Below are 57,671 nucleotides of genomic sequence, written 5' to 3'. Positions count from 1 at the left end.
CGCGTGGCTTTCTTCAACGAACTCGACAGCTACGCGATCGCCGGCGGCATGGACACACGCCAGATCATCGACGGCATCGGTCTCGATCCACGGATCGGCAGGCACTACAACAACCCCAGTTTCGGCTACGGCGGGTACTGCCTCCCCAAGGATACCAAGCAGTTGCTGGCGAACTACTCTGAGGTCCCGCAGAATCTGATCCGAGCGATCGTTGACGCCAATCGCACACGCAAGGATTTCCTGGCCGACCAGATCATCGCGCAAAAGCCCAGGAAGGTGGGCGTATACCGCCTCGTGATGAAGGCTGGGTCGGACAATTTTCGCCAGTCCTCGATCCAGGGCATCATGAAACGGATCAAGGCGAAGGGCATAGAGGTCGTGATTTACGAACCCGTCATGGCCGAGAGCGAATTCTATGGTTCCAAGGTCATACGAGACCTCGACGTCTTCAAGCAGGAATGCGACATCATCATCGCAAACCGCATGACAGCCCCGATCGAGGACGTGAAAGAGAAAGTCTTTACGCGCGACCTGTTCGGTTCCGATTGATCCGAGGCCAGATGTCGCGTGCGCGCACGCGCTGACCTGGATCGGGTTGAACGGGCAGTCTTCCCGATTCGCCGCCGAGTCTCCGTCACGACACAACAGCAACCTCCGGCGCCGTGCGGGTCGCACAAAGCTGCGGCCGGTTAAGCCGGTGGCGTATGTGGTCCGCCAGACGCGAGGCGAGGGCTACGATGGTTAAGGTCGGATTTGCATGGCCCCCAGTGGCAAAGATCGCGCAGCTGGACACGCAGAGATTGTCTACGCCGTGCACGCGGCAGTGGCCATCGACTACCCCATCGCGGGGGCTTTGCGACATGCGCAAGGTGGCGATATGATGGTGGGTGCCTGTCAGTTCATCACCGACGGGGCCGCTGTCGTGAACCCACTCGTCCAGCTCGACCTTTCCGCCACCGGTCCTGGTGAAATGGTCAGGCAGGAAATGTCCGAACTGTGCAGCAGTGCGGCGTTCATCGTTACCGATCCGCCAATCCACCCGCGCCTTGCGCATGCCCAGGCGGTCCCGATCTGAGGAAAGAGTGATCCGACTGTCCGGATCTGGGGTCTGTTCGAGGTCGATGAGCAGATTGATCCCGCTGACGGGGCATGCCGCATGGCGTTTCTGCCTGCCTTTGCGCCACAGGTTAGATGCTATCGAGCCCGGATCCTTCGCCTTCCGCATCAGCGCCCCTGCCCTACCGTAAGTGCGCTCCGGCCCCTCGGGCTCGGTGCTCGGGAGCGACTTGAACGCCGCCCATCCCGAATCGGGATCCGCATCGTAGGTCAAAATGACGCTGGCGTTCAGCAAGCCGCCTTCCCGCTGCGCCCGCTCTGTCAGGGCAAAGCCGGTTTCGTATTGCAGCCCGTCCCGTACGCCGAAGATCGCATGGCGATCCTGTAGAGCGAGGGGCGTTCGCGCATCGGCTTCAAGCCGACCTATACGTCCGCGTGGATGCTGCATGAAGAATCGGCCGGCCATTCCGTAGCCCGAACCGAGGCCGCCCGGCACGTCATCGGCGCTGGACAGGAAAAGGCGCGTGCCTTCGAGTCCGCCCCCGCACAGGACGAACGTGAGCGCCCTGACAACACGCTGCCTGCCGTCGAACGTGGAAATTGTGACCGCCTCGACCTGACCTCCATCCGGCGACGCATGCCATTTGGTCATATTGGCATGGAGGATCGTATCGACGTTTCCTGCGTCTTGCAGAAGCTGCCGCGACACCCCAACTGCGATAAACGCGTTTGCCGATCGGCGCGTAGCGCCACATGAAATTGCGCAGTCTGGGATCATTTGTGGCCGGCACGCCAAGCATCCGTGCGGCGTGCTAATCCTCGATCCAGGGTTCGGCAAAGCCGCAGATCAACTGCGCCGCTTTGTAGTAGGGCTCCAGATCGTCAAGATCGATCGGCCACCCCGAATGCGGCACCCATGGTCGCCTCGCCAAATCGATATCGTCGAGCATGCCGCACCTACCCGTCCATTTGGATGTGGAGCCGCCCAGCCCGCGGTAGCGACCCACGTCCATGGTCATGGCGTGGCCGGTGAAGTCCCCTTCGTACCACGACTGGGTTTTCGCTTCCGCCCCGAGCCCGCAGCTTTCGAGAAAACATACCGAAAAACGGCTCCCTGCAAGGGCCGGTGCGATCGAAATCCCGGCTGCGCCAGCACCGATGAGGTAGACATCGCACGTCACCCCCTCTTCGGGAACATCACCTTCGTGACAAGTCCATAACCGCCATCTTTCCTCCAAAGTCGGGTTGCCACTGACCTATCACGAAGGCATGCTTTTATGAAAACAGGAAGGTAGAAAATGGATGTAAATTCGGTTGTATTACCATTTGACTACTGCATTGAGTTCGGCAACGAGTAGTTACTCGCCGTACATTTTGTCAAAGGAGGTGATAATAATTCTGTATTTTTCAACAAATTACGCGTTACAGTATTTCGATACTGGTATAATGTACCGTTGCGGGAGCGCAGAGGCGGTTCTAGGTAGCGTAGATCCTCGTAGAAAAGAGAATATGTTCATCGCGACAAAGGTGGGCATACTCCCGCCGAGCCAGCATTTTGCGGCCTAAGTGGCACGCAAGATTGCAGCCGTCACAGGGACGCCCGTAGCGCAATTTGCCAAGGCGCCGGCCCATCGTTTCCGGCCCGAACAAGTCCGGACGAGCCTGCATACGAGCCTTTCGGAACTCGGCACGGACAGGGTCGACCTGCTGCTGCTGCACGAAGCCGCTCCTGCGGACGTGACCAACGATCTCCTGGCAATGCTGGAACGGCTTCGGGCGGAGGGACAGATCGGAGCTTACGGACTTGCCACCGGGCGCGGCGAGACACGGGCAATCCTGGCGCCGTACCCGGGCGTATTCGCTTTCGCTCAGGCCCCCGACAGCATCTGGCTGCGCCTGCAGGACAAGGCAGGCTTTGACGGCGTACCTGTACTCGCCACGCACTCGCCGCTTGGCGCTGCCTTTTCAGACCTCGTCAGGCGGCTTCAGAACCAGCCGGAAATGCAAGCGCGTTGGCAGGAAAGGCTCGAGATGGACAGGCTCGACGTCGGACAACTGGCCCGCCTATTCCTTGCTGAGGCGGTTGATGCAAATGGTCGCGGCCCCGTGATTTTTTCGTTGTCAAACCCCGCGAATATCCGTGCGAACATGGCGATCCTCGACAACGCTCTTCCGCATCAAAAAATCGAACAGCTGCGCGGGCTCGTCGGCGAACTGAGCTTGACGCAATAGGTTGCCACGACGCCCGGCAGGCTTGATCGCAAAGGGGTGAATCTGCTCGAGTGCTAGGCTTTCGCCGCGCTCGCGCCGCGCCAAAGCAGTCGACTTGCCGCTTCAGGTGGCTAATCGTGAGGGGGCGCCCTTCCCGCTTTGCAGCGCGATACAGGAAAGCATCCAAATCCCAGCGCCGCAAACAGCATGATGGTGGGCGCGATCAAAGCTGCCGGCCTGATCGGCTCAACGGGGACTTGCTCAGCTGCAGCGCCAGGTAACTGAGCCGAATGCAGTTGGCCAGAGAAGGGACCAGAACAATGCGCCGCAGCAGCGTGACACTTCCGAGAAGTCAGCATCCGACCATGATCGAGACACCGATATATCCGGTTTCGATGATGGTCTGGATATAGCTGTTATGGAAAGAAAAGCCCGTGCTCTCCTGCCCAAGATCGAAAAAGCGCCACAAACCGATCGCATCGGGATTCGCAGGAGTCCAGAATCCGAAATACCCCATGCCGAGCCATGGGCGCTGGACTATGATGAAATCTGTGCGGTACCAAAGGTAGGCCCGGCCGGTCAAACCCGCATCCTTGTCCGAAAGTTCCTGAACCATTGCGAGCAGCGGCTAGAAGAGCAATGCGCTCAGGACGAGGACCCCGGCCAGGGCGGCCACTCGCGCAACGTCAAGCGGCCTTAATTTGGACGCCGGATGCAAGACGCCAGCCATTCTGGTCGCCAAGAGAGCCTGGCTTCCTGTCAGGAAGCCTTGGTCGTTCGGGTCTAAAGGCCGGGCATCACGAAGGGAGTAACTTCACGCGGACACGGTGATTTGGTTGCCATCCGGACGGACGAGCCCCTGGCTTCGTGCAGGCTGGAAACAGGAAAGGGGCCGGCAGCACTGCCGGCCCGCGTTCAGATGCGTGAATGGCTCATTTCCAGGCCGTTGTGGACGAACGGAGATCCCCCATCGCCGGCAGAAGCGGCCGCTGGAAGCAAATCTTCGCCCGCGAGTATTCGGCGGAGACGGGAGTGGATCAGCCTGTGCTCGAGTATCCGTCCCATGACCCACAAAGCGAAGAAGATGCCCATGAAGACATAGGCGGTCGTCATCGAGGGTTTCCGGTTCCGCTTGCCGATCTCCTCGGCACCCTTCTTCTTCTCGGGCTTGGGAGCGCCAAGGAACTGGTCGATCGAATTCATCGGCACGTCTTCGGCCTTGATCTTCGACCTCTTCTTCGCCGCTTCCTCTTTCGCCTTCACCACTTCCGGCGGATTTCGCCATTGGTCTAGGGCCACGCCGATATGTCCGACGGCAAAGAAAAGCAACGGAGCCAGGAAGCACGCGAGCAACGCACGGCTCGTCATGTCGTAACGCAGCACGCCATCCGCGACACGCCAGGTGCCGGCGTCGAAAACCGACATCTTGTCCTGGGGCAGCTGGGCCTTCTTCGTGAAGGTCAGCGTATCGCCTTGGATCCGGTAGGTCGTGTTCTTTTCCTGCAGCAGGCTATCGAGCTTGCCGAAGGCTTCCGCAGCGGACTGGGGCGGGTCTATCGGGAAAGTTCCCTTTATCCGCCAGATCCAGTCTAAGAAACGTAGCTTCACAAAGGTATTCCTCTGGATAGGGCCCCGGCCTTCAAGGCACGCGCGCGCCGCGACACGGGCCGGCCTGACCTCGACGGTGCCGGCCCGGAGATAGCGGGGTCTTCAACTCATGCAGCCGAACGGCTTCGATTCACTCCGCCGGGATCGCGGTCATCGGCTGGCGACGGGCGAACTTTTCCTTGAGCACCTTGTAAGGCTCGGTGAAGGTATAGTGCATAGTTTCCCAGATCGACATGCGGCGGCCGCCTTCCTGGCCCAGCAGCTCGGCCTCACCGTCGCGGCAGGTGCCGTGGATGCGGTCGATGAAGATCCAGGTGCCGGAATAGTTGCTGCGGGTGCTGTCGTAGTCCTGTGCGTGGTGCAGACTGTGGTGCTCGGTGGTGTTGAAGATCTTGAACCACCACTTCGGGGTGTTGAAGCGGATGTTGCAGTGCTGGTAGCTGCTAACCGCGAGGCCGAAAGCGCCTGCCAGCAGCGCGGCGCGCGGCAGGAAGTCGAACAGGCCGCCCACGCCGAGGCCGATCAGGAAGATCTCGATCGGGTTGCCGATGCTGCCCTTCTGGACGTTCAGCTGGGTGACGAAGTGGTGCGGTGCGTGGGTGACCCACAGCGGGTACCAGTTATGCATGCCGCGGTGCATCCAGTACTGGAAGTAATCGCCGATGAACGAGATCAGGAAGGCCTGAAGCAGCAGGGGCATTCCGATGAACCAGGCAAACTTGGCCATGTCGAACGTGTCCTGGAACCAGGAGAGGATCGCGTCGCTGTTGATCGGTCCAAACACGACCCTGACCACCATCATGCCCATGGCAACATAGAAGGTGTCGCAGGCGAGCTCCTTCCAGGTGTGCTGCCAGCTCTTGTAGCGAGGGCTGATCCATTCCATGCCCAGCATCATGAACTTGACGCCGAGCCCGATCCACAGGGTGACAGAAGGTTTGATCCACGCCGCCGGCGCATAGTAATAGAAAGCCACCACCGCGAGCAGGAAGGCCGGCTGGAAATGGGTGAAGAAAGCCTGCTTGACCGGCCCACCTTGCACCCTGCCCAGGTTATCCAGTCCCATGGTGACGGGGGCGCTCACCATATAGGAGGGCTTTTCTGCCGCAACCGTTCCGCTCATTCGGAGATCCCTCGATTAAGTTTCGCAGCCGATGCTATCGGCACTCCTTGGTTGTACCTGAAACGGGGGATCATGGCGTTACGTCGTTTGACGTAGAGGCGTGCATTATGGGCTTAACTAGGGGTGTTCTTCCAGGGATCGACCCAGCATTCCCGGGCGATCCGCCGCATTTGGTAGTGCGTGGTCTCTGTGCCGGGATCAGACGATGCCGGCACCAAGACCCACGGCTTGGCGCTCCTGCGCCTTGCGATCGCGCCAGCGGCTTTCGCGGTAGACGGCGAGAACGTCCGCAGCGCCGCCCGCCTCGACGCGCGCTTTTGCGAGGATCGGGCTGACATCGACGTTGTAGGCGCGGCGCAGCGCCTGGAAGGCCATCATCGTGTCATTGGCCTCCTGCGAGAGGTGCAGCGCCTCGCGGTCCACTAGCAGCGCCTTGGCGTAGCACGAACCGATCGCCTCGGCGGAGGACAGCATGGATTCGATCGGGTCAGTCACGTTGTGCGACTGGTCGATCATGTACGCTGGCCTGAAGCCGTCGCGCGGGCTGAGTTCCGCCTCGACGAGTTCGTTGAACACCAGGAACAACTGGTGCGGGTTGATCGTGCCGGAATCGAGGTCGTCGTCGCCGTACTTGCTGTCGTTGAAGTGGAAGCCGCCGAGCTTTCCGAAGCGGTGCAGGCGCGCCACGATCTGCTCGATGTTGACGTTGGGCGCATGGTGGCCGAGATCGACGAGGCACTTGGCCTTGGGCCCCAGTTCCTGCGCGGCGAGGATCGAGGAGCCCCAGTCGCTGATGACGGTGGAGTAGAACGCCGGCTCGAACATCTTGTGTTCCAGCAGCATGCGCCAGTCGTCCGGCAGCGCCGCGTAGACCTGGGACGCCGCGTCCAGATAGCGGTCGAGGCTGCGGCCTAAATCCTGCTGGCCGGGGAAATTGGTCCCGTCACCCACCCAGACGGTGAGGTCGGTGGAGCCGAGCTGGCGGCCGATCTCTATGCATTCGATGTTGTGCTCCACCGCCTGCTGGCGGGTCGCCTCGATCGTCGAGGACAACGAACCTGTGGCGTAGCTCTGCGCCTGGCCCTTCTGGTCCTGGAAGGTGTTTGAGTTCACCGCGTCGAAACCGAGGCCGAGAGTGGCGGCTTCCTCGCGCAAGGCGCCATAATCGCTGACCTTGTCCCACGGGAAATGCGGGCTGACACGCGGCGTGGCGCGCGAAAGCTGGTTGATGACGGCGCAGTCCTCCAGCTTCTCGTGGATGTTGGTCGGCTCGCCGGGGATCGGGAACTTGGCGAAGCGAGTGCCACCCCGGCCCGCGCCCCAGCTGGGCACGGCGACGGAAAAGCCCGCGACCTTGTCCTTTACCGCGTCGATGGCGATGCCAGAGCGTTCCAGCTTGCGGCCCAGCGCTGCGTATTCGTCGTCGAGCGCCTCGGCCGCACGGGCATTGGCCTCGGCGATCAGTTCGGCGGAAATCGGCAATGTCGGCATTGTTCTTATCCTCTCCCGTCGACCTTCAGCGCGTGAACGCCTGCGCGTTCCCTGCGTCGACGTTTATCATGTTGCCGGTCGACTTCGCGGATTGGTCGCCCGCCAGGAAGTAGACGGCTTCGGCGATGTCGCTCGGCAGCACGTCGCGCTTGAGCATGGAACGCTGGCGGTAGTGTTCCTCCAGTTCCTTGCCGGAGTCGATGCCGTGAGCACCGGCGCGTTCCTTGCGCCAGTCGCCGTCCCAGATGCGGCTGCCCTTGATGACGGCGTCAGGATTGACGACGTTGACGCGGATGCCGTGCGGAGCGCCCTCCAGCGCCAGGCAGCGCGCGAGATGGTTGGCGGCCGCCTTGGCCGAGGCATAGGCACTAGCGTTGGTCGCCGCCGCCACGCCGTTCTTCGATCCGATGAAGACGACGCTGGTGCCGCCCTGCTCCTTCATGCCCTTGAGCAGCGGCCAGGCTGCGCGGCTGGTGAGGAAGTAGCCCTGCGCCAGAACCTCGTAGTTGCGGTTCCACAGTTCGAGCGTTGTTTCCTCTAGCGGCGCGGATGACGCGATGCCCGCGTTGGCGACGAGGATATCGAGACCGCCGAATTCGCGAGCAGCGGCGGCGAAGGCCTCGGCTACCTGCGCCTCGTCCGTCACGTCGCAGACCACCGCGCGCACGACGTCCTTGCCGAATTGCTTTGCGAAACCGGCGTGTACCTCCTCGATCGCCGCCGCGTCGCGGTCGGCCAGCATGACGCAGGCGCCGTCTGCCATCAGCCGTGCCGCGCTCGCCGCGCCGATGCCGCCGGCCCCGCCTGTAACGAGCGCCACGCGACCGACCAGAGGCCTCGGCGCGGGCATGCGCTGCAGCTTGGCTTCCTCGAGTAGCCAGTACTCGATGTCGAAGGCTTCCTGTTCGTCAAGCGCGATGTAATCGCCGATCGCCTCAGCACCGCGCATGACGTTGATCGCGTTACCGTAAAATTCACCCGCGAGGCGCGCGGTGGTCTTGTCGGTCGCAAAGGTCATACGTCCGACGCCAGGCACCAGCACCACGACGGGATTCGGATCGCGCATCGCGGGTGAATTTGTCCGGGAACTGCGCTCGTAATAGGACGCGTACATCGCGCGGTAGTCGGTGACCTTCATGGCGAGGTAGGTGTCGTCTAGGACACGTTCAGGATCGAGCGTCAGCGGCGCGATCTTGGTGCGCAGGAAGTGGTCCGGGCACGAGGTTCCAAGGTCCGCAAGCCGCTGGAAATCCACGGAGTTAACGAATTCCAAGGCCTCGGCGTCATCCGAGAAATGCCCAACCTTGCGCCGCGCACCCGTCATCAACGAACGCAGGCGCGGCATGAGGTGGGCGGCGGTAGCGGCACGTTCCGCGGAGGCTGTGTCGGGGAACGAGGCGCCGCCAAAGGCCGGTTTGCCGGCGAGCTTCGAATTGAGGTGGTTCGCCGCATCGGCAATGAGTTCCACCGTATGCTCGTAGCAGGCGCGCGCGCTGTCGGCCCAGCAGATGATGCCGTGGCCCGCCAGCATGACGCCCTCGACCTGCGGGTTGGCGGCCACGTAGTCGCGCAGTTGGACGCCGAGCGTATAGCCCGGGCGCTTCCACGGCAGCCAGCCGATCCGTCCGCCCCAGATAGCCTGAGTGGCCGCTTCACCGCCGGAACTGGCGGCCAGCGCAATGATCGCGTCCGGGTGAACGTGATCGACGTGCGCAAACGGCAGCAACGAATGCAGCGGCGTGTCGATCGAGGCCGCGCGGCCGTTCAGGTTGAAGGTGCAGTGCGGAAGATAGCCGACCATCTCATCGTCGTCGTCAGGCCCGCCATAGTGCTGTTCAAGAGAGAGGAGCTTGTGCTGATACAGCGTCGCGAAGCCGTCCAGCTTCATCGAACCGATGTCACCCCCCGAACCCTTGACCCACAGCACCTCGACCTTTTCGCCGGTGAGCGGGTCCACTTCCTCCAGCTTGGCGGAGGTGTTGCCACCGCCGAAGTTGGTGACCGTTAGGTCCGAACCGAGCAGGTTGGAGCGGTACAACAGCTGTTGCGGAAGACTGAGCGTGGCCGCCACCGATTCGTCCCAGCGACTGGTCGGCACGGCAAAGGGAATCGCGGGTGCGGAGGCTGTTTCGGCAGCGGTGGTCGTTTCGGGGAGAATGATCGTGTCCATGTCCGTCGTCTAACATTGCCCCTTTTCAGATTCAATCTGATTCGATACTAAGCAATCATATTCAATCAAACGAATGCCGTGCGCAGACATGGTTCATCGGGAATGGGCTGAGAGAATGGCCGCAGCAGGCGTCTTCATAGTCGTCGATATTGGCAAGACCCTGAGCAAGGTGACGCTGTGGACGCGCGCCGGGCAGATGGTCGACCGGAAGGTGCGCCCCAATAGTGCGTGCGAAAAGGATGGCGTGCGCTGCCTCGATGCGGACGGGATCGGCGATTGGCTGCGTGCGGCGCTGCGCGATTGGGCGGGCCATCCGGTCGAGGCGATCGTCCCGGTCGCGCACGGCGCTGGATTTGCAGCGCTGGGCGGCAACGGTGGTGGAGACGCCCTGGTGTTCGCGCCGCTCGACTACGAGCAGGCGATCCCGGCCGAGGTCATGGCCGCATACCGCGCCGAGCGTGATCCCTTCGCGATCACCGGTTCTCCGGCCCTGCCGGAAGGGCTGAACCTTGGAGCGCAGGTGTACTGGATGACGCAGCGTCATCCCGAGGCGATGGCGGACGCCACGCTGCTGCCCTGGGCGCAGTACTGGGCCTGGTTCCTCACGGGACGCGCGGTCAGCGAAGTGACGAGCCTGGGCTGTCATACCGACCTGTGGTCTCCCGCCGAAGCGCGCTTCTCCCCGATGGCGCGCCGGCTGGGCTGGGCCGACCGGTTCGCGCCGGTGGTACTGGCAAGTGACGTGGTCGGAACGCTGCGCCCCGACCTCGCAGCCGAGACCGGCCTTCCGCCGGGCGCGCAAGTGCTTGCAGGGCTTCACGATTCCAACGCCGCGCTGCTCGCCGCCCGCGGTTTGGCCGAGATCGCGGACGCGGAAGCGACGATCCTGTCCACCGGCACCTGGTTCGTGTCGATGCGGCTGGCACGCGAAGCGGTTCCCATCACCGACCTGCCGGAGGGGCGTGACACGCTGGTCAACGTCGATGTCCTGGGCCGCCCCGTGCCCTCCGCGCGGTTCATGGGCGGTCGCGAGATCGAGACGATCATCCAGCTCGACACCCGCCGCATCGACATCCGGCCCGACCAGCCCAAGCTGATGGACGAAGTACCCGCGCTGCTGCGGCGCCGCACCATGATGATGCCGACGCTGGCCCCCGGTTTCGGCCCCTTCCCCGCCGGCGACGCGCGGTGGGTCAACGCCCCGGTCGAGTGGCAGGGCACCTGGTACGCGCGGCGCGCGGCCGTGTGCCTCTATGCGGCGCTGGTCGCCGATACCGCGCTCGACCTCATCGGATCGAAGGACAGGCTGCTGATCGAGGGCCGCTTTGCCGAGGCCGAAGTCTTCGTGCGCGCCCTCGCCGCGCTCAGGCCCAAAACGGAGGTCTTCGTCGCCAATGCGCACAACAATGTCTCGTTCGGAGCGCTGAGGCTCATCGACCCTGGACTGAAAGCCGATGGCGCCTTGCGCCGGGTCGAACCGCTGGCAGGCGATCTCGACAGCTACCGGGCGAGATGGCGCGATGCGGCGATGAGCATACCTGCGTGACCAGAACAAGATAATCGAGAGGACGTGATACCGATGGGGGGCAATCCGGCGCTTGGCGTCATCTTCCACTGGATCGGGGGTTTCGCCTCGGCCAGCTTCTACGTGCCTTACAAGCGCATCCGGCTTTGGTCCTGGGAGATCTTCTGGCTGGTGGGCGGCGTCTTCTCGTGGCTGATCGCGCCGTGGATCTTCGCCAGCCTGCGCACCGAAGACCTGCTGGGCGTGCTCGGCGCCGCTCCGCGCGGTACGCTGCTGTGGTGCTGGTTCTGGGGTGCGATGTGGGGCTTCGGTGGCCTCACCTTCGGGCTGACGATGCGTTATCTGGGGCTTTCGCTCGGAATGGCCGTCGCGCTGGGGCTGACCACCGTGATCGGCACCATGGGGCCGCCGATCTTCCGAGGCACACTTGGAGAGATCGCCTCCCGCCTCAGCGGCAAGCTTACCCTGCTGGGCATCGTGGTGACTCTGATCGGCATCGTCGTCGTCGCGCTGGCGGGCCGTGCGAAGGACAGCGATCTGGCCGGGCATGCGTCCGAAGGCGTGGCCGAGTTCGACTTGCGCAAGGGCCTGCTGATCGCGGTCTTCTCGGGCGTGATGTCGGGCTGCTTCGCATGGGGACTGGACGCAGGGCAGCCGATCCGCGACCTGACGCTGGCAGCCGGAACCGACCCTTTGAACCAGGGCTTGCCGGTACTTTGCGTAGTGCTGGCGGGTGGGCTGACCACCAATGCGATCTGGTGCGCCCTGTTGATCAAGCGCAATCGCAGCTTCGCCCAGTTGCTTGGCGCCTCCACCGAACCGGCGTCGGGCCGCGCGCCGCTGCTCGCCAACTACCTGCTGGCGGCGATGGGCGGCACGCTCTGGTACTTCCAGTTCTTCTTCTACACGATGGGCGAGAGCCAGATGGGCCGCTACGGCTTCTCCTCGTGGACGCTGCACATGGCCTCGATCATCCTGTTTTCGACGCTCTGGGGCTTCGCGCTCAAGGAGTGGAAAGGCGCTGGCCGGCGCACCCGCGCGCTGGTGTTCCTGGGCATCGGGCTGCTGGTCGGATCGACGGTCATCATCGGGGCGGGCAACATGCTCGAAACTGGCGCTTACCACTGAATTGAGCGGCGATGATGGATTTTGATCGAAACACGGTCCATAGGCCTCGAACACGCAGTACCAAGGACCCCGATGCACTCGACCGAGCGTGAACGCCTGATCCTGGAAGCGGTGAGCGACACCGGCTTCGTGAGCTACCGCGCTCTCGAAGCCCGGCTCGGCGCCTCTCCCGCGACGATCCGGCGCGACCTGACGCGGCTTGAAGAAGGCGGGCGCATCCTGCGCGTCCACGGCGGCGCGCGGTTGCCGGAGGACAGGCCGGCGGCGCCTCAGGGGCTGTCCGGGACGCCGTTCGAGCAGTCCATAACACTCAACCTCCCCGCCAAGCAGGCGATCGGGCGCGCCGCCGCCGAGCTGTGCCACCCCGGGGAGGGCATCATGATCGACGGGGGCACGACCACCCTGCAGATGTGCCCGCACCTGGCCGGGCTGGAATGCCAGGTGCTGACCAATTCGCTGCACATCGTCGACGCCCTGCTGCCCCAACCGGGCACGCGGGTGCTGCTGCCTTCCGGCACGGTGTTCCGCGAGCAGAACATCATCCTTGCGCCCGCCGGAGAGGAATCCATGCCGCGCTTCCATGCGCCCAAGCTGTTCATGGGTGCCGCCGCAGTAGGCCCTCAGGGGGTGATGCAGCAGGACGTCATCCTCGTGGCCGCCGAGCGCCGCTTCATGGACCGGGCGGAGGAAGTCATCCTGCTGGTGGACAGCAGCAAGTTCACGTCATCCTCAGGGGCGATCGTGTGCGGGCTGGAGGAAGTCGGCACCGTGGTCACCGACAGCGGGATTCCGCCCGACATGGCCGACCGGCTGCGCTCGCTCGGCCTGAGGCTGGTGATCGCTTGAGCGGTCAGCGGCGCGGCTTCACGGTCACGATCGCGCGCCGATAGCTGGTGAGCGCGGGTGTGCCCTTGTCGCGCGCCTCCAGGATGATGTGGAAGCGGGTGGGCTCGCTCACCTCGGGGACGACGAAGCGGGTCTCCTGCGGGTCTCCGCGCTGGAGTTCGACGCGGGGGTTGCGGTTGACCGCCTCGGCCTCGCGGTACTGCCACCAGTTGTAGTCCACCGCGTCGCCATCGGGATCGCGTGAGCCAGACGCGGACAGGCGCACTGTCTGGCCGGGACTGGCGGCGATCTCGACCGTCGCGGTGCCATCCCTGCCGTTCAGAACGAGTTGCGGCGCGTGGTTGGCGCCCTTGAACGCGGACTGCACCGTCCACTGGATGCGCGCGGCGAAGTCGTTCTGGAACGCCTCGCGCCAGCGCCAGATGGTCGCCTTGTTGGTCTGGCGCGGCTTGCCGTCGGTGCCGGCGACGAGATCGCTGGTATCGGTCCAGATGCCGTCCCACTCGGAGACCTTGCCGTAGCGCCCGCCCCAGCTGCCGTAATCGGGATGCTCGGGATCGCCGAGGCCGTTCGAGACGAGGTAGAGGAAGCTGGGCGTGTCTCCCTCCATGATGAATTCGTAGTTCGGATAGAGCGCGCCGAGCGGGCCGATCTGGACGTTCTCGCGCAGCCATTCCTTCGAGACGGTCGTAAAGTCCGGGCCGTCGAAATAGTACATCCGGTCGCCCGAGATACCACCCCAGGTCGAGAGGTTGTAGTGCCGGTGCGCGGTCAGGCTGACGATCCAGAACACGTCGGGGAACTGGCGGCGCACCCACGGCCCGGCGTTGTCCTGGTCGGAGATCGAGTAGACGCGCAGCTTCGCGGCGAGCCTTGCTACCTCTTCCGGCGGCCGTGTCTCGCGCAGCGACCACAGCGCCTGGGCGAGATCGACCGCGCCGCCCCAGACGCAGATCCACACCGGCCGCGGATCCGGGCTATCGAGCGCGGCGACGATGCTGCGCGAACCCTCGGTGTCCTTGCCCACCCCGACGCCCGCCATGCCGTATTCGGGCCGTCCGGGCCGTACCCGCGCGCGCAGGTCGGCGGCGGAAGGCCAGTCCTTCGCGTGGGCGCGAAGGTTGGGGAGCACGGTCTCGTAGGCATCGATGCGCTTGAGGATCTGTTCGGGGTGGACCGAATCCTTCAGGTGCCGCGAGGTCGAGGGCACCAGCGCCTCGACGTCGAACTCATTGGTGTAGAGCAGGAACCGCACCATCGATTCCATGTCGTCTGGGTCCGACCCCACGTCGGTCAGGACGATCACGCGGGGCTTGGCGGTGACCGCCTGCGCCATCGGCGTGGTCGCTGCCATCGCCGGCGATCCCGGCGCCGCCAGCACGAGCAGGGCTGGGGCCAGGCGCTTCATGAACATACGTATTCCTTGGGTTGAGCGAGGGACCAGGGCGGCAGGCCCCAGTCCCTCGCCAATGGCCGTCAGAAGCGGACGCGCACGCCGCCCGAGAAGCGGCGACCGGTCTTGCGGTACTCCTTGGTGCGGTCCGTGCTCACCGAGTAGATGAACTCCTTCGCGTCGTTGAGATTGAGCGCGTCCGCGAAGACGGTGAACTGCGGCGTCACCTCGTAGGACAGGCCCGCATCGAGCTGACCATAGGAGTCGAAGTACTCCGGCTCGCCGTTGCGGCCCGAGGCGACCTGCAGGAAGTTGTCGCGCCAGGTATAGGCGATGCGCGCCTGCACCCCGTACTTCTCGTAGAACCCGACGAGGCTGTACGACCTCTTGGAAAGCCCCTCGAGCCCGTAGGAAACGCCGGCGACCTGGTTGGTGTAGTTGGCATTCGACTTGGTGTAGTTGAAGCTGGTCTGCACGCCGAGGCCGTCGAACGGCGAAGGCAGGGTCGTGAACGCCTGGCGGTAGCCGAGTTCGAAGCCCTTCACCGTCGCGCCCTTGCCGTTGTCGGGCACGGTGACCTGGAAGGTCACCTGGTCGACCAGCTGCGGAGTGGTCACCAGCGTCACGAACGAGTCGATCTTCTTGTAGAACACCGCGGCGGAAAGCAGCGCGTTGCCGGTGAAGTACCACTCGATATCGCCCTCGACCTGCTTGGCGCGGAACGGCTGGAGGTTGGGGTTACCACGGCTGATCGTCTCGTTGCCGGGGTTGGTCTGGATCGACTGACGCGGCGACAGGTCGGTCAGCGTCGGGCGTGTCATCACCTTGGAGGCGGACAGGCGCAGGATCAGTTCGTTGGTCGCCTCCAGCTTGATGTTCACCGAGGGCAACCAGTCATGGTACTTGCCCTTGAAACCCACCGGCACGACTGGCGAGACGACGATGATGTTCTGCCCCTGCCCGTTGGGCTGGGCGCTGAGGACGGTGCGCGATGCGCCGTTCGAGGTATACTCGGTGCCTTCGTAGCGCACGCCGGCATTGATGGTCAGCGGCATCGAGCCAACGTCCGTCGTGAAGTTGGCCATGGCGTAGCCGATCTTCACCTTCTCATCGACGACCGACGAGGCCGAGGGTGAGAATACCGCCGGGTTGAACGCCTTTCCATCCGCCGCGGCGAACTGGTCAATCACGCCCACGAGCTGCTGCGGGCTGTAGATCACCCAGTCGTGGATGATGTTGTCCGGCCCGCCGCCCTGGAAGAAGTTGCGATTGGTCGGGCTGAACAGCGCGGCCGGCAGCACGCGGTCGGAACCGCAGTAGGCGCACTGTTCGCCGAAGGGCATCTCGTCGCCGGTCAGCGTCTTGGTGCGCCGTGAGTACATGGCACCCGCGAACAGCTTCAGATTCGAAGTGGCTTCCCACTCGTTGTCGAAACGGTACTCCTCGATCTTGTCGTCGACGTCGGTGCCGCCGCCCCAGATGTAGTAGTGCGCGGTGATGCCGTTCGGGTTGGTAGCCGCGTTGGGATAGTTCGGGCTGGTGAAGCCGTATTCGTAGATCGGGCTGCCCGAGCGGCGATCGAAGAACAGGTCGATGTTCTTACGACGGATCGTGGTGAAGAGGTTGTCCTCCTTGCCGCGCCGCTCTGCCTTGGAACGCGATGCGTCGAAGCTCATCTTGAGCGTTTCGGTGGGCTTCCATTCGACGTTGGCGCCGAACTGGTTGGTCATGACCCTGCGGTGGTCGTACTGCAGGATCTGGTCGACAAAGCCGCCCTGGTAGCGTTGGTAGACCGCCTCGTTGCCTTCGACCACCTGCTCCACCAGCGTGCCGCCGGAGAAGTCGTAGGCAAGGCCGGTCTGCTGCTCGCGGAAATCGGCCTTAGAATACAGGCCGTCAACCGACAGGGTCAGCGTGTCGGTGGGCCGGAACTGGAGCGAGCCAGAGAAGCCGTAGCGCTCGAGGCTGCGCTCGAAGAAGAACGGCGACAGGTTCGACGGCATCGAGACACGGCTGAACGGTGCGACGTTCGGCCCGATGCGCGCGCCCGGAACGCCGCCGGCAGCGTAGTAGGAGTCGGTGCTCGAACGCTTCACGTGGCCCGCGCCGATGGTGAACTCGTCGTTGCGGGTGTCGCGCTTGGTGTAGACGCCCGACACCGAGATGCCGATGGTCTTGTCGGCATTGCGCCACGAGGCGACACCGGAAACCTCGGGATTGAACTTGTCCGCAAGTTCCGCCCACATCTGCCCGGCCGAGGCGCTGATGGCGAACTCATCCTTCTGGTCGATCGCGCGCAGGGTCTTCACGTCGACGGTGGCGCCGATCGAGGCGCCGTTGATGTTGGCCTGGGGTGATTTGTAGACATCGGCGCCCGAGATGATCTCGGAAGGCATGACGTCGAACGAGAATTCGCGACCGTTGTTGTCGGTCGCGAGCGTGCGGGCGTTGACGGTCACCGCATTGAACTTCGGCCCGAAGCCGCGCACGGTGATGTAGCGGCCCTCGCCGCGGTTGCGCTCGATGGTGACGCCGGCGATGCGCTGCAGCGATTCCGCGACGTTCTGGTCTGGCAGCTTGCCAAGGTCTTCGGCGACGATCGAGTCCACCACCGCGATGGAATCGCGCTTGATGTCGATCGCCACCTTCTGGCTGGCGCGGATGCCCGCGACGATGATGACGTTCTCGGCCTCGCTGTCAGCGGCCTCCGAAGCGCCCTGGCCGCCTACGGCCTCTTGCGCGTTCGCGGACGTTGCCAGCGCTAGCACCGATGCAGCTGAAAAAAGCAGCGCCGTCTTGGCCGCGCTGCGAAGGCTTCCCTCGTTGGACATCTCGACTCTCCCTCGAAATTCTTTGTCGGCGTTATGGCCGGCTAAAGTTATTGTGTCAAATTACATCATACATATTATGAATTATCGGACCGACTTGATCGGCAGAACGCACAGCGCAGAGCCGAGGACGAAGACGACAGCGGCGATGAAGATCGCCCGGTAGTCGCCGCCGAAGATTCCAAGCAGGACGGCGGCCATCACCGGACTGATGATCTGCGGGATGTTCACGGCGGTGGTGAGGACGCCAAGGTCCTTGCCCTCGTCGCCGAGCGCCGCTTTAGGTAGCACCTGGGTCATGAGTGCCATGTCGATCGACATGAACATGCCGTACCCCACGCCGATGACGGCCGCGTAGACCCACATTCCGGCCATCGAGGGCGCGATCAGCGGCGCCACCATCGCCCCGCCCATGATGAGGCTGCCGCCGACGACGAAGGGCTTGCGCCGCTGGATCCGGTCGGACAGCCAGCCCGACGCCAGCGACGACACCACGAGGCACACCAGCGTTACCATGGCCATGTTGGCGATGGCGAGGTTCGAGGCATCGTCCCCCAGCCCCACGTAGTCGCGCAGGATGTACAGGAGATAGGCGGCGACCGCCTGATATCCCATGTAGATCGTGAACCGGCTTGCGAAGGCCCAGGCGAAATCGGGATGCTCGCGGGGGCTGATCCAGAAGCTCTGGAAGAACGTGGGCCAATGGATCGGACGGCGCGGCAGCGCGTCGCTCGGTGGCTCGCGGTTGAGCGCCACGAAGGCCACGCAGGAGACCGCAATGGCGCCCGCGAAGAGGCCGTAGGCCAGCATCCGCTCGGAGGCGAGGTAGCCTGCCACCACGGTGCCTGCGGTGAGCCCGGCGGTCATCCCGGCGCCGACGATGCCCGAGACACTGCCGCGCGTCTCGGGCGCGAAGCGATCGGCAATCAGCGTCGTCATCGCCGGCTGCATCGCGTTGTAAGCGACCGCCGCCATGACCCAGAGTACCATGAGCGACCAGAACCCGGTCATCCACGAAACCCCGAACAGCGAGGCCGAACCGACCAGCGAGCCGATCGCGATCCAGGGCGAGCGCCGCCCCCAGCGGCTGCGCGTGCGGTCGGACAAGGCCCCGGCGATGGGCGTCGCCAGCGTCGAGAAGATCGACGTGATCGCGAACAGCAGCGCGAGGTTGTTCTCCTTCGACGCGGGCGAGAGTTCGGCTATCTGGTTAGGCAGCAGCACGCCCAGCACGCCGCTGTAGAGGCCCATGAGCAGAAAGAAGTTGACCATCAGCGAGAGCTGGAGCCGCCAGCGCGCCCGGCCCGTGATCCACGCCTGTTCGGATACGCCGCCGTGCATCATTCCGAAGCCCGCCGCGTCTCGGGCACGAGGCGAAGCCCCGCGCCCGCCGGGCGGCGATGCGGGCCGCCGCGTTCGCCCCAGCCGGTCGCAGCGGCGGACCTCGCGACCGCCGCCTCGTCGATCTCGATGCCCAGCCCCGGCCGGTCGCCCAGCACGATGCCGCCATCGGCGATCTGCTGGTCGACCGCGAAGCCGGTCGGGAAGGCGAAGTCCTGCACCTCGATGCCGATCATGTTTGGCACGGCCGCCGCAGCATGGGCGACCGGGTTGGCGTTGTAGGCCACCGGCGAGACCGGCAGGCCCCGCGCATGAGCAGCCATCGCCACTCGCAGGAAATGGGTGATACCCCAGACGCTGCCCGTCTGCACGATATCGACCGCGCCGGCGTCGAACAGCGGCGCGTATTGCTCCAGCCCGGTGAGGTTCTCGCCGGTCGCGACCGCCGTCCTGGCGGCGCGCGATATCTGGGCGTGGCCCGGAGCGTCCCAGCGTCGGACCGGTTCCTCGATCCACGTGAGGTCGATATGCTTCTCGATCTCGGCAAGGTGACGGATCGCCTGCTTGGTATTCCACGCCTCGTTCACGTCGAGCATCAGCGCGGGGCGCGTCGTGTTGCGCGAGAGGATGCCGCGCACGGTTTCGAGCCGCGCTATGTCGCGGTCGAGGTCCCGGCCGCCTTTGATCTTGGCCGCGGTGAACCCCCGTTCGGCCCATTCAGTGTAGTGCTCGGCGAAAGCCTCGTCCTCCAGCCCGTAGCACAAGCCCGAGGCGTAACCCGGCACAAAGCCGTCGCCGGCGCCCAGGGTGCGCCATAGCGGCTCGTCGGCCATCTTGGCCTTCAGGTCCCACAGCGCCATGTCGATCGCGGCGATCGTCCCGTAAGTCGCTCCGGCATGTCCGCTCTTGAAAACATGCGACAGCATCGAATCATAAAGCGTGGAAACCGCGCGTGGGTCTGCTCCGTCCACGGCCGGGAAGATGCGGTCGATTTCGCGGTGCGCGCCCAGCCCGATGCCGGTCAGTCCACCATCGGTCTCGACCAGCAGGACGGGCACTTCGGTGATCCCCGATTCGACGATGCCGTTGACGTCGCCCACGGGCCGTCGCCAGTCATGGAATGCGGTAAGGCTGCGGTAGCCTGTGATCTTCATCCGGGAATCCTCTACCCCAAGCCCTGTTCGTAATTCATATTATGTATGATCTATGTCGTTTGACAAGCCTTGACGCGCTCCGTGATGTGGGTTCAGCGTAAATCAGGCGCCAACGATGCGCATCACCATGGACTAAGGGTACGGAAAAGCATGCAGGATAGGGTTGTCGGCCTGGGAGCCCCCGCAAAGACGCGGCGGCGTCCGCGCCTTGCGGAAGCGGTGGTCGAGGAACTGGTCAATGCCATCGTTACCGAGGTCTATCCGGCGGGCGCTTCCCTGCCCCCCGAGAACATGCTTTGCGACCATTTCGGTGTCAGCCGCACCGTTGTGCGGGAAGCCACCACTGCCCTGACCGAGAAGGGCCTCGTCGTCTCGCTGCAGGGGCGCGGCACAATCGTGCGCGAACAGAGTACCTGGAATCTCCTCGATCCGATGATCTTGGCCGCATTGTTCCGGCGCGAGGATGGGCTCGCCTATCTCGACAACCTGTCGGAGATCCGCTCCTCGCTGGAAGCCTCGATGGCCGGCAAGGCAGCCAAACGCGCGACGGTGGAAAGCCGGGCCGAGTTGAAGGCTCAGATCGAAAAGCTGGAAGCCTTGATCGAAACCCCCGCCGCCTATGTCCATGAGGACGTGAATTTCCACGACGTCATCATGCGCATGTCGGGCGACCGGCTCAGCAAGGCGATCATCGATGGAATCCAGTCCCGCGCGCTCAACACGCACGGGTATTCGGGCACTCTCAACGTCGAACACGTTCGCAATACCCATGCTGCCCATCTCAAGGTGTACCAGGCCATCGTCGATGGCAACGCCGATGGCGCAGCGAGAGCCATGCGCGAACATATCGAATCGTCGTGGGCAAGGCGCCGGGCAAGCGGCCCCCAAAGCTGAAGAAATCGTCCGGAGCCGCCTAAGGCTGCTCCGATAACGCGTAGATCCGCTCCATCTCCACCCAAGTCGTGGCCGGCGAGAAGGGTAGCGGGCGCTGGAACGTGCGCATCAGCGCATCCCACGCCTGCACTTCGGGGTTCGCCGCATCCCGCGCCGCCTTGCCCTCGGCATCGGCCGCCATGGCCGCATCCTGCTCCATCACCATGAACATCCGGTCGCCGACCATCCATATCTGGAGGTCAAGCACGCCGTCCGCGCGTATGGCCTCGGTCACCGCGGCGGGAGGCCCACCCGCCGCGTGCCAGGCCCGGTAGCGCGCGATCATCTCCGGCTGATCTACCAGGTCCACGGCGAAGCATCGCCGCACGATTGTGCTCATTCCATTCTCCACGGTTGACGCCTACCGCCTCCTTACGTATTCATCATACGTCTTACAAGATGGAGGGGGTAGGCATGGCCTTGCTGTATGGCGCGCAGATGTCGAAAAGACACCTCGCCGAGCGTACCGGATCATTGTCGCAGTTCGCCGGCGTGCGCCTCATGACGCTGGGCGACGGCGTCGAGCGCGGCGTGAGACTGCTGGAATTCCGCACCGGATCTGGCCTGCGTTTCACGGTGCTGGTCGACCGGGCCATGGACATCGCTGAGTGTGACCACGCGGGCCGCGCCGTGGGCTGGCATTCGCCTTCGGGCTTCCGCAATCCCGCGCTGCACGACTACGAGGGCGAAGGCGGCCTCGGCTGGTTCCGCTCCATGTCGGGCCTGAACATCACCTGCGGCCTCGACCACATCCTGTTCATGCACGACGACCCGGCAGGGCACTACAACTACGGCCCGCGTGAGGTCGTCTCCTCGTCGCTCCATGGCCGTGTCGGCACCATCCCAGCGCAGCTGACCGGCTACGGCGAGCGGTGGGAAGGCGATGCCTGCACCTTCTGGGCCGAGGGGATCGTGCGCCAGTCGACCGTCTTCGGTGAGGACCTGCATCTCATCCGCCGCATCGAGGCCGACCTAGGCGGCGATGAAATTCGCATGACCGACCGCGTGGTCAACCACGGCTTCTACACGACGCCGCACATGTTCTGCTACCATATCAACGTGGGCCACCCCGTCGTGGCGGAGGGAGCGCGCTACGTCGCGCCGGTGCGCGAGGTGCTCTGGGCCGCGCACGCCGACGATTACGAAAGGCAGGGCGTCGGCTATCGCACCCTGCCCGCGCCAATCGTCAATTTCCACGAACAGGTCTGGCAACACGACATGGCCGCCGACGCGGCAGCCCGGGTCGAAGTCGCCATCGTCAACGAGGCGATCGGCTTCGGTTTCTCGGTGGTCACCCGCAAGGACCAGTTTCCCTGCATGTTCGAATGGCAAAACCTCCACGCCGGCCATTACGCGGTCGGGATCGAGCCTGCGACCAACCATGTCCTCGGCAAGGATTTCGCCCGCGAGCGCGGCGAACTCATCCTGCTCGAACATGGCGAGGAGCGCCGTTACGACACCGTCCTGCGCGTGCTGCCGGATGCCGAAGCGGTCTCCGCTGCCGTGACGCGGATCGAGGGCGCCGCCCTCCAGCCGCAGGACGAGTTCCCCGGCCCCACCGGCAACTACCCGGCAATCGGAGCAGCCGCATGAAGAGCCGCACCGTACTCTACACCGGAGCGGCAGGCGGGCTCGGCCTCGACACCACGCTGCTGCTGATCGAGCGCGGTGCGCACGTCATCGCGCTGGACAATGACGACGCGAAGATCGCCAACCTCCTGACCGCATCCGAAGGGCGAGGGCCGGGCCGGCTTACCGTCTCGCACACCGATCTGGCCGACCTCGCGGCCTTGCGCCCCACGCTGGACGCGCTGGCGGAGAGCCACGGCGGCATCGACGTCGTCATCAACAATGCGGCGGTCTACCCCTCGAAACCGTTCGAGGACTACACCATCGATGAGCACCAGTTCGTCCAGCGCATCAATGTCGATGCCGGGATAGTCGCGGTCCAGGCCGCACTGCCGGGCATGCGCGCGAAGGGCTTCGGGCGGATCGTCAACATCTCCAGCATCACCATCTCGGGCGGCTGGGCGAACCTGTCCCCATACGTTGCGTCCAAGGGTGCGCTGATCGGCCTGACCCGCGCCTGGGCGCGCGAGTTCGGCCAATGGGGCGTGACAGTCAACGCCATCGCGCCCGGCGCCTTCCCTACCGACGCTGAGAAGATCCACCCAGATCCCGAGGGCTACGACCGCATGGTGCTGGACGCCCAGTCGATCAAGCGGCGCGGCACCGCGTCCGACATCGCCCACGCCATCGCCTTCTTCGCCGCCGACGAGGCGGGTTTCATCACCGGACAGACGCTGCACGTCAACGGCGGCTGGACCATGTCCTGAAGGACCAGAGAATGACAATCCTCAAAGGAATTCGCGTGCTCGACTGCTCTATCGCCATGGCTGGGCCCTTCGCCGCCCAGCGCCTCGGCGACATGGGCGCGGACGTGGTCAAGGTCGAGCCGACCAGCGGCGAATGGCAGCGCCATGCCTCGGCCGGCGGAGCGACGGGCAACAGCATCAACGTCTCGTTTCTCTCGCTCAACCGCAACAAGCGCTCGCTGGCGATCGACCTCAAGTCGGCCGAGGGCAAGGCGGTGCTGCTCGACCTGGTTAAGGACGCCGACGTCTTCCTGCAGAACTACCGCCCCGGCGTGGCGGCGCGCCTCGGCGTTGATTACGCGACGCTGAGCGCGATCAATCCCCGCCTCATCTACGTCTCGATGTCCGGCTACGGCGAGGACGGGCCCTATCGCATGCTGCCAGGGCAGGATCTGCTGCTGCAGGGCATGTCGGGCGCGATGCTTTCGGCGGGGAGCGAGGGCACGCCGCCCGCTCCCGCCGGCCAGTACCTCGTCGACGCCATCGCCGCCTACAGCGCCTTCGAAGGTGCGCTCGCCGCGCTGTTCCACCGCGAACGTACCGGCGAAGGCCAGCTCGTGCAGGTCAACATGCTCGACGCCATCACCACGATCCAGATGCAGGAACTGTCGGTCTTCACCGTCGGCGGCAAGCCGCAGACCCGCTCGGCCGAACCCCACGCGCACAGCTACATCCGCGCGCCCTACGGCGTGTTCGAAACCGCCGACAGCTATATGACGCTGGCGATGGCCCGCTTCGAGACGCTGGCGCGCGAACTCGACGACCCGTTCTTCGCCGGCATGGAGGAGGAACGCGAAGGCTGGACCCAGCGCGACGCCATCTTCGCCCGCCTGCGCGAACACCTGATCCGCAAGCCAACCGCGCACTGGCTCGACAAGTTCCGCGCCGCCGACATCTGGTGCGGCCCCGTCTACGGCTACGCCGATCTCGTCGACGATCCGCAGATCAAGCACAACGGTACGTTCGTGGAGTACGACCACCCCACCGAAGGCCGCGTGAAAGTGCCGGGCTTCCCCATCCGTTTCTCGCGCACGCCTTCGGCGATCACCCGCGGCGCGCCGCTGGTGGGCGAGCACAGTGCGGACATCCTGCGCGAAAGCGGCCGCAGCGCGGAGGAGATCGCGCAGTTGATCGAGTCCGGCGTGGTGCGCCAGCACGCATGAGCGCGCCTGCCTATCGCGGCCTCACCTGGGACCACCCGCGCGGCTACCGCGCGCTGGAGGCCGCCGCCGAAACCATCGCGCCCGGACACGGCCTGTCGATCGCATGGGACCGCCACCCCCTCGAAGGGTTCGAATCCCACCCCATCGCCGACCTGGCCGAGCGCTACGACCTCATCGTTCTCGACCACCCGCATGTCGGCGAGGCGGTCGCGCACGGCAGTCTGGTTCCGATGGAAGATGTGATGGGCGAGGCCATGGTCACCGGCCTCGATGCCTCGGCGATCGGACCGTCGCTATCGAGCTATCGCTATGGCGAACGCCACTGGGCGCTGCCGCTCGACGCCGCGAGCCAGGTCATGGCCTACGCCCCCGCGCGCGTCGAAACCCCGCCGGAGACCTGGGCCGAGATAGCCGACCTCGCTAGCCGCGAGCCGGTGGCGCTGTCCTTGTCCGGCCCGCATGCGGCGCTGACGTTCCAGTCCATCGTCGCCTCGCTCCATGCCGGCGCGCGGCCGGAAAACGCCTTCGTCGATCCACACGTCGGCCGCGAAGCCTACGATCTCATGGCCGCATTGACCGGCGAGGCCACCCGCGCCCGGATCACCCAGAACCCCATCGCGCTACTGGACGCCCTCGCGCGCGGCGAAGACCTTGCGCTGGTGCCGCTGGTCTACGGCTACGTGAACTATGCGAAGGACGGCGTCGCCTTTGCCGACGCGCCGCGTGGCCCCGCCGGGATCGGCTCGATCCTAGGCGGCACCGGCATCGCCGTCTCGCGCCGCTGCGAGATCACCGACGAACTGCGCGCGCATCTTTCCTGGCTCATGAGCGAGGAGGCCCAAACCCGCTTCATCCCCGCCCACGAAGGCCAGCCGGCGCTGCGCGGCGCCTGGGCCGATCCCGCCGTCGATGCCGAGTGGGGCGGGTTCTACGCCGCCACCCGCGCCACGCTGGAAACGGCCTCGCTGCGACCGCGCCACGACGGTGCCATCGCCTTCCAGACCGAAGCCTCCGCACGCCTGCGCGACGGGCTGCTTGCGGGGGAACCCGCCGCGCTCGTCCTCGCCGGGGTCGAGGCCGCCTTCACCCGCCATTACATCAGGGGAACCGAGACATGAGCGCCAACCTGCGCTTCGACATCGCCGAGCACGTCGCCACCATCGTGCTCGACCGCCCGGAAAAGCTTAACGCCATGACCCCGGACATGGCAGCCGCGCTCGTCGCGGCCGTGACTACCTGCAACACCTCCGACGACGTGCGCGTGGTCATCGTCACCGGCGCGGGCGAGAAGGCGTTCAGTGCCGGCTCGGACATCTCGACGCTCGACGCCTATGCAACGCCCTGGGACTTCCGCAACCGGCAGGACTATTGCGACGCCCTGCGAGCCTGCCGCAAGCCGGTGATCGCCGCGATCAACGGCTATGCGCTGGGCGGCGGGCTAGAGACGGCGATGGCCTGCGACATCCGCATCGCGTCCAGCAACGCCCGCTTCGCCGCTCCCGAGATCAAGCTGGGCTGGATCGGCGGCGGCGGAATGGCCGTGGGCCTTGCCCACTCGGTCGGCATGTCGAACGCGGCGCTGATGCTTTACACCGGCGAGATGGTCGACGCCTCCCGCGCCGAAGCGTGGGGCCTCGTCAGCGAGGTCACCGAGTTCGATGCCCTGCTCCCCCGCGCACGCGAGATCGCAGCTCAGATCGCCGCGCGTGCGCCGATCGCGGCGGAAACCGCCAAGCTCAACCTGCGCGCGGCGCACCAGATGCCCTACGACAAGGCCATCGAATACGAACGCGACCTGCAGGCCATCTGTTTCGGCACCGCCGACGCCTCCGAGGGCCGGGCCGCCTTCGCCGAGCGCCGCGCGCCCGTGTTCGGGAGGCGCTGAGCCATGGACCTTTCGACCGCAGCCATCCTCCCCACCGATCCGGGCGCCTTGCTGTTCGGCCGCGTCTGGCGTCCCGACGTCGATGGCCCCTCGCTGGTGCGCGTCGACGGCGACCGCCTGGTCGACGTCAGCGCCGTATTCCCGACCGCGCACGACTTGTGCGAAGAGCCCGATCCGGCCGTTGCCCTGCGTGATGCGCAGGGCGAAGACCTCGGCCCGCTCGCTCCGATCATCGCCAACAGCGACCCGGCAAAGCGCGATCGCGGGCAGCCGTCGCTGCTTTCGCCCATAGACCTCCAGGCGGTGAAGGCGGCGGGCGTGACGTTCGTCACCTCGATGCTCGAGCGCGTGATCGAGGAGCGCGCACGCGGCAATCCCGAGGCGGCCGTGGGCATCCGCGCGCAGGTCCGCGACCTCGTCGGCGACGACCTGCGCGCGCTGCGCCCCGGCTCGCCCGAGGCCATGGCGCTCAAGCAGGCGCTGATCGATGCCGGGGCCTGGAGCCAGTACCTGGAGGTCGGCATCGGCCCCGACGCCGAGATCTTCACCAAGGCGCAGCCGATGGCGAGCGTCGGCGCCGGCCAGGAGATCGGCGTCCATCCCGCCTCGACCTGGAATAATCCGGAGCCCGAGGTCGTACTGGTTCTCGCGTCGGACGGCCGAATCGTCGGCGCGACGCTGGGCAACGACGTCAACCTTCGCGACGTCGAAGGACGCTCCGCACTTCTGCTCGGCAGGGCCAAGGACAATAATGCCGCCGCCGCTGTGGGGCCGTTCGTGCGCCTGTTCGACGGGGCGTTTGACCTCGCCGCGGTCGAGACCCTAAGCCTGACGCTGACAGTGACGGGCGAGGACGGCTTCGTGATGCAGGGAAGTTCGGAAATGCGCGAGATCAGCCGGGCTCCGGCGGACCTCGCGGCGCAGGTGTGCAACACGCATCACCGCTATCCGGACGGCCTGGTCCTGTTCCTCGGCACGCTGTTCGCGCCGACGCAGGACCGGGACGAGCCGGGGCACGGCTTCACCCACAAGGTAGGCGACGTGGTGCGGATTTCCGCCGGTCCGCTGGGCGCGCTGGTCAACCGCGTTACCGATACCGACCGCTGCGAGCCTTGGAATTTCGGCGCCGGCGCCCTGATGCGCAACCTCGCGAGGCGCGGGCTGCTGTGAGTACGAAGCCGAAAGTCTTCCTCACCCGCCGCTGGCCGGACGCCGTGGAAGCCCGCCTTTCCGCTTGCTACGACGTGACCCTGAACGACACCGACACGCCCCTGGACGGCGCAGAGCTTGCCCTTGCGATGCGCGAACACGACGCCCTGTGCCCCACCGTCACAGACCGCATCACCCGCGCCGTCCTTGCGGTCGACGATCGCCGCGCGCGCATCATCGGCAACTACGGCGCGGGCTTCGAGCACATCGACCTGGCCGCGTCGCGCAAGCTTGGCATTGCTGTCACCAACACTCCCGACGTGCTGACCGAGGCCACCGCCGACATTGCCATGACCCTGCTGCTCATGGCCAGCCGCCGTGCCGGTGAGGGCGAGCGCGAACTGCGCAGCGGCACGTGGACGGGCTGGCGGCCGACCCACCTCGTCGGGCAGTCGCTGTCGGGCAAACTGCTGGGCCTCGTCGGCTTCGGCCGTATCGCGCGGGCGACGGCGAAGCGAGCGGAGGCTTTCGGCATGCGCATCGCCTATCACAGCCGCCGCCCCGCGCCGGACATGCCTCAGCACGCCTATTTCCCCGACCTTGGCGCTCTGACCGAGCAGGCAGACATGCTGTCCCTCCACGCTCCCGGAGGCGCCGAGACGCGGCACATGGTCGATGCCGCGCTGCTCGCCCGGATGCCCACCCATGCCGTGCTGGTGAACACGGGGCGCGGCACCCTGATAGACGAAGCGGCGCTGGCCGAGGCGCTAGCGGCCCGCCGGATCGCGGCGGCGGGCCTCGACGTCTACGAGGCCGAGCCGAACGTCCATCCCGCGCTCATGTCCCTGCCCAACGTCGTGCTGCTGCCGCATCTCGGCAGCGCCACGATCGAGGCGCGCACCGCGATGGGCATGAAGGTCGCCGACAACCTCGACCGGTTCTTTGCCGGGGAACCGCTGCTTGACCCGGTCCTCTGACCGCGTCACCGCCGCCGTCAGGGGCTGGCTGGAGGAGCCGCGAAGCGGCCCGCTGGTGCTGGGCCTGTGCGGGTCGCAGGGGTCCGGCAAGTCAACGCTGGCCGGAGACCTCAAGACCCGGATGGAGGCGCAGGGCCGCCGCGCCGCGATCCTCTCGCTCGACGACCTCTACCTCGGCCGCGCCGCCCGTGTCGAACTGGCGCGCGACGTCCACCCGCTGTTCGCCACGCGCGGCGTGCCCGGCACGCACGACGCGGCGCATGGCGCTGCCCTGCTCGACGCCGTCGGCGCGGGCGAGCCCGTCATCATGCCCCGCTTCGACAAGGCCCGTGACGAGCCCGCGAACGCCGGAGAGGCCGTTCCCGGCAGTCTCGACCTGCTCATCTTCGAGGGCTGGTGCGTCGGTGCCCGCCCTCAGCAGGCGGACGCGCTGGCCGTGCCGGTCAACGCCCTTGAACGCGATGAGGACCCGGACGGGATCTGGCGCAGCCACGTCAATGCCCTGCTGCACGGCCCTTACGCCCACCTTAATGCTCGCATAGACCGCCTCGTCCTGCTCGCCGCGCCCGGCTTTGAGGTGGTGCGCGGCTGGCGCGGGCAGCAGGAGGACGCATTGCGTGCCAGCACCACCGACGCTCAGACCCGCGTCATGGACGAAACCGCGCTCGATCGTTTTGTGCAGCATTACGAACGGCTTACCCGCTACATCCTTGCCGAGATGCCCGGCCGGGCCGACCTCGTGCTCCGTCTCGCCCCCGACCGCAGCCTCAGGGACATTCCATGATCGTATCCTCCCCGCTCGACTTTCGCGAGGCCGCCCGCCGCCGCCTGCCGCCGTTCCTGTTCGACTACGTCGACGGCGGCGCCTTCTCGGAGGAAACGATGGAGGCCAACCGCAGCGCGCTGAAATCGGTGCGGCCGCGCCAGCGGGTGCTGCGCGACGTGTCGGCGCTCAGCCTCGAAACCGAAATCCTGGGCGAAGCCATGGCGATGCCCGTCCTCCTCGCCCCGATCGGCCTTGGCGGCATGATGCGGCGGCGCGGCGAGTTGCAGGTCGCCCGGGCGGCGCGCAAGGCGAACGTGCCCTACATCCTCTCCACCGTCAGCGTCTGCCCGCTGGCCGACGTGATCGCCGCCAGCGGCGCGCCGATCTGGTTCCAGCTCTACGTGCTCAAGGATCGCGGCTTCATGCGGCACGCGCTGGAGCGGGCACAGGCGATGGGCGTGACCAAGCTGGTCTTCACCGTCGACATGCCGCTGCCCGGCGCGCGCTACCGTGATGCCCATTCTGGCATGAGCGGCCCCGCCGCGCCGATGCGCCGGATGCTCCAGGCTGTGACGCATCCTCGCTGGGCCTGGGACGTGGGGCTGCTGGGCCGCCCGCACGATCTCGGCAACATCTCTCACTACCGGGAAAAACCCACCGACCTTGCCGACTACATCGGCTGGCTGGGCGAGAACTTCGACCCGTCTATCACCTGGTCCGACCTCGAATGGATCCGCGATTTCTGGCAAGGGCAGATGATCGTCAAGGGCCTGCTCGATCCTGCCGACGCGCGCGACGCGGTGCGGCTCGGCGCGGACGGGGTGATCGTCTCCAACCACGGCGGCCGCCAGCTCGACGGTACGCTCTCCACCGCCGAGGCTCTTCCCGCCATCGCCGATGCAGTCGGCGACCAGCTGACGGTGCTGGTCGACGGCGGCGTGCGCACTGGCCTCGACGTCGTGCGCATGCTGGCGCTCGGCGCGCGAGGCGTGCTGCTGGGCCGTGCTTATATCTACGCACTGGCGGCGGGCGGTGAAGACGGCGTGGCCAAGCTGCTCGACCTGATCGCGCAGGGCATGAAGCTGACCATGGCGTTGAGCGGCGTGACCTCTGTGAAGGACATCGGGAGCGACATGCTGGTGTGAAGTGGCGTCTGACCTATCAGCACACTCCTTTCCGAAGATGACCAAGGTCGCTCTTGGCATCCGCCTAAGACTTATGTAATACGTCATACAACATAAGTCTTAGGGAGCAGGAATTGAACCGCGTGATCGAACGGGCGGAGTTCAGCCGCCGCGCCATGACGTTGGGCATGGGCGCGGCTTTCGCGATGAGCGCCGCGCCGGTACGCGCTGCCGGGTCCCTCTCCGGCTTCCACGACGTCCGCGACCAGGGCGCCAGAGGCGACGGCACAGCGATCGATTCCGACGCCTTCAACCGCGCCATCGCCGCCGCCGGCGACGCCGGGGGCGGCACGGTCGTCGTGCCTCCAGGCCATTACCTGTGCTTTTCGATCCGCCTGCGCAGCCACGTCACCTTGCTGCTGATGCCGGGCAGCGTGATCGAGGCTGCCGATCCGCGCCGCCACAAGGGCGCCTACGACCTGCCCGAAGGCGTCTACGAGGAGCAATACATCGACTATGGCGTCGCCCATTTTCGCAATGCGCTCATCTATGGCATCGACCTGACCGATGTGGCCATCATCGGCCGCGGGATGATCCACGGCCTCGGCCTCGACCGCGAGGGACCGGCACCGCGCTGGCACGGGATCGCCGGCTGGAAGTCGCCGGAGGAACAGGGCCTGTCCGCCGACGCCGCGCGCCGCGCCATCCCGCGCGAGATGGCCTACGAAGGGCGCGGCAACAAGGCGGTGGCACTCAAGCGCTGCCGCAACGTCCTGTTGCGCGACTTCACGATCCTGCAGGGCGGCCACTTCGCCTGCTACGTGCTGGGATCGCGCAATGTGACGATCGACAACCTCACCGTCGACACCGACCGCGACGGCATCGACATCGACTGCTGCCGCGACGTGCGCGTGACGGCCTGCGTGGTCAACGCGCCCAAGGACGACGCCATCGTGCTCAAGAGCAGCTACGCGCTGAACGAGCCGGTGTTTTGCGAGGAAGTCTCTGTGATCGGCTGCAAGACCAGCGGCTACGACCTAGGATCGCTGGTGGACGGCACCTATCGGCCCTCGCCCTACCGCTCTGTGGACGACGTGGGCGTGCTGGGCCGGATCAAGCTGGGCACCGACTCCGCCACGGGGTTCCGCAATATCCTGATCGCGGACTGCACCTGCGACAACACGCGCGGGCTGCAGCTGGGCGCGATCGACGGCGGCGTGCTGGAGGACGTGACCTTCCGCGACATCAACCTGCGCAATCCGGTCAACCATCCGATCTTCGTGCGCCTCGCTGCGCGCAACCGCGCGCCGGTGGGGACCGGCCCGTCCCGGGTGCGGCGGGTGCGCTTCTCCGGCATCAATGTCTCGGGCGCGCCGGGCCCCTACGCCTGTGGTATCGTCGGCAATCCCGGTCAGCCGGTCGAGGATGTGACCCTCTCCGACGTACATGTCCGATCGGCCGGCGGCGGCACGGCCGAGGACGCCGCACGGTCGATCCCGGAACGCCCTGCCTCCAGCCTCGAGCCGAGCTTCATGGGCACGTTCCCGGCGCACGGCCTCTACGTGCGCCACGCCCGCAACGTGGTGCTGAAGGACGTCACCTTCGGCGTCGCCGCGCCCGACGCGCGTCCGGCCGTGGTGTTCGACGACGTGGCCGGCGCGGTGGTCGACGGCCTGCGCTCCACCCGCGACCGCAGCGATGCGGTCCGCTCCACCGCCAGCAGCGGCATCGCCATCGGCGACGTCACCAAACTTTCCTAAGGGTTTCCCCGATGCTTCTGCGACCTTTCCTCGCCGCCCTGCTCGCTTCCGCGCCCCTGCCGGTCCTGGCCGCCAGCGAGCGCCCGCTGACGGAAGGCTGGCACTTCGTGAAGGCCGACGCCGCCGGCGCCGAGGCTCCCGCCTTCGACGACCGCGCATGGCAGGTCGTCTCGGTCCCGCACACCTACAACGCCGCCGATTCCGGCATCGGCGGCGCGAAGGCGCGCGGCGAGCCGGAGGGCGTCTACTACCGCGGTCCGGCGTGGTATCGCCTGAACTTCCAGGGCCGCCCCGAGGTCGGGAAACGCTATCTGATCGACTTCGCCGGTGTTTCGCTCAAGGCCGAAGTCTGGCTGAACGGTAAGCGCCTTGGTGCGCACCAGGGAGGCTACGGCGCGTTCCGATTCGATGCCACGGACGCGCTGCGCGACGGCCCCAACCTGCTCGCGGTGCGAGTGGACAATGCGCGCGACACGCAGATCGCGCCGCTCAATGGGGACTTCAACGTTTTCGGCGGCCTGGCCCGCCCGGTCGCCCTGATCGAGGAGGACGGCCTCGCGTTCGATCGCCTCGACCACGCGGGACCGGGCGTACAGGCCCGCACCACGGCGCTGAAGGGGCGCGACGCGGCGGTAGCGTTGTCGGTATCCTTAAACAACGACCGCAGCGCGCCGGCCAACTTCGCCGTCGCCAGTCGTATCCTCGACGCATCGGGCAAGGTGGTCGCGCGGGCTGCCCGGCCGATGCAACTGGCGGCGGGCGCGACCGGCAAGCTCGACCAGTCCCTCGCCCTGCGCAATGCGCGGTTGTGGCAGGGCGTTAAGGCACCGTACCTCTACCGCGTCGTCACTGACATCACCGAGAACGGCCGCTTGGTCGACAGTACGAGCGTGCCCCTGGGCGTGCGTACGGTCGCGGTCCGTAAGGACGGCACGTTCCTGCTCAACGGCGCGCCCTACCCGCTGCATGGGGTGAACCTCCAGCTTCCAACGCGCTTCGGGCGGGGGCCGGTGGTGACCGACGCCGAGATCGACGAGGACCTCGGCCTGTTCGCCGAGATGGGCGCCACGGGCCTGCGCCTCGCCCACATGCAGCACCCGAGCCGTGTCTACGAGCGGGCCGACGAACTCGGCTTGCTGGTGCTCACCGAAGTGCCGCTGATCGACGACCACGATCCTTCCGACGCCTTTCGAGAGAACCTCGTCGAGCAGATGCGGGAGCTTATCACGCAGACCGGCAACCACCCGTCCGTGGCGCTGTGGGGCATCGGCAACGAAATCCGCAAGTCGGACGCGGCCTCCAACCGCATCCTCACTGAACTGCAGGCGACCGCTAAGACGCTCGACCCGACGCGGCCGACGACTTACGCACACTGCTGCCTCGAAGACGGCGACCCCATCGCCCAGCACAGCGACACGGTGTCCTACAACCGCTACTTCGGGTGGTACTGGACCAAGTCGGAGGATATCGGCCCTTGGGCGGACGAACTCCACGCCAAGCTGCCCACTCGCCCCATCGGCGTCAGCGAATACGGCGCGGGTGCCAGCGTGCTGCACCAGGAAGACCCGGTCATGAAACGCCCGGAATCCAACGGTTACTGGCACCCGGAACAGTACCAGACCGACTTCCACGTCAAGCACTGGCGCGAGATGAAGAAGCGGCCGTTCCTGTGGTCCACCTTCGTGTGGGTCGGCATCGACTACCCCTCGTTCAAACGCAACGAGGGGGACCGCCCGGCGATCAACGACAAGGGGCTCGTCACCGAGGACCGCAAGGTGCGCAAGGACGCATGGTACTGGTACCAGGCGAACTGGTCGGACACGCCCATGCTGCACATCGCCAGCCGCCGCGACGTGAACAAGCGTACGCAGCAGGTTGTGGCACAGGTGTTCACCAACCGTGCGGAGGTGGAGATGCGCCTGAACGGCGCGGCATGGACCAAGGTGCCGGTGGAGGACCACATCGCCGCCTGGACCATCGACCTCGCGCCGGGCACGAACCGGGTGGAAGCGCGCTCGGGTGCGCTCGGCGATGCGGTGGAATGGAACTGGGTGACGCGGCCCTGACTACCCGAGCATTGCGAGAGCAGTTCCGCTGCGCTCGCAATGCCGGAGCTATTTGTCTCTATCCCGCGGTGAAATGATACTCGCCCGAACCGACTTCCACCACGAAGCGGTCACCGCGCACGCCGCCGACATCGATCCCCGGCGCGCCCATGACCGGCCGGCCACCCTCGCGCACCGCCTCTGAGGACCGTGCTGGCAGGCACACCTGCGCGCGCGAGTTGGCCGGCACCACGATCCGCGCCTCGAAGCGTCCGGCCGCGAACGTCCAGTCGGTGACAATGCGCCCCAGTACGCTGTCGTAGCTCGCCCCGCCGCGCGGCAGGCGCGGGTCGAGCACCGGGTCGAAGCGCCACTTGAGGAAGCCGGCGTCCAGCGGGTCTATCCCGGCGATGCGGCGGAACACGAAGCCCGTCACCGCGCCTAGCGCATAGTGGTTGTACGAGTTCATCGACGGGTCCGCCATGTCGGCGTTCCAGCGCTCCCAGATCGTCGTCGCGCCCTTGGCGATCATGTAGCCCCAGGACGGGAACGCCGTGCGCAGCAGCAGGTCGTAGACCAGCCTATGCTCGCCTTGTTCCGCCAGTGCATCGAGGCTGAAGGGAGTGCCGAGGAACCCAGTGGACAGCAGCGTGCCGCGCCGCCGGATGTCGGCCACCAGCTTCGCCGTCGCCGCCGCGCGTAAGTTCTCGGGCACCAGCCCGAAGCGCAGCGCTAGGATATACCCGCATTGCGATCCGTTGCCGAGGCTGCCGTCGGGCCTCACGAATGCTGCGGCGAATGCTCCAGCAATTTCCTTTGACAGCTGCTCGTATCGCTCCGCTTCCGGCTGGCGCTTCGCCCCGCGCGCCATCTGCGCCATCGCGTCGGCCGAGCGTTTCCACATGGCCGTAGCGATGAGGTCCTTGGGCGTGGTCTCGTCGCCCGGTTCCTTGGCGTCGAGAGCGACCCAGTCGCCGTAGTCGTAGCCGCGCAAGGCACGCCAGACGTGGTCCGGGTTGTTGTCGGCGATGAAGCGCATGTAGCGGGTCATCGCCGACCAGTTGCGCTCGACGATGGAGGTGTCGCCGTAGCGCTGCCAGACCGTCCACGGCAGGATCACCCCCGCATCCGCCCAGCCGGGCGAGGCGCCGAGCAACTGGTCGCGCCAGCCCGAAGGCGCATAGTCCGGAAACTCTCCGCGCTCCCCTTGCGCGTCGCGCATGTCGCCCATGAAGCGGCGGGTGAAGGGGCCGACATCCATCGTGAAGGCCGCCGCGTCCCAGAACACGTTGGCGTCGCCAGTCCAGCCAAGACGCTCGTCGCGCTGCGGGCAATCGGTGGGGACGCCGAAGAAGTTGGAGCGCTGGCTCCAGCGGCTGTTCTGCCACAGGCCCTGGATGATCCGGTTCTCGATCAGCGGGCGGCCGGTCTCGGGCAAGGCGCTGGAGACGACGATGCCCGCGACTGCGGCCGCCGTGGGCGCGCGGCCGAGCCCGCTGACCTCGACATAGCGGAAGCCGAAATAGGTGAGGTGCGGTTGGTACGTCTCGCCAGCCGGATCGCCGCGCAGGGTGTAGAGACAGGCGCAGCGCGCCGAGCGCAAGTTGGCCTGGTCGACGCGGCCGTCCGGCCCGAGGATCTCGGCGAACTTCAGCGATACCTGCTGCCCCGCCGTTCCGGTGGCCTTCAGTTCCACCCAGCCCGCGAAGTTCTGCCCGAAATCGACGACGTGCCGGTCGCCGTCGAAGCTGATGATCGACTTCGCAGCCATGCGCTCGATCGGGCGCAGCGGCGGGCCGACGTGAGCCACGAGCGCGCAGGGCGGGGTCTTGCCGATGCGGGCGGGCACCCAGCCCTTCCCCCGGAAACCGGGGCTCGACCAGCCGGGCTGTTCCAGGCGGGCGTCGTAGTCCTCGCCGTAGTAGATTTCGGCCTGGGTCACCGGGCTTTCGGTGTGCAGCTGCCAGTCCTTGTCCGTCACCACGAGCGAGCGGGTGCCGTCCGTGTGCTCGATCTCCAGCTGCGCGAACAGCCGCAGCGGCGGATCACCGAAGGCATAGCGCCCGGCCGGCGCGTGATAGCTGCCGTACCAGCCCTCGCCCAGCATCGCGCCGATGGCGTTGGGACCGGAGCGCAGCAGCGCGGTCACGTCATACGTGCGGTAAAGGGCGGTCAGGCGGAAATCGCTGCTTTCGGGCGCGAGGCAGACGTCGCTGATGCGCTGGCCGTTGATCTCGGCCACGTAAGCGCCGAGCGCCGTCATGCGCAGGCGCGCCTGGCGCACCGGCTTGGCAACCTTGAACTCACGCCGCAACATGTAGGCGCCGCTGCGCGGCCAGGCCTGCGGCTGGTCGGCGGAGCGGGCCGCCTGCTCCCAGCGCGCATCGTCGAAAGACACGGCAGACCAGCCGTCGGGGGCATGGACGGAGGTGCGCATCGTCCCGCTGGTGATGCGCCGGTCGCCGGCGCGGATCATTGCCGTGGCGGCGATCTCGTGGATCTTGGGGCCGTTGAACCCGCGCGGGTTTTCCACTCGGAAGCCGAGCACATGGTGGCCCGCCTCGAGGCGGCGCGTGGTCACTGCCACCGGGTCGATGCCGAAGCGCTTGAAGCCGACCGGGACCTCGACTTGCGCGCCGTCGAGCCAGAGCGTCGACTTGAAGTTGGCGGCGGTGAACAGCGTCACTTCCTCCGCCTTGGCGAGGTCGAAGGCCATGCGGAAGAAGCGTGGGCTTTCGTCCTGCGTGCGATCGCCGCGCATCCAGACGAGACCTGCGGCGCGGTCCGCCCGTTCGAGGTCCGTCTGCGCCTCGATCCATTGCGCCTGCCAGTCCGCCTTGTCGAGAAGCCCTATCTCGAAGCTCGCGACGGGGCTGGTTGCCCGCGCGCCGGCGTCGTCCCGCACGAGTACGCGCCAGTAGACCTTCTGCCGCGACTTGAGCGGCGCGCCGAGCCAACCCATGTCCATGCTACGCTGGGTGAGCACTTCGCCCGCGTGCCATAGGTCGGGCGTTCCCGCCTCCAGCAACGCCAGGGACGAGGCCGCCTGCACTTCGCAGCGCGCCTGCGTCACGCCGCGCCGCTCGCTTTCCAGCCGCCACGACAGGCGCACGTCCTGCTGGTCCAGGCCGATGGGATCGACCAGGGACTCAGCGCGCAGATCGACGATACGCAGCGGCGCCGCCTCCTGTGCCAGCGCCGAGTGCAGCGGCACCCCGGCAGCGGCGCCCAGAGCGCCCGCACCCTTGAGCAGTGTGCGGCGATCGAGCCCGGTCACTTGCGCACCCCGGCGCCGTCGATCACGGCCTGTGCCTCGGGGGGCCAGTTGCGGTCAGCCACCAGCGGGTTGTCTTTCGCGGTATTGCCGATCTCTTCCAGCCAGCGCCCCCCCGTGGTGTTGACGGTATGCCAGTTGCCGGTCGCCACGTTGTCGGTGGAGATGCGGCGCTTGTACATGGCTCCGGCGGTGTTGATGTTGAGCCACTTGCCGCCGGTCTCGACGACGTTGCCGGTGATCTTGAAGTGCTTCGATCCCTCGTCGAGATAGATCGCGATCCTGTTGCCGATGTCGAAGATGTGGTTGCCGCGGATCACCGAGCCGGGATTGGCCGAGAGGTTGTAGATCGCCCCGCCGTCCATGAACCAAGTCTTCACGCCGTGGATGCGGTTGCCCTCGACCACCGTGTCGCGCAGCGTCGTGGGGGTGGTGAACTTCGTGTTGTGGACGTAGCCGTGCGCGTTCTCGTCGTAGTTCGGATTGCCGCCCGCGTCGTTGTAGCCCCAGCCCCAGCCGACGGCGATGCCGTCGTACGGCGCATCGCTGACGTCGTTGTGCGCGATGCGCGTGCCGGTGATGTAGGTGGTCAGGATCGCCGCATTGTCCTTGTAGTCCTGGCTGACGGTGACGATGGTGTTGTCCTCGATCGCGATGTCGCGGTTGACAAGCTTGGGGTCATCCGGGTGATGCGCCTCGATCCGCACGCCTCCCGCCATGACCGCGCTGCCCGACAGCACGGCAAAGCGGTTGCGGGTGACGCGCACGCCCTGCGTCGCGAGCCCAACGCCCGAAAGATTGGCATTGGCATCGTTGCCGATGCCGAGCGCCACCTGCCCCAATTGCGAGAACGTGTTGTCCGCGAAGGTCACGTCGCGCGCGGCGGAGACCTGCACGGCGGCGGGCATCTGGTGCCATTTCTGGCGCATGGATTCGAACTCCACGCAGCCCCAGCCGCAGCTCTGCCAGGCATCGGCGGGGCGGATCGACGTGGTTTCGTAAAGGAACGCGCCGCTCTGCTGGTTGGCATAGCCGGTGGGGCGTGACGGGCCCAGCCAGCTCGTATGCGAGAAGCGCAAGCCCTCGAACCGCAGCCGCTCGACCGGCGCATCCGGCGTACCGGCGATGGAGACGAGCGCCTCGAGACGGGGCATGATCACCTCGCGCCCGGCGATGTCCTCGTCCAGCCTCATGCGCAGGTAGAGCTTACCCGCCTGCGGGTCGATCACCCACTGGTAGGGGCGCGAGTGCCACTCGTTCGCCTTGCCCACGAACTCGAGCGCGCCCGAAAGGAACAGGCGGCTGTCGTCGGGGAAGATCGGCTTGGAGATCGTGTCGTAGCCCCAGGTGTTGTTGTCCCAGGCGGGCTGCTGCATCGTGACGTGCTTGCCCTCGATCCCCTTCACCGGCGAAATGCGGTCGGTGAAGAAGCCGGTCGCCTCCATTTCGACGCGGTCCGGGCGCGCGAGCGTGGAAAGCCAGTCGAGCTTAGGGTTGACCATCGTAAAGCCCTGCGCGTCGAACTTCAGGTCGGCGGCGCGGATTTCCACCCACGGGCGCTCGGCCAGCGTTCCGTCGACCCAGACCTGCCGGGTGTCGAGGCCCTTGGGCACGTCGGCCACCCAGATGCGGCGCTCCTCGTCGTAGGGCTTGAACCCCGTCACCGCCATGCCGCCCGATATCGTCGGATGCGTGCCTTCGGCCGCCTTCCACGTGACCGCATGGCCGCCCAGGCCCCCGTCCGCGCGGCGGAACGACAGCGGCGCGTCCAGCCGATAGGTCCCCTCGCCGAGCAGCACCGTCACGTCGGCCCTGGCATTGCTGCGCCGGACCAGCGCCTGCGCGCGGGGGAGCGAGCGGACGGGCCGAGCTGCGGTGCCGGGGTTGCGGTCGTCGCCCTCGGGGGAAACGTGAACCTCGACGGCGCGCTCCTGCGCCATGGCCGGCATGGCGCTGACACCCGCCGCCAGAAAAGCCAGGCGGCGCGCGATACGGCGGACCTCTATCATTTCGCTCTCCCTTATTTTTTATGTAAGCTCAGCTGGTCCAGCCGCCATCGATCACATGGATCGCGCCGGTGGTGAAGGCGGACTCGTCGGACGCGAGATAGACCGCTAGCGCCGCCAGTTCCGCCGGACGCCCGAACCGGCCCATCGCCTGCCGGGCGGTGAACTCGGCATAGGCCTTCTCGAAGTCGCCGGTGTCGCGCAATCGCTGGAGCAGGGAGGGCGTTTCCACCGTGCCCGGGCAGATCGCGTTGCAGCGAATACCGTGGGTGACGAAGTCCCCCGCGACCGACTTGGTGAGGCCGATCACCGCCGCCTTGGTGGTCGAATAGGCAAAGCGGTTGGGCACCGCCTTCACGCTCGATGCCACCGACGACATGTTGATGATCGAGCCGCGCCCGAGCGCGAGCATGTTGGGCAGCACCGCGCGGATCATGCGGTACTGCGCGGTCACGTTGAGCGTATTGGAAAACGCCCAAGCATCCTCGTCGCAGTCGAGAATGGTGCCCGGGTGGACGAAGCCCGCGCAGTTGAACAGCACGTCGATTTCAGGATGCGCCGCCGCTGCGGCCTGCACGGCTTCCGGGTCGGTCACGTCTAGAACCAGCGTCTCGGCGCCTTCGAAATCGGCCAGCACGTCGGCGCGGATATCGGTAGCGATGACTCGGGCACCCTCGCGTAGGAAAGCCTCCGCGCTGGCCCGGCCGATCCCCTGTCCGGCAGCCGTGACCAGTGCGGTCTTGCCAGCTAAACGCCCCATACCCTCTCCATCATTACATAATACGTATTATGAATTAAGCGCATGGGGCAGTCGCTGTCAATCGTAGGCGACGAACTCCTGCCGCTGTTCGCCCAGTTTCTCGATGCCGAGCGTCACGACGTCGCCGGCCTTGAGATACCAGGGCTCAGGTTTCTGACCGAGGCCCACGCCCGGGGGAGTGCCGGTGGTGATGACGTCGCCCGGCAGCAGCGTCATGATCTGGCTGAGGTACGAGACGATCTGCGCGACGGTGAAGATCATCGTCGAGGAACTACCGTTCTGCACGCGCTTGCCGTTGACCTCCAGCCACATGCCGAGCGCCTGTGGGTCACCCACCTCGTCAGCCGTGACCAGCCAAGGGCCGATCGGACCGAAGCCAGGGAAGCCCTTGCCCTTGTCCCAGGTAGCGCCGCGCTCCTGCTGCCACTCGCGTTCCGACACGTCGTTGATGACGCAGTAGCCTGCAACGTGTTCCAGCGCCGAGGCTTCGTCGACATTGTACGCCTCGGTGCCGATGACGACGCCTAGTTCCACTTCCCAATCGGTCTTTCGCGAACCGCGGGGAATCGTCACCGGGTCGTTCGGCCCCTGGATGCAGCTGACCCACTTGTTGAACACCACCGGTTCCTCGGGGATCGGCAGGTTCGATTCGGCCGCATGGTCCGCATAATTGAGGCCGATAGCCACGAACTGGCGCGTTCCCACCACGCAGGGGCCGTGCCGCACCGGTCCTTCGACCAGCGGCAGCGAAGCCGGGTCGATCCCCGCGAGGCGTGCAAGACCCGCGGGCCCGATGGCCACCGGATCGATATCGGCCACATGGGCGGAAAGATCGCGGATGGCGCCATCGGCATCGATCATCGCGGGGCGCTCGTTTCCAGCTTCCCCGACCCGGCACAGTTTCATTCGTGGCATCCTTTCATCTAAATCTGCCTGCAGCATAGACAGCTGCATTCGATGTTGTATGATGTCGTATGTTTACCTCCGGCGCAAGGTCGGAAGCGTCGGGAGAGCGCATGGCTGAGCGGGACGAAATCATCCGGCATACCGGCCGAAAAAGTGAGCCCGCGGCATGAGCCGGCCACGCGTCCTCGATTCGCACCAGCACTTCTGGCGCATCGACGCACCGGAATGCGCGTGGCCGGATGCGGCCTGGCCGTTGCTCCATCGCGACTTTCTTCCTGCGGACCTTGCCGCCGCCACATCAGGCTTGGATCTTGCTGGCACGGTGCTCGTCCAGTCGCAACCCGACGATCGCGACACCGACTGGATCTTTGACCTCGCCGCCGATGAGTCCATGGTGCTGGGGATAGTGGCCTGGGCCGCGCTCGAAGCACCGGATGCGGCGGCGCGCATCGCAGCACTGGCCGGTCGCCCTGGGTGCCTTGGCGTGCGGCCCATGCTGCAGGGCATCAAGGACAGCGAATGGATCCTGCGCGACGAACTGGCTCTGGCGATACATGCCCTGCTCGCACATGGCCTGCGCTTCGACGCGCTCGTCGAACCCCGCCACCTGCCCGCCCTTGCCCGCTTCGCGCAAAGATGGCCGCAGCTGCCGATCGTCATCGACCATGCTGGCAAGCCCGATGCGGCGAACTTGGCCCAGGAACCGTGGCGCAGTGATCTTGCTGCTCTCTCACGCCTGCCGAACGTCTGGTGCAAACTCTCCGGCCTGCGCACCCAGCAGGCGCAGGGCCAGGATGTGGCCGCGCTTGCACCTTATGTCCGGCACGTGCTGGACCTCTTCGGCGCACGCACGATGTGGGGCAGCGACTGGCCCGTGTTGGTGCATATGGGCGACAGCTATGCAGACTGGATCGACGATACACTCGCACTGGCCGGCGCCATGACAGCTGCCGACAAACACCGCCTGTTCGAAGGCGCCGCCCGCGAATTCTACGGATTGAACTGAAAATGGCGGAGCAACTCTTTGCGGGAAAGCTGGGCTTCGGCTCCGCAGCGATCGGCAATCTCTATCGCGCGATTTCGGATGCGGATGCCTTCGCGGTCATCGACGCCGCATGGGCGGCAGGCCTGAGATATTTCGACACGGCGCCGCACTACGGCTTCGGCCTGAGCGAGAAGCGCCTCGGCGACGCGCTGGCCTTGTTGGACCCGGCAGGCGAGGCGGTCATCTCCACAAAAGTCGGCCGCCGCCTCGATCCCGCCCCGAACGCTGATCTGATGACCGTCCGCCAAGGCTTCGTTTCGCCCGAGCCCTTCGAAAGCGTGTTCGACTACGGTTACGATGCCGTAATGCGCTCGCACGAGGCGAGCCTGAAGCGCCTACGCCGCGACCGGGTGGACATCCTGCTGGCGCACGACATCGGCAGCTACGCCCATGGCGACGCCCACGCCAAACGGATGCAGGAGTTCCTCGGCGGCGGCCTGCGCGCCATGCAGGAACTGCGCGCCAGCGGCGCGGTCGGCGCTATCGGTCTCGGCGTCAACGAGACTGCAGTGTGCGAAGAAGTGCTCGGCCATGCCGAACTCGACATGATCCTGCTCGCCGGGCGCTACACACTGCTCGAGCAATCGCCGCTCGACAGTCTCTTCCCGCTCTGTGAGAAACGGGGCGTTCGCATAATAGCTGGGGCTCCGTTCAATTCCGGCATTCTAGCACGGGGAGTGCGCAATAGCCCGCCAGCGCCATACGAGTACGGATCGCCCTCCGCCGAAGTGATCGACCGCGTCGGCCGCATCGAAGACCTGTGCCTGGACTTCGGCGTACCGATAGCCGCTGCCGCACTCCAGTTCCCCATCCGTCATGCTCTTGTCGATGCCGTGATCCCCGGCATCGCGACGACGGCCGAACTGCAAGCCGCACAAGACTTGATAGCTTTTCCGATCACAGAAGATTTCTGGAACGCCCTTGCATCCGCCTGCCTGATAGATGCGCGAGCATCCTCTCCAGCATCGTTCCAGGAGCATGGAGAGCAGCTTCGCGCTTCTGTACACGGAACCCGTCCTTGCAACTCCTGAAGGCGGATATGGCCGAGCGTGAGGTCAGGTCCATCTCCTATCAGATCTAGGCAGCCCGCTTCCCAGCTTGAGCAGGAAAAGACTGCGAACCATTCCGGCCAGCGGGCCGAGCGTCTGCTGCGTCGCGACCTCCTCATCCTCGATGAGCTGGGCCATTAAGCGTCAGCCCATCCGTCGGGGCCATGCTCGTCCATCATTCTGTGCTGCCATTGAATCAAACCACCCCGCTTTCGGCAGCCGCTCGATATATCGCTGCCGGGATCATCGATCTGCGCGCGGTTCCCAAAAGCCGCCGGCGAAGCCGATCTTCATAGGCACGCATGTTTTCTTGGCCGGACAGGCATCTGGGTCGCTTGACCGGATTTATCTACCGAACTAGTTGAGATAGCTCATGACCACCAGAACCCCGGGTCGATTGCGCGCTGCGTCGGGCGGTGACTAGGCAAGGTTCTTCGCCATCGCAGAGTTCACCCTCGCCATGCATTCCTCATCTCGAGCGAAACGCTCCGCACTCAGGCAATCATACCGCAACCACGGACTTATCGTTGCCGATTGTCTCTGGACCGAGCGTATGAGTTCGATCGTCGGAGGGCTTTCATCGTGATTTCCACCCCCGAGGCTTCGACGAATGGAACCACAGCCGTCACCGAAGGCGATTTCTGGGAAGTCGGCGGCATCGTCCGTGAACTTGCGCAGATCCGCCGCGACTGGAGGGAGACGAATACCCACCATGCGGAGTACGGAGTGGAGAGTTTCCCCTCCCGCGTCCGGCTGGCCAAAGTGACCGAAGAGCTGTGCGGGGCGTTGTTCCCCCTCCGCCTTGGCCCCGACTTCGTGCGCCTGCACAACGAAGACCTGTTCGTCACCCAGACGCTCCAGATCGCGCTGAGCCGGTTGCACGCACAGCTGAGGCTCGAACTCAACTACACACTCGACGAAGGCGATGGCGAGACCATCGAAGAGGGTGCGACGCGCATGGTCCTCTCGTTATCCCGCCAGTTGCCGGACATCCGCCGCCTGCTCGACATCGACATCGAGGCCGCGTTCCGGGGCGACCCCTCGGCGCGCAGCCTGGACGAGGTGCTGATCTGCTACCCAGGCCTGCTGGCGATCATCCACTACCGGCTGGCCCACGCGCTCCATCTGGAGGGTGCGCCGCTGGTGGCGCGCATCATCTCGGAGATTGCGCACGGAAGCACGGGGATCGACATCCATCCCGGTGCCCGGATCGGCAAAGGCTTGTTCATCGACCATGGCACCGGCGTCGTCATCGGCGAAACCGCGATCATCGGTGACAACGTGCGCATCTACCAGGGCGTGACGCTGGGTGCGAAAAACTTCCCGGCCGGGCCGTCGGGCGCGCTCATCAAGGCGTTGCCGCGCCATCCCGTGATCGAAAACGACGTGGTGATCTACGCCGGGGCGACGATTCTGGGCCGCGTCACCATCGGCGCGGGATCGGAGATCGGCGGCAACGTCTGGCTGACGCACGACGTCGCCCCGTTCAGCCGCGTGTTCCAGGCCCGTGAGCAGAACCTGGTCATCAGCCCCCAAGGCGACCGCGGATCGCCGGCCTGACCGCCGGCGTTCGAAGGAAAGCGCATGACCCCGAAAACCTCGCCGCGTCGCGGCCATCTCCCCAGCTTCGGGACTCAAGTCATCCTGGGCATGCTGCTGGGCCTCGTGGCGGGCCTCGTCGTCAAAGGCCTCGATCCGACCGGCGCCGTAACGACGGCAGCGACCGCGACGTTCCATACGGTCGCGCAGGTGTTCGTGCAGTTGCTGCGCACCCTCGTGCCGCCGCTGGTATTCACCGCGATCGTCGCCTCGGTGGCGGCTATCCGCGGGCTCGACAATGCGGTGCGATTGGTGGCCCATACACTCGTGTGGTTCGCGATCACCGCGCTGATCGCGGTGGTGGTCGGAATCGCGCTGGGTCTGATGATCCAGCCGGGCCTCCACGCCGGTGTGGCTGCCGAGGCGGCGCAGGCACCGGGAGCGGTCGGCGGCTGGCTCGACTTCCTCAAGGGTCTGGTGCCCGCGAACTACCTCGGCATCGGCGCCGTGACGAAGATCGCAGACGGCGCGGCCATCACCAGCGTATCTTTCAACGTGCTGCAGATCATCGTGGCAGCAGTCGCCGTAGGCGCCGCGGCGGTGAAGGTGGGTACGAAGGCCGAGCCGTTCCTGGTGTTCATGACGTCGGCCAATCAGGTGCTGCGCCAGCTGCTGCGCTGGCTGATCGCGCTGACGCCGGTGGGCTCCGCCGCGCTGATCGCCGATGCAGTGGTCAATTACGGCTGGGACGCGCTATCGGCGCTCGGCGCCTTTGCGGGAGCGGTGTATCTGGGGCTTGGGCTCGTGTTGCTGGGCGTCTATCCGGCCTTGCTGCTGATCCACCGTCTCGACCCGTTCCGCTTCTTCGCCGTGGCCTGGCCGGCGATCCAGCTGGGTTTCCTTTCCCGCTCGTCGGTCGGGACGATGCCGGTCACCGAGGAGGTCACCGAGCGGCTCGGCGTGCCGCATTCGTATGCCGCTTTCGCGGTGCCACTGGGGTCCACGACCAAGATGGACGGCTGCGCGGCGATCTATCCGGCGATCTCGGCCATCTTCGTCGCGCAGTTCTATGGCGTCACCCTGCATCCTTCGGACTATGCGCTGATCGCGATCGTCAGCGTGCTGGGATCGGCCGCCACCGCTGGCCTGACCGGCGCCGTCGTCATGCTTACACTCACGCTTTCGACGCTGGGATTACCTCTCGAAGGGGCGGGGCTCCTGCTGGCGATCGATCCCATCCTCGATATGGGGCGCACCGCGGTGAACGTCGCTGGACAAGTGCTGGTCCCGCTGATCGTCGCAAAGCGACTTGGGTTGACGGAGGCGAGCCGCAGTCTCGTAGCGTCAAATAAGCAAATAAATGAACATATTCGATAAACTTATGAGACATGCCGCATCGCCGCATGCGATCTTGCGTAACCTCGAGCGGGCTACCGAGGGTGAGCACGCAAGCAACGGCCACAGTCGCCGCCGGGTCTCGCAGAAAAGCCGTGTTCAGGTGTCGCCGCGCCAGCCCTCAGCGGGTTCGCGGCATGAGGAGAAAGTCATGAGGTTCACGAATGTCCTGGCACTCGCCGCCGTGTCGACCGCCGCTCTCGCACAGGCGCAGGTCGCCTGCGCGCAGGAAGCGGCTTCGGATGCGGGCAGCGATAGTGAGATCGTCGTTACCGGCAGCCGGGCGCAGGGGCGCTCCAAGCTCGACACTTCTTCCCCGGTGGACGTCGTGACCGCGCAGGATCTGAGGCAGCAGGGCACCACCGAACTCGCCACCGCGCTTGCCAACACGGTGCCCTCGATCAGCTTCCCGCGTCCGTCGGCCACCGACGGCACCGACGCGATCCGGCCCGCCACCCTGCGCGGTATGGGGCCGGACCAGACCCTCGTGCTGATCAACGGCGTACGCGCGCACACTTCCGCCTCCCTCAACGTCAATGGTTCGGTGGGGCGCGGCTCGGCGGCAGTCGACCTCAACACCATTCCCGCCACCGCACTGGCCTCGATCGAGGTCCTGCGGGACGGCGCTTCAGCTCAGTACGGGTCCGACGCCATCGCCGGCGTCGTGAACCTGCGCTTGCGAGAAGCCGACCACGGCGGCGGCGCGAGCGTCACCTACGGCATCTACGACACCCAGATCGACACCGCGCGCGACAGCCGGCATGTCACGGGGGAAAGCACCGTGACCGCCTCTGGGTGGCAGGGCATCAAGCTGGGTGGCGACGGGTTCCTGACCGTCTCGGGCGAATACACGCACCGCAACCCGACAAGCCGCGGCGACGTCGACCCACGCCTCGCCACGCCCGTCGTCGACAACCGCTTCGGCGACCCGGCGGTGGAGAGCTACTCGGTCTACGCCAATGCAGCCAAGCCGCTGGGCGAGACGTGGGAGGTCTACGGCTTCGGCGGTTACCAGTATCGCGATTCCAGCTCGGCCGCATTCCCCCGTCTGGACTCGGCGGCAGCGGCATTCGGGCTGGACGGCTTCCTGCCCAAGATCAACACCCGCTCCAAGGACCTGACCGTCACCGGCGGCCTGCGCGGCGAGATCGCCGGGTGGAAGACCGACATCAACGTCAGCTACGGCCGCAATCGTATCGACTACCGGACCCTCGATTCCGCCAACTACACTTACGGCGCGGCGAGCCAGACCGAATTCTACGACGGCGCATCGATCTACGACCAATGGGTGGCGGGAGTGGACTTCTCCAGGCAGTTCGACGTGTTCCAGTCGCTCAACGTGGCCTGGGGCGTCGAAGGCCGCCGCGAAAGCTACGAGATCAAGGCTGGCGAACCCGCCTCCTACGGCTACGGCACCGCCTTCCCGGCCGCGACGCCGGGTGCGCAGGGGTTCCCTGGCTTCTCGACGCTGAACGAAGTCAGTGAACATCGCCAGAACGGGTCGATCTACCTCGACCTCGAGGCGCAAGTGACCGACAAGCTGCTGGTCGGCCTCGCCGGTCGCGGCGAGGACTATTCGGACTTCGGCACCACCGGCACCGGCAAGCTGTCCCTGCGCTATGACTTCAGCCCCGCCTTCGCGATCCGGGGCACCGCCTCCACCGGCTTCCGCGCGCCGAGCCTGATCCAGCAGTATTACACCTCGATCACCTCGGTCATCCAGAACGGCAACCAGATCGTCACCGGCACATATCCCGCCACGTCGGCGACGGCAGCCGCTCTCGGCGGCAAGGCGCTGGAGCCTGAAAAGTCGACCAACCTGTCGGCCGGGTTCGTCGTGCGGGGCGGCGGATTCTCGCTGACCGTCGACGGCTATCGCATCCACGTGCGCAACCAGATCGGCCTGTCGGAGAATATCCCAGTGACGACGATCCCCGGCGTCTCCGCCGCGCGCTTCTTCCTCAACGGGCTGGCCAGCACCACCAGGGGCATCGACGCGGTCGCCAATTACAAGCTCGTGACGGACGGCGCGGGCACCTTCGACTTCACGGTGGCAGGCAACGTCAACGACATCAAGATCACCAAGGTGCCGACCAGCCCGCTCTCGACCCTCTTCGCGCGCAGCCGTATCCTCACCATCGAGGAAGGCACTCCCGGCGAGAAGGTCTCGGGGACACTGGCATGGACGGGCGCATCGCTGGGCGCGACGGCGCGGGTCACCTACTACGGCAACGTGCTGCAGCCTGGTACGGTCGCCACCAGCGACATCGGAACTGGCAGCCGCGCTATCACGGATCTCGAACTTCGCTACCAGCCGGAGAGCGCCTTCAATCTGGCACTGGGCGCGAACAACCTGTTTGACGTCTATCCTAGGAGGGTACCTGCCTCGCTCAACACCACGGGTGTGACCGGCTTCCCGTATTACTCACCGTATGGCTTCAACGGGCGCTACCTGTATGTCCGTGCTGGCCTGACCTGGTGACGATCCCGTCCGGCCGCGCCGCCGACCTGTGCTGGCGTGGCGCTAGACCTACCGGTATGCCTGGCAGGGAAGGACGGGCTCGTCTTGCAGTGTCCGGGGCGGAGTGTTGATGCAATGTACCGGACGCCCTTGCAATTGAAGCGTCGAGCCCGAGGGTCAGCGGTCTCAGCAGAGGTACCACAAGGATGGGCACATCGCGCTGTGGGTCGAGGTCGGACAAGGCGACCTGCCCCTTGCCTGCCCCGCCTCGAAGTCCTGCTGCGCCATCACCCGTCAAATACGACAAGCATCGATACAAGCGCCGCAATCTTGTTGATATCATGTTCGGCCGGCTCAAGGATTGGCGCCGCTTCGCAACGCGATACGATTGCCGCCCCCGCCTCTGGTCCGTCCTCGCCTTGGCAGCCACCGCAATCTTCTGGCTATGATCAGTCAGCCCTTTGCCCAACGCGTTGAGCCTAGCGACATCGGTCGATCCGGCTTTGCCGCTCGCCTGCGATGCCCGGCCAAATCTGGGAAATGGCCGGGCAGCTCAAGATTTAGAAGCGGTAGCGCAGGGTGCCGAAGATGTTGCGTTCGGCTCCAATGAAGCAGTCGCCGCGCGCCAGGCAGGCTGCGTAGAACTTCTTGTTTGTGAGGTTGTTCGCATTGATCGCGAAGGACCATGCATCTCGCCGAACCTCGACGAGAGCATCGAAAAGAGTAACGTCCGGGGTGATGATGGTGCCATCCGGTGCCTGGGTGCTGCCGACCCACGCAAGCCCGTAGGACTTGCTCTCGCCGACATACCGCACGCCGCCGCCCAGGCGCAACTGCCAGCCCGACAGGTCCCGGATGGTCTTGCCGAGCCACGCCGAGGCCATGTTCTTCGCCAGGTTGTCCACCGGCGTGCCGTTGGCGTTGCGGGCCTTGGTGAAGCTGTAGTTCAGGCGCAGCTCGAAGTCCTCTGGCAATACCCGGCTCGCTTCCAGCTCGTAGCCCTTCGAGATGACCTCGCCCGCCTGGATCGACGCGGTGGGGAAGGGATCGGTCGGGTTGGGATTGGGGTTGGTGATCAGGCGATTGCGGTCCTTGATGTGAAACGCGGTGGCGTTGACCAGGGTGTACTGGTCGGGCGCCCACTTGACGCCGCCTTCCAGCTGGCGGCCGAATTGCGGTACATAGGGATTGCCTTGGGGATCGTTGCCGGTGATCGGCAGGAAGCTCTCCGTGTAGCTGAAGAAGGGCGAGATGCCCCAGCCCAGCTCGCCGATGATCCCCGCTCGGAAGGTGGTCGCCTTGTCCTTGGTGTCGGCGCGGCCGAGCGCCTTGGTGGTCACGTCGTCGTGGCGCAGCCCGACGACCACCGAGACGCGGTCCCAGAATCGGATTTGGTCCTGTGCGTAGAAGCCGAGCTGGCTCTGCTGGGGCTGGGTGACCGTGGTGGTCGCCGCCAGCGTCGGCATGTCGTAGCGGCGCGGGTCGGTCGGATCGTAGAGGTCGATCACGTTGACGCCGTTGGCGAACGTGCCCGCCGCCAGCGGCGTCGACGACCGATCGATCTTGTTCCAGCTGTAGTCGACGCCGGCGAGCAGAAGGTGCTCGACCTGCGCGCCGGTGTTGAAGCGCCACTGCACGTTGTTGTCGGTGCTGAAGATCTTCATCCGCGCAAAGGTCTGGTTGCCTGACAGACGGATGCTCCGCCCGTCAGCGCCGTAGGGATTGCGCGGGTTGGAATAGCTGTTGGGATACTGCGAGAAGTAATCGACGTGACTGTCGATGTAGCGCGCCTTCAGGCTCAGCTTCACCGTGTCGCCCAAGCGCTGCTCGACGATGCCAGTGCCCTGCAGCAGACGGCCGTCGTAGCGGTCGAAGCCGGGCGTGCCCGGGAAGGTGTCGTTCGGCAGCTGCCCGGCAACCGGGTTCTCGAACAAGGTGCCGATCAGCGGCAGGAAGGTCGATTGGGATCCGCCATCGTCCTCCTGGTAAAGGCCGAGCAAGGTCACGTCGGTCGAGGGGCCGGGCCGCCACTTGATCGACGGCGCGACCATCACGCGGTCGTCGCTGACATGGTCGACCTGCGTGCCGGAATCGCGCACCCGTCCGACAATGCGGGCGGCGATGGTGTCGGTCAGCGGGCCGGTGAGGTCGGCCATGACTTCCTTGCGGTCGAATGAACCATAGACGATCGCCGCATCGCCGTGCCTCTCGAACTCCGGCATCTTGGAGACGAGGTTGAAGATGCCGCCGATCGAGCTTTGGCCGAACAGCACCGAGGCTGGGCCGCGCACCACTTCGATGCGCGAGAAGTTATATGGGTCGGCGCGGATGCTGGCGTAGCTGTCGTAAACGTCGCGCATGCCGTCGCGGAACTGTAGCGGGGAGGTGCCGCGGATGCGGTTACTGTCGACGCGCCCGTCCGTGCCGTAGGTGTTAGCCTGGACGCCCGACACATAGCGGAAGGTGTCTGCGACCGAGATCGCACCCTGCGAGATGTAGGTCTCGGCATCGATGATGGTGATGGGCTGCGGCGTCTCGATCAGCGGGGTGTCGGTCTTGGTGCCAGCGGACGTCTTTTCGAGAGCGCCGGTGACGACGATGGGGTCGGTGTCGTCCTTGTCGTCCTCGGCCCAGGCGGGGCTTGCGTTGATTGCGGCCAATGCCAGTCCACATGCTGTCCAGGATATATGGTTCATGCTGCCCCCTCGTCGGTTCCGTCCGTACAATGCAACGACCGCCTAACGATAATGCTAGTGATTGTCATTAGTGATATGCGCACTGACTGATTTTGTCGGACTGGCTCGCGCTTTGCGCGCAGCAGCCTTCCATCGACTTGACCTACACGCCAATTTCCCCTCACCACTTCCACGTTTGTATGATGTCTTTTGCGACCTAGGGTCGCATGAGGGGCCGGTTGATGCCCGTCGGCTGTCCGCAGGACGGATAACCTGCATCGGCGATGAAGCGCGCGGGCGCCTTTCCAGCAAACTTCCGATCGCGGACGGAAAGTGACGCCGTTCACAACAAATTGCCGCCTTGGCGGGCGAAGGAGGTTGCATGACTGCTTTGATCAACGAGCCTGGCGTGCGCGAGGCGATGCCGCTGCTGGCGTCCAATGAAGGTGTATGGGAAGGCTGGTACCGTTACTACGATGCTAAGACCGGGGAATTGACCGATCAGCATCGCTCGCGGCTGATCTGCCGCCTGTTCAGCAAGGACGGCGTCGATCACTACCACCAGACGAACCACTACTACTGGGACGACGGCCGCGCTGAAGTGCGCGATTTCCCGGCGATCTACCGGGATGGCCGCATCTGGTGGGACAACGACCTGATCAAGGGGTGGGCAGCCGCCATGCAGCCCGATGACTTCAACCGTTCGACGTGCCTCAACTGGACCCGCCACGACGAGCCGGGCATCTACCTCTACGAAATGATCCAGAACAACGACGAGCGCACGAACCGCGCACGAACCTGGCAGTGGTTCCGCGACGGCAAATGCTACCAGCGCACCCTGATCGACGAGGTCTTCGTGACTCGCGACTGGAAGAACTGGTCCGACGAAAGCGCACCCGACATCTGACGGCGAGCCACGCTCCTGCCGGATTTCAACCGGCAGGAGCGCATTTGTTATGTGCCGACGAGCGTGACGGTAATGTCCGCGAGCCCTTCGCGCAGGACCTTCGCCGAACTGTATTCAGGCGAATTCCAGAATGCGAGCGCAGCCGCGCGGTCGGGCCATTCGGAAACCACGATCGAGCCGCCATCCTTGCCCTCGCCTTCCAGAACAGTTCCGCCGGGCGCACGCACGACGTAAGTCCCGCCGTAACTGATCAGCGCATCGGCGGCTGCCTGAGCATAACCGCAGGACATGAAAGCCTCGCGATCCTTGAGGTGGGCGGTGACGACTAGCCAGGCGGCCATGAAATTCTTCTCCTTGTCGATGTTTGCGATCGTGGTTCGATAGTCCAACCAACGTGTACGGCGCGGCCAGTGCCGACCTCGGCCTATCCGCTGTGCGGATGCCCTCGGACCAACGCTGGGAATGCGGCGGCGGAACAGGCTCCCTGCATTGCAGCGTATTTCATGGAGGCAAATTTGCAGGCAAACCGGATCGAAAAGGTCTCCGGGGGACATCCCCACGCCGCCGCGTCGGCGGGGCAGGGTGAGTTCGCGCGCGGCTGGACGATCCTGCTGGCATCGCTGATTGGTATCGGTAGCGGGCTGGTTTCGTTGCCATTCTATACGTTCGGCATTTTTGCGCCGCATCTGGCGCATGACTTCGGATGGTCCATGGGCGAGATCATGGCCGGGCTGACGATAACGACGCTCGCCCTTCTGGTCGCCGCACCGATGGCCGGGCTTCTCTGCGAGCGCTACGGCGCCCGGCCGGTCGCCGCCTGCTCGCTCGCACTGTTCGGGCTGTCGTATATCTCGCTCGCCACGCTCGACGGATCGCTGACCCAATACTACGTCACCTGGGCGGTGGCCTCCGCCGTCGGCGCGGGCAGCCTGCCGATCACCTTCACCCGTACGGTTAACCGCTGGTTCGACCGGCACCGGGGGCTGGCGCTGGGCATCGCCATGATGGGCACGGGCCTGTTCGGCATCGCCTGCAAGCCGATCCTGGCTTGGGTGATCGCAGACTACGGCTGGCGCACGGCCTATGCCGCTCTCGGCGCCCTGCCGCTGCTGGTCGCGGCGCCGATTACCCTGCTGCTGTTCCGCGACCCCACCACTGCCGACGCCGGGTCCACCTCCACTCCCCTTACACCGCTGACCGGCTTTTCCCGCGGAGAGTCGCTGCGCCAATGGCGCTTCTGGCTGATCGCCCTATTGCTGATACCGCTGTCCTTCGCGCTGGCCGGTACGCCGCCTAACCTCGAGTCCATCTTGGGGGACAGGGGGCTCGATCCGGCGACGATCATCAGGCTGACGCCGCTGGTCGGCCTTGCCTCCATCACCGGGCGGCTGGCAGGCGGCTTCCTTCTCGACCGCTTCTGGGCGCCAGCCGTGGCTTTCGTCATTCTGAGCGTGCCGATCGCATCCTGCCTGATCCTGTCAGCGGGAAATCTGCAACCCGCCACCGCCGGCATCGCAATCTTCCTCATCGGCTTCGCACTGGGCGTCGAGTTCGACGTTGTCGCTTATCTCACCGCGAAATATTTCGGCATGCGCTCCTACGCCGCGATCTATGGGCTGTTCTACGTCTGCTTCACTATAGGCGCAGGCTTCGCGCCGCTCGTCTTCGGGATGATTCGCGACGCGGCCCACGACTTCTCGCCTGCACTCCTGACCTGTGCGGTCATCCTCCCGATCAGTGCCGCCGGCTTCCTGTTTCTGGGCCGTTACCCGCGGTTTTCCTGAGGTTTCAGATTCTGAGTCAATCATTTGACTTATTGTTATATGAATATAACAATATCGTTCGGCGAATGGTCGCCATTCCATGAGGGAATCGCCATGACCGACTACCGACTGCTCCTTTCCACGATATTCGTACCGCTCAGCCTCGTCGCCATCCAAGCCGAGGCGCAGGCACAGGAAGCACCCGCACAAACCGGCACCGAGACCGGCGGGCTGGAAGACATCGTCGTCACCACGCAGCGCCGGCAGGAAAAGCTGCAGGACGTGCCGGTCACCGTCACTGCATTCAACGATGCGATGCTCGAACGCCTCAATGTGCAGGACGCGATCTCTACCTCGAAATTCGTGCCCGGCATGGTTTCGCAGCACAATGCAGGCCTAGCCTCGGCAAACGCCTATTATCTGCGCGGCCTCGGCAACAGCCAGTCGACTCCGACCTTCGATGCGCCGGTCACCACGTATGTGGACGACGTCTACATCGCCCGCCAGAACGCCAACAACTACGCCTTCTTCGACACCGAGCGAGTGGAAGTGATGCGCGGCCCGCAGGGCACGCTGTTCGGCCGCAACACCACCGGCGGCGCCATCAACGTCATCATGCGCAAGCCCTCAGATACGGCCGGCATGAAGATGGAGGTGACCGGAGGCTCCTATGAGCGCTACACGGTCAAGGCCTCCGCCGACCTGCCGCTCTCCGACCAGATCCTCACCAAGCTCTCGGGCTACGTGGTTCAGGACCGCGGTTATCTCAAGAACATCACCACCGGTGAATGGCTCAACGGCGAGAGCAGCTACGGCCTGCGCGGCGATGTTCGCCTGCTACCGACCGATCGGCTGACGATCGACCTTTCCGGCGAATTCACCCGTAATTCGGGTACGTATGCGGGCATGCGCAACGTGCCTGGGGACAATCCTTACGTCGCGGGCGCCACGACCCGCCCGGTCTTCTACGAGAGCGCGTCCGGCCTGGCATCCACGAGCTGCGACGGCAACAACGCCCAGAACCTGCTCGCCACCCAGAAGGGCAACTGCAACCTTTCCGATAACGTCGCGGTGAGCGCGAACGTCAACTACGATCTCGACAACGGGTCGCTGACCTACATCTTCGGCTACCGGCATCTCGACCAGGGATACATCACCGAATACAGCGCCAGCGCAGTCAACAAGTACGCCGGCTACATCATCACCGACAACGGCACGCACGAACAGTGGTCTCATGAGCTGAAGTACAACACCGACCTGCTGGGCGACCGTGTGCACCTCGTTGCCGGACTGTTCTATCTCAAGGAAGAGTCGGACGACCGTCAGACGAGCTTCTCGGGCGGCACAACTGCATTCCGGCTGATCCAGGACCAGCACCTGCTGCCGCAGACCGAGACCGGCGCAATCTACGCACAGGCTGATTTCGATCTGACCGACCAGCTTACCCTGACCGCTGGCGGACGCTACACGATCGAGACCAAGAAGGTCGATTACCTCGCTTCCGAGGAATTCCCCGGCTTCGGTTACGACAGCGCGGACGTCGCCGCCTTCGGCATTCCGCTCAAGCGCACATATCGGAAGTTCACGCCACGCGTGGCCGTGAACTACAAGATCAACCCCGACGTGATGGTCTTCGCCTCCGCGACCAATGGCTTCAAGTCAGGTGGTTGGAACGGGGGCTCTGCGGCCCCCTTCAATGCGGTGCTGTTCGACCCGGAGAAGACTTGGTCATTCGAAGGCGGCGTCAAGTCGGAGCTGTTCGGCCGCAAACTGCGCTTCAACGCCACCGGCTATTTCGCACGAACCAAGGACCTGCAGGTCACTGCCGCCATCCCGAGCCCGATCACCGGCACGATCGCGCAGCTTCCCTTCAATGCCGGAACGTTCGAGGCCTACGGCATCGAAATCGAGAGCACCGCCAAGTTCGGCAATTTCAGCCTCTTCGCCAACCCCTCGCTGATGCACGGAGAGTATACCTACATCGTGCCGACTTCGACCACGCTCACCACTGCCTTCAAGCCGGTGCGCGTGCCGACCTTCCAGTTCAGCGGCGGCGCGGCTTACGACCAACCGGTGGAAGCGCTCGATGGTTCGCTGGGCGCCTCGGTCACGTGGCGCCACAATTCGCCCTATTGGGTGGCGGTGCTCAATACCACGACGACGCAGACCGAGGACTACGTCGATGCGGCGATCAGCTACAAGACCATGGATGAGAAGATCAAGATCGCGTTCGAGGTGTCCAACCTCACCGACCAGAAGACGGTGACCGCGAACTTCCTCTCGCTCTTCCCTGGAGATCCGCGCCGCTACACTGTGCGCCTGAAGTTCGAGATCTGACGCTGAGTGAACCGGCGCGGTGTCCGCAGGTCGGACAGGATTGTCCTCCCAGCGGACACCGCGCCGGTCTGACGCTCCTATCGCGGGGCGCCCTCCCACGGACAAGAGGTATACCATGAGCATCGTCGGCACCCGGATGGTCAGCGACGGCAAGACCGCGCGGCAGATCTTCGAGGAAGTCATGGCGAATCCCGCCCGCACGAAGTTCGGGTTCGGCGAGAAACTGGCGGTCGTGAACGTCGACTTCCAGAACGCCTATACCCGGATCGACGAGTTCAAGACGGCCTATGAGACCGATCCGCGCCAGATCGAACACACCAACACGATCTCCGCCCTCGCGCGCGCCAAGGGCATGCCGGTGATCTGGACCCACGTCGCCTATGCCGATGATGCCAGCGATGCGGGCGTCTGGGGCACGCGCACGAACACCCCGGACTCGCTCCAGAACATCAAGTACGAAAGCCGCCGCCACGCCTTCGACGACCGCTGCGAGATCGATGCCTCCGACATGATCTACACCAAGCGCATGCCCTCGGCCTTCTTCGAAACGCCGCTGCAAAGCCTGCTGGTCTGGCACAAGGTCGATACCCTGATTATCACCGGCGGCTCCACCTCGGGCTGTATCCGCGCCACCGCCGTCGACAGCCTGAGCCGTGGCTACCGCACCATCGTCCCCATCGAGACCTGCGCCGACAAGCACGAGAGCTACCACTTTGCCAACCTCACCGACCTGCAGCTCAAATATGCCGACGTGGAGCCGGTGCAGACCGTAATCGACTGGCTGGAGGCCCACTGATGCAGGAGGGACAAGCCGATCCCGGGCTCTACGACTTCGCGCCCTATCGCGGCCGCGTGCCGTTTTCATGGCCGGGCGACAAGAAGGTCGCCGTCTGGGTCTCGCCCAATCTCGAATATTACGAGATCGATCCGCCCGCGAACCCGCACCGCAAGTCGTGGACGAAGCCGCATCCGGACGTCGTCGGCTATTCCCACCGCGACCACGCCAACCGCGTTGGTCACTGGCGCATGGCCGAAGTCATGAGCAAGCGCGGGTTCCCCGGTTCGGTCAGCCTTTCGGTGGCACTGTGCCAGCACCACCCGGAAGTGGTGGCGGACGCCAATGCACGCGGCTGGGAATTCTTCAGCCACGGCATCTACAACACCCGTTATTCCTACGGCATGGACGAGGCGCAGGAGCGCGCCATCATCGAGGATTCGATCCGCACCGTGCGCGAGGCCACCGGCCAGACGATCCGCGGCTGGCTCGCCCCCGCGCTCACCCATACCCCGCGCACTCTGGACCTCATCGCTGAATACGGGCTCGACTATACCTGCGACCTCTACCACGACGACCAGCCCCAGCGCGTGAACACGACCAGCGGCGACCTGATCTCGATGCCCTACAGCCTGGAGGTCAACGACCACTACGGCTTCTTCATCTACAACATGAGTCCGCGCGAGTACGCGCAGACGCTGATCCGCCAGTACGAACGGCTCCCCCCC

The 57,671-nt window shown here is 65.4% G+C and carries 46 protein-coding genes and 1 pseudogene (1 of these 47 running past the window's edge); 28 read left to right on the top strand and 19 right to left on the bottom strand.

Annotated features, from left to right (window positions below; genetic code table 11):
• Window positions 1-549, top strand: the 3' portion of a protein-coding gene (locus PMI02_RS01275; RefSeq protein WP_007677562.1) for a nucleotide sugar dehydrogenase. It extends 618 nt beyond the left edge of the window; the window shows 549 of its 1,167 coding nt (coding positions 619-1,167); its start codon lies off the left edge, out of view; its stop codon occupies window positions 547-549.
• An 85-nt stretch (window positions 550-634) separates the two neighbouring features.
• On the opposite strand, the gene PMI02_RS01270 is transcribed toward PMI02_RS01275, so the two are convergent.
• Both PMI02_RS01270 and PMI02_RS01265 read right to left on the bottom strand, forming a co-directional pair.
• On the bottom strand, window positions 635-1,765 hold the full coding sequence (locus tag PMI02_RS01270; protein ID WP_162130142.1) for a GMC oxidoreductase: 1,131 nt from the start codon (window positions 1,763-1,765) through the stop codon (window positions 635-637).
• A gap of 103 nt (window positions 1,766-1,868) precedes the next feature.
• Window positions 1,869-2,294 (bottom strand): hypothetical protein, encoded by a 426-nt coding sequence (locus PMI02_RS01265; RefSeq protein ID WP_157222314.1) that lies wholly within the window; start codon window positions 2,292-2,294, stop codon window positions 1,869-1,871.
• A gap of 328 nt (window positions 2,295-2,622) precedes the next feature.
• On the opposite strand from PMI02_RS01265, the gene PMI02_RS01260 reads away from it, so the two are divergent.
• Window positions 2,623-3,288, top strand: a complete 666-nt coding sequence (locus tag PMI02_RS01260) for an aldo/keto reductase (RefSeq protein WP_007677558.1) — start codon at window positions 2,623-2,625, stop codon at window positions 3,286-3,288.
• A gap of 331 nt (window positions 3,289-3,619) precedes the next feature.
• On the opposite strand, the gene PMI02_RS01255 is transcribed toward PMI02_RS01260, so the two are convergent.
• From PMI02_RS01255 to PMI02_RS01235, 5 genes are all read right to left on the bottom strand, one after another.
• Entirely contained in the window at window positions 3,620-3,883 is a 264-nt protein-coding gene (locus PMI02_RS01255; protein ID WP_007677556.1) for an O-antigen ligase, read from the bottom strand.
• 299 nt (window positions 3,884-4,182) lie between these two features.
• Entirely contained in the window at window positions 4,183-4,875 is a 693-nt protein-coding gene (locus PMI02_RS01250) for a hypothetical protein (RefSeq protein ID WP_007677554.1), read from the bottom strand.
• A 130-nt stretch (window positions 4,876-5,005) separates the two neighbouring features.
• A complete protein-coding gene (locus PMI02_RS01245; protein WP_007677553.1) occupies window positions 5,006-5,998 on the bottom strand; it encodes a sterol desaturase family protein in 993 nt (330 codons plus the stop codon).
• Window positions 5,999-6,196: 198 nt separating this feature from the next.
• Window positions 6,197-7,489 (bottom strand): L-rhamnose catabolism isomerase, encoded by a 1,293-nt coding sequence (gene rhaI / locus PMI02_RS01240; RefSeq protein ID WP_007677552.1) that lies wholly within the window; start codon window positions 7,487-7,489, stop codon window positions 6,197-6,199.
• Between the two features lie 25 nt (window positions 7,490-7,514).
• Window positions 7,515-9,659: a bifunctional rhamnulose-1-phosphate aldolase/short-chain dehydrogenase gene (locus PMI02_RS01235; RefSeq protein WP_007677551.1), complete on the bottom strand. Its 2,145-nt coding sequence runs from the start codon at window positions 9,657-9,659 to the stop codon at window positions 7,515-7,517.
• A 115-nt stretch (window positions 9,660-9,774) separates the two neighbouring features.
• On the opposite strand from PMI02_RS01235, the gene PMI02_RS01230 reads away from it, so the two are divergent.
• The 3 genes from PMI02_RS01230 (at window position 9,775) to PMI02_RS01220 (ending at window position 13,158) form a co-directional block, all read left to right on the top strand.
• A complete protein-coding gene (locus PMI02_RS01230; protein WP_036501730.1) occupies window positions 9,775-11,205 on the top strand; it encodes an FGGY-family carbohydrate kinase in 1,431 nt (476 codons plus the stop codon).
• Window positions 11,206-11,238: 33 nt separating this feature from the next.
• Window positions 11,239-12,312 carry an L-rhamnose/proton symporter RhaT gene (gene rhaT, locus PMI02_RS01225; protein ID WP_007677548.1) on the top strand — a complete coding sequence of 358 codons (1,074 nt, stop codon included), beginning with the start codon at window positions 11,239-11,241 and terminating at the stop codon, window positions 12,310-12,312.
• A gap of 72 nt (window positions 12,313-12,384) precedes the next feature.
• On the top strand, window positions 12,385-13,158 hold the full coding sequence (locus PMI02_RS01220) for a DeoR/GlpR family DNA-binding transcription regulator (RefSeq protein WP_007677547.1): 774 nt from the start codon (window positions 12,385-12,387) through the stop codon (window positions 13,156-13,158).
• Between the two features lie 4 nt (window positions 13,159-13,162).
• On the opposite strand, the gene PMI02_RS01215 is transcribed toward PMI02_RS01220, so the two are convergent.
• The 4 genes from PMI02_RS01215 to PMI02_RS01200 form a co-directional block, all read right to left on the bottom strand.
• Window positions 13,163-14,566, bottom strand: coding sequence for a DUF1593 domain-containing protein (locus PMI02_RS01215; RefSeq protein WP_157222313.1), 1,404 nt, complete (start codon window positions 14,564-14,566; stop codon window positions 13,163-13,165).
• 68 nt (window positions 14,567-14,634) lie between these two features.
• Entirely contained in the window at window positions 14,635-17,382 is a 2,748-nt protein-coding gene (locus PMI02_RS01210; protein WP_007677545.1) for a TonB-dependent receptor, read from the bottom strand.
• A gap of 81 nt (window positions 17,383-17,463) precedes the next feature.
• A complete protein-coding gene (locus PMI02_RS01205; RefSeq protein ID WP_238538937.1) occupies window positions 17,464-18,720 on the bottom strand; it encodes an MFS transporter in 1,257 nt (418 codons plus the stop codon).
• A complete protein-coding gene (locus tag PMI02_RS01200) occupies window positions 18,720-19,874 on the bottom strand; it encodes a mandelate racemase/muconate lactonizing enzyme family protein (RefSeq protein ID WP_007677543.1) in 1,155 nt (384 codons plus the stop codon). Before PMI02_RS01200 ends, PMI02_RS01205 begins: the two co-directional genes overlap by 1 nt.
• 150 nt (window positions 19,875-20,024) lie before the next feature.
• Between PMI02_RS01200 and PMI02_RS01195 the strand changes: the two genes are divergently transcribed.
• The gene (locus PMI02_RS01195) at window positions 20,025-20,768 is read left to right on the top strand and encodes a FadR/GntR family transcriptional regulator (protein ID WP_007677542.1); all 744 of its coding nucleotides are present in this window, start codon (window positions 20,025-20,027) and stop codon (window positions 20,766-20,768) included.
• Between the two features lie 19 nt (window positions 20,769-20,787).
• On the opposite strand, the gene PMI02_RS01190 is transcribed toward PMI02_RS01195, so the two are convergent.
• On the bottom strand, window positions 20,788-21,147 hold the full coding sequence (locus PMI02_RS01190; protein WP_007677541.1) for an L-rhamnose mutarotase: 360 nt from the start codon (window positions 21,145-21,147) through the stop codon (window positions 20,788-20,790).
• A 74-nt stretch (window positions 21,148-21,221) separates the two neighbouring features.
• Between PMI02_RS01190 and PMI02_RS01185 the strand changes: the two genes are divergently transcribed.
• From PMI02_RS01185 to PMI02_RS01135, 11 genes are all read left to right on the top strand, one after another.
• The gene (locus PMI02_RS01185) at window positions 21,222-22,400 is read left to right on the top strand and encodes an aldose 1-epimerase family protein (RefSeq protein WP_007677536.1); all 1,179 of its coding nucleotides are present in this window, start codon (window positions 21,222-21,224) and stop codon (window positions 22,398-22,400) included.
• Window positions 22,397-23,143, top strand: coding sequence for an SDR family NAD(P)-dependent oxidoreductase (locus tag PMI02_RS01180; protein ID WP_007677535.1), 747 nt, complete (start codon window positions 22,397-22,399; stop codon window positions 23,141-23,143). Before PMI02_RS01185 ends, PMI02_RS01180 begins: the two co-directional genes overlap by 4 nt.
• A gap of 11 nt (window positions 23,144-23,154) precedes the next feature.
• The gene (locus PMI02_RS01175; protein ID WP_007677533.1) at window positions 23,155-24,345 is read left to right on the top strand and encodes a CaiB/BaiF CoA-transferase family protein; all 1,191 of its coding nucleotides are present in this window, start codon (window positions 23,155-23,157) and stop codon (window positions 24,343-24,345) included.
• On the top strand, window positions 24,342-25,463 hold the full coding sequence (locus PMI02_RS01170) for an extracellular solute-binding protein (protein ID WP_007677531.1): 1,122 nt from the start codon (window positions 24,342-24,344) through the stop codon (window positions 25,461-25,463). The genes PMI02_RS01175 and PMI02_RS01170 overlap by 4 nt, the downstream gene beginning before the upstream one ends.
• Entirely contained in the window at window positions 25,460-26,230 is a 771-nt protein-coding gene (locus PMI02_RS01165; protein ID WP_007677529.1) for an enoyl-CoA hydratase/isomerase family protein, read from the top strand. The genes PMI02_RS01170 and PMI02_RS01165 overlap by 4 nt, the downstream gene beginning before the upstream one ends.
• Window positions 26,231-26,233: 3 nt before the next feature.
• Window positions 26,234-27,400: a fumarylacetoacetate hydrolase family protein gene (locus PMI02_RS01160; RefSeq protein WP_007677527.1), complete on the top strand. Its 1,167-nt coding sequence runs from the start codon at window positions 26,234-26,236 to the stop codon at window positions 27,398-27,400.
• Complete coding sequence (locus tag PMI02_RS01155; protein ID WP_007677526.1) at window positions 27,397-28,356, top strand: D-glycerate dehydrogenase; 960 nt, start codon at window positions 27,397-27,399, stop codon at window positions 28,354-28,356. Before PMI02_RS01160 ends, PMI02_RS01155 begins: the two co-directional genes overlap by 4 nt.
• Window positions 28,340-29,140, top strand: a complete 801-nt coding sequence (locus tag PMI02_RS01150) for a hypothetical protein (protein WP_007677521.1) — start codon at window positions 28,340-28,342, stop codon at window positions 29,138-29,140. The genes PMI02_RS01155 and PMI02_RS01150 overlap by 17 nt, the downstream gene beginning before the upstream one ends.
• Window positions 29,137-30,267 carry an FMN-dependent L-lactate dehydrogenase LldD gene (gene lldD / locus PMI02_RS01145; protein WP_007677519.1) on the top strand — a complete coding sequence of 377 codons (1,131 nt, stop codon included), beginning with the start codon at window positions 29,137-29,139 and terminating at the stop codon, window positions 30,265-30,267. Before PMI02_RS01150 ends, lldD begins: the two co-directional genes overlap by 4 nt.
• Window positions 30,268-30,389: 122 nt before the next feature.
• Window positions 30,390-32,006, top strand: coding sequence for a glycoside hydrolase family 28 protein (locus PMI02_RS01140; RefSeq protein WP_007677518.1), 1,617 nt, complete (start codon window positions 30,390-30,392; stop codon window positions 32,004-32,006).
• An 11-nt stretch (window positions 32,007-32,017) separates the two neighbouring features.
• Complete coding sequence (locus tag PMI02_RS01135) at window positions 32,018-34,072, top strand: glycoside hydrolase family 2 protein (RefSeq protein ID WP_007677516.1); 2,055 nt, start codon at window positions 32,018-32,020, stop codon at window positions 34,070-34,072.
• Window positions 34,073-34,130: 58 nt separating this feature from the next.
• On the opposite strand, the gene PMI02_RS01130 is transcribed toward PMI02_RS01135, so the two are convergent.
• From PMI02_RS01130 to PMI02_RS01115, 4 genes are read right to left on the bottom strand one after another with little or no spacing between them, the layout of a single operon-like run.
• The gene (locus tag PMI02_RS01130) at window positions 34,131-37,328 is read right to left on the bottom strand and encodes an alpha-L-rhamnosidase (RefSeq protein ID WP_007677514.1); all 3,198 of its coding nucleotides are present in this window, start codon (window positions 37,326-37,328) and stop codon (window positions 34,131-34,133) included.
• The gene (locus PMI02_RS01125; RefSeq protein ID WP_007677513.1) at window positions 37,325-39,334 is read right to left on the bottom strand and encodes a hypothetical protein; all 2,010 of its coding nucleotides are present in this window, start codon (window positions 39,332-39,334) and stop codon (window positions 37,325-37,327) included. The genes PMI02_RS01130 and PMI02_RS01125 overlap by 4 nt, the downstream gene beginning before the upstream one ends.
• 28 nt (window positions 39,335-39,362) lie before the next feature.
• Window positions 39,363-40,091 (bottom strand): SDR family oxidoreductase, encoded by a 729-nt coding sequence (locus tag PMI02_RS01120; protein ID WP_007677510.1) that lies wholly within the window; start codon window positions 40,089-40,091, stop codon window positions 39,363-39,365.
• A 57-nt stretch (window positions 40,092-40,148) separates the two neighbouring features.
• Window positions 40,149-40,997: a fumarylacetoacetate hydrolase family protein gene (locus PMI02_RS01115; RefSeq protein ID WP_007677507.1), complete on the bottom strand. Its 849-nt coding sequence runs from the start codon at window positions 40,995-40,997 to the stop codon at window positions 40,149-40,151.
• A gap of 166 nt (window positions 40,998-41,163) precedes the next feature.
• On the opposite strand from PMI02_RS01115, the gene PMI02_RS01110 reads away from it, so the two are divergent.
• A complete protein-coding gene (locus PMI02_RS01110; RefSeq protein WP_007677505.1) occupies window positions 41,164-42,003 on the top strand; it encodes an amidohydrolase in 840 nt (279 codons plus the stop codon).
• Between the two features lie 2 nt (window positions 42,004-42,005).
• The gene (locus PMI02_RS01105; RefSeq protein WP_007677504.1) at window positions 42,006-43,073 is read left to right on the top strand and encodes an aldo/keto reductase; all 1,068 of its coding nucleotides are present in this window, start codon (window positions 42,006-42,008) and stop codon (window positions 43,071-43,073) included.
• Window positions 43,074-43,097: 24 nt separating this feature from the next.
• Here PMI02_RS01105 and PMI02_RS28255 read toward each other — a convergent pair whose 3' ends face one another.
• A complete protein-coding gene (locus PMI02_RS28255; RefSeq protein WP_304412056.1) occupies window positions 43,098-43,229 on the bottom strand; it encodes a hypothetical protein in 132 nt (43 codons plus the stop codon).
• A gap of 444 nt (window positions 43,230-43,673) precedes the next feature.
• Here PMI02_RS28255 and epsC point away from each other — a divergent pair, with 444 nt between their 5' ends.
• The 4 genes and pseudogenes from epsC to PMI02_RS26150 all read left to right on the top strand — a co-directional run.
• Window positions 43,674-44,651 (top strand): serine O-acetyltransferase EpsC, encoded by a 978-nt coding sequence (epsC, locus tag PMI02_RS01100; RefSeq protein WP_007677501.1) that lies wholly within the window; start codon window positions 43,674-43,676, stop codon window positions 44,649-44,651.
• Window positions 44,652-44,675: 24 nt separating this feature from the next.
• Complete coding sequence (locus PMI02_RS01095; RefSeq protein WP_007677499.1) at window positions 44,676-46,007, top strand: dicarboxylate/amino acid:cation symporter; 1,332 nt, start codon at window positions 44,676-44,678, stop codon at window positions 46,005-46,007.
• Window positions 46,008-46,176: 169 nt separating this feature from the next.
• Window positions 46,177-48,507 (top strand): TonB-dependent siderophore receptor, encoded by a 2,331-nt coding sequence (locus PMI02_RS01090; protein ID WP_007677497.1) that lies wholly within the window; start codon window positions 46,177-46,179, stop codon window positions 48,505-48,507.
• A gap of 272 nt (window positions 48,508-48,779) precedes the next feature.
• Window positions 48,780-48,935, top strand: a pseudogene (locus PMI02_RS26150) (IS5/IS1182 family transposase); the annotation flags it as partial.
• Between the two features lie 111 nt (window positions 48,936-49,046).
• On the opposite strand, the gene PMI02_RS01085 reads toward PMI02_RS26150, so the two are convergent.
• Complete coding sequence (locus tag PMI02_RS01085; protein WP_007677495.1) at window positions 49,047-51,182, bottom strand: TonB-dependent siderophore receptor; 2,136 nt, start codon at window positions 51,180-51,182, stop codon at window positions 49,047-49,049.
• Between the two features lie 361 nt (window positions 51,183-51,543).
• Here PMI02_RS01085 and PMI02_RS01080 point away from each other — a divergent pair, with 361 nt between their 5' ends.
• A complete protein-coding gene (locus tag PMI02_RS01080) occupies window positions 51,544-52,068 on the top strand; it encodes a hypothetical protein (protein WP_007677493.1) in 525 nt (174 codons plus the stop codon).
• Between the two features lie 47 nt (window positions 52,069-52,115).
• On the opposite strand, the gene PMI02_RS01075 is transcribed toward PMI02_RS01080, so the two are convergent.
• Window positions 52,116-52,409 carry a DUF1330 domain-containing protein gene (locus PMI02_RS01075; protein ID WP_007677491.1) on the bottom strand — a complete coding sequence of 98 codons (294 nt, stop codon included), beginning with the start codon at window positions 52,407-52,409 and terminating at the stop codon, window positions 52,116-52,118.
• 69 nt (window positions 52,410-52,478) lie between these two features.
• On the opposite strand from PMI02_RS01075, the gene PMI02_RS01070 reads away from it, so the two are divergent.
• From PMI02_RS01070 to PMI02_RS01055, 4 genes are all read left to right on the top strand, one after another.
• On the top strand, window positions 52,479-53,852 hold the full coding sequence (locus tag PMI02_RS01070; protein ID WP_157222312.1) for an MFS transporter: 1,374 nt from the start codon (window positions 52,479-52,481) through the stop codon (window positions 53,850-53,852).
• Window positions 53,853-53,945: 93 nt separating this feature from the next.
• Complete coding sequence (locus PMI02_RS01065; protein WP_007677488.1) at window positions 53,946-56,168, top strand: TonB-dependent receptor; 2,223 nt, start codon at window positions 53,946-53,948, stop codon at window positions 56,166-56,168.
• Window positions 56,169-56,283: 115 nt separating this feature from the next.
• Window positions 56,284-56,964 (top strand): isochorismatase family protein, encoded by a 681-nt coding sequence (locus PMI02_RS01060; protein ID WP_007677486.1) that lies wholly within the window; start codon window positions 56,284-56,286, stop codon window positions 56,962-56,964.
• A partial coding sequence (locus PMI02_RS01055) for a polysaccharide deacetylase family protein (protein WP_007677484.1) occupies window positions 56,964-57,671 on the top strand: 708 nt, incomplete at its 3' end. The genes PMI02_RS01060 and PMI02_RS01055, both read left to right, overlap by 1 nt.

Source organism: Novosphingobium sp. AP12, assembly GCF_000281975.1.
Lineage (GTDB): Bacteria > Pseudomonadota > Alphaproteobacteria > Sphingomonadales > Sphingomonadaceae > Novosphingobium.
The sequence above is the reverse complement of the archived record's forward strand: the minus strand, read 5'-3'. Positions and strand labels throughout refer to the sequence as shown.

What these genes read in the sequence shown, in the direction of transcription:
- rhaI (WP_007677552.1), bottom strand. Translation starts at nt 7,489, where the DNA reads ATGCCGACATTGCCGATTTCCGCCGAACTGATCGCCGAGGCCAATGCC.
- PMI02_RS01060 (WP_007677486.1), top strand. Translation starts at nt 56,284, where the DNA reads ATGAGCATCGTCGGCACCCGGATGGTCAGCGACGGCAAGACCGCGCGG.
- PMI02_RS01215 (WP_157222313.1), bottom strand. Translation starts at nt 14,566, where the DNA reads ATGAAGCGCCTGGCCCCAGCCCTGCTCGTGCTGGCGGCGCCGGGATCG.
- PMI02_RS01200 (WP_007677543.1), bottom strand. Translation starts at nt 19,874, where the DNA reads ATGAAGATCACAGGCTACCGCAGCCTTACCGCATTCCATGACTGGCGA.
- PMI02_RS01220 (WP_007677547.1), top strand. Translation starts at nt 12,385, where the DNA reads ATGCACTCGACCGAGCGTGAACGCCTGATCCTGGAAGCGGTGAGCGAC.
- PMI02_RS01170 (WP_007677531.1), top strand. Translation starts at nt 24,342, where the DNA reads ATGAGCGCGCCTGCCTATCGCGGCCTCACCTGGGACCACCCGCGCGGC.
- PMI02_RS01160 (WP_007677527.1), top strand. Translation starts at nt 26,234, where the DNA reads ATGGACCTTTCGACCGCAGCCATCCTCCCCACCGATCCGGGCGCCTTG.
- PMI02_RS01065 (WP_007677488.1), top strand. Translation starts at nt 53,946, where the DNA reads ATGACCGACTACCGACTGCTCCTTTCCACGATATTCGTACCGCTCAGC.
- PMI02_RS01120 (WP_007677510.1), bottom strand. Translation starts at nt 40,091, where the DNA reads ATGGGGCGTTTAGCTGGCAAGACCGCACTGGTCACGGCTGCCGGACAG.
- lldD (WP_007677519.1), top strand. Translation starts at nt 29,137, where the DNA reads ATGATCGTATCCTCCCCGCTCGACTTTCGCGAGGCCGCCCGCCGCCGC.
- PMI02_RS01245 (WP_007677553.1), bottom strand. Translation starts at nt 5,998, where the DNA reads ATGAGCGGAACGGTTGCGGCAGAAAAGCCCTCCTATATGGTGAGCGCC.
- PMI02_RS01190 (WP_007677541.1), bottom strand. Translation starts at nt 21,147, where the DNA reads ATGAGCACAATCGTGCGGCGATGCTTCGCCGTGGACCTGGTAGATCAG.
- PMI02_RS01110 (WP_007677505.1), top strand. Translation starts at nt 41,164, where the DNA reads ATGAGCCGGCCACGCGTCCTCGATTCGCACCAGCACTTCTGGCGCATC.
- PMI02_RS01125 (WP_007677513.1), bottom strand. Translation starts at nt 39,334, where the DNA reads ATGATAGAGGTCCGCCGTATCGCGCGCCGCCTGGCTTTTCTGGCGGCG.
- PMI02_RS01135 (WP_007677516.1), top strand. Translation starts at nt 32,018, where the DNA reads ATGCTTCTGCGACCTTTCCTCGCCGCCCTGCTCGCTTCCGCGCCCCTG.
- PMI02_RS01085 (WP_007677495.1), bottom strand. Translation starts at nt 51,182, where the DNA reads ATGAACCATATATCCTGGACAGCATGTGGACTGGCATTGGCCGCAATC.
- PMI02_RS28255 (WP_304412056.1), bottom strand. Translation starts at nt 43,229, where the DNA reads ATGGCCCAGCTCATCGAGGATGAGGAGGTCGCGACGCAGCAGACGCTC.
- PMI02_RS01180 (WP_007677535.1), top strand. Translation starts at nt 22,397, where the DNA reads ATGAAGAGCCGCACCGTACTCTACACCGGAGCGGCAGGCGGGCTCGGC.
- PMI02_RS01090 (WP_007677497.1), top strand. Translation starts at nt 46,177, where the DNA reads ATGAGGTTCACGAATGTCCTGGCACTCGCCGCCGTGTCGACCGCCGCT.
- PMI02_RS01195 (WP_007677542.1), top strand. Translation starts at nt 20,025, where the DNA reads ATGCAGGATAGGGTTGTCGGCCTGGGAGCCCCCGCAAAGACGCGGCGG.
- PMI02_RS01210 (WP_007677545.1), bottom strand. Translation starts at nt 17,382, where the DNA reads ATGTCCAACGAGGGAAGCCTTCGCAGCGCGGCCAAGACGGCGCTGCTT.
- PMI02_RS01185 (WP_007677536.1), top strand. Translation starts at nt 21,222, where the DNA reads ATGGCCTTGCTGTATGGCGCGCAGATGTCGAAAAGACACCTCGCCGAG.
- PMI02_RS01235 (WP_007677551.1), bottom strand. Translation starts at nt 9,659, where the DNA reads ATGGACACGATCATTCTCCCCGAAACGACCACCGCTGCCGAAACAGCC.
- PMI02_RS01105 (WP_007677504.1), top strand. Translation starts at nt 42,006, where the DNA reads ATGGCGGAGCAACTCTTTGCGGGAAAGCTGGGCTTCGGCTCCGCAGCG.
- PMI02_RS01255 (WP_007677556.1), bottom strand. Translation starts at nt 3,883, where the DNA reads ATGGTTCAGGAACTTTCGGACAAGGATGCGGGTTTGACCGGCCGGGCC.
- PMI02_RS01165 (WP_007677529.1), top strand. Translation starts at nt 25,460, where the DNA reads ATGAGCGCCAACCTGCGCTTCGACATCGCCGAGCACGTCGCCACCATC.
- PMI02_RS01230 (WP_036501730.1), top strand. Translation starts at nt 9,775, where the DNA reads ATGGCCGCAGCAGGCGTCTTCATAGTCGTCGATATTGGCAAGACCCTG.
- PMI02_RS01095 (WP_007677499.1), top strand. Translation starts at nt 44,676, where the DNA reads ATGACCCCGAAAACCTCGCCGCGTCGCGGCCATCTCCCCAGCTTCGGG.
- rhaT (WP_007677548.1), top strand. Translation starts at nt 11,239, where the DNA reads ATGGGGGGCAATCCGGCGCTTGGCGTCATCTTCCACTGGATCGGGGGT.
- PMI02_RS01115 (WP_007677507.1), bottom strand. Translation starts at nt 40,997, where the DNA reads ATGAAACTGTGCCGGGTCGGGGAAGCTGGAAACGAGCGCCCCGCGATG.
- PMI02_RS01080 (WP_007677493.1), top strand. Translation starts at nt 51,544, where the DNA reads ATGACTGCTTTGATCAACGAGCCTGGCGTGCGCGAGGCGATGCCGCTG.
- PMI02_RS01205 (WP_238538937.1), bottom strand. Translation starts at nt 18,720, where the DNA reads ATGCACGGCGGCGTATCCGAACAGGCGTGGATCACGGGCCGGGCGCGC.
- PMI02_RS01175 (WP_007677533.1), top strand. Translation starts at nt 23,155, where the DNA reads ATGACAATCCTCAAAGGAATTCGCGTGCTCGACTGCTCTATCGCCATG.
- PMI02_RS01075 (WP_007677491.1), bottom strand. Translation starts at nt 52,409, where the DNA reads ATGGCCGCCTGGCTAGTCGTCACCGCCCACCTCAAGGATCGCGAGGCT.